This is a genomic window from Pseudomonas sp. GW821-FHT01A09 (assembly GCF_058986725.1).
On sequence record NZ_JBYSWB010000025.1, the window covers coordinates 1 to 55,159 of the forward strand.

Annotated in this window: 59 protein-coding genes and 1 tRNA gene; 31 read left to right on the plus strand and 29 right to left on the minus strand. The window is 61.9% G+C overall.

What is annotated here, in order from left to right; genetic code table 11:
- Positions 1 to 145 precede the first annotated feature (145 nt).
- Positions 146 to 715: an elongation factor P gene (efp, locus tag AC3WJP_RS22700; RefSeq protein WP_320572180.1), complete on the minus strand. Its 570-nt coding sequence runs from the start codon at positions 713 to 715 to the stop codon at positions 146 to 148.
- A 47-nt stretch (positions 716 to 762) separates the two neighbouring features.
- The gene (earP, locus tag AC3WJP_RS22705; protein WP_493724153.1) at positions 763 to 1,896 is read right to left on the minus strand and encodes an elongation factor P maturation arginine rhamnosyltransferase EarP; all 1,134 of its coding nucleotides are present in this window, start codon (positions 1,894 to 1,896) and stop codon (positions 763 to 765) included.
- Between the two features lie 265 nt (positions 1,897 to 2,161).
- Here earP and AC3WJP_RS22710 point away from each other — a divergent pair, with 265 nt between their 5' ends.
- The gene (locus AC3WJP_RS22710) at positions 2,162 to 2,596 is read left to right on the plus strand and encodes a hypothetical protein (RefSeq protein WP_493724154.1); all 435 of its coding nucleotides are present in this window, start codon (positions 2,162 to 2,164) and stop codon (positions 2,594 to 2,596) included.
- 1 nt (position 2,597) lies between these two features.
- On the plus strand, positions 2,598 to 3,080 hold the full coding sequence (locus AC3WJP_RS22715; RefSeq protein ID WP_493724155.1) for a GreA/GreB family elongation factor: 483 nt from the start codon (positions 2,598 to 2,600) through the stop codon (positions 3,078 to 3,080).
- A 5-nt stretch (positions 3,081 to 3,085) separates the two neighbouring features.
- Here the strand turns inward: AC3WJP_RS22715 and AC3WJP_RS22720 are convergent, their stop codons facing one another.
- Complete coding sequence (locus AC3WJP_RS22720) at positions 3,086 to 4,009, minus strand: LysR family transcriptional regulator (RefSeq protein WP_493724156.1); 924 nt, start codon at positions 4,007 to 4,009, stop codon at positions 3,086 to 3,088.
- A 159-nt stretch (positions 4,010 to 4,168) separates the two neighbouring features.
- On the opposite strand from AC3WJP_RS22720, the gene AC3WJP_RS22725 reads away from it, so the two are divergent.
- Complete coding sequence (locus AC3WJP_RS22725) at positions 4,169 to 4,909, plus strand: 3-oxoacyl-ACP reductase family protein (protein WP_493724157.1); 741 nt, start codon at positions 4,169 to 4,171, stop codon at positions 4,907 to 4,909.
- 72 nt (positions 4,910 to 4,981) lie between these two features.
- On the opposite strand, the gene AC3WJP_RS22730 is transcribed toward AC3WJP_RS22725, so the two are convergent.
- From AC3WJP_RS22730 to AC3WJP_RS22750, 5 genes are all read right to left on the minus strand, one after another.
- The gene (locus AC3WJP_RS22730) at positions 4,982 to 6,220 is read right to left on the minus strand and encodes a hypothetical protein (protein ID WP_493724158.1); all 1,239 of its coding nucleotides are present in this window, start codon (positions 6,218 to 6,220) and stop codon (positions 4,982 to 4,984) included.
- Positions 6,221 to 6,223: 3 nt separating this feature from the next.
- Entirely contained in the window at positions 6,224 to 8,566 is a 2,343-nt protein-coding gene (locus AC3WJP_RS22735) for a TcfC E-set like domain-containing protein (protein WP_493724159.1), read from the minus strand.
- A 252-nt stretch (positions 8,567 to 8,818) separates the two neighbouring features.
- Positions 8,819 to 9,304, minus strand: a complete 486-nt coding sequence (locus AC3WJP_RS22740; RefSeq protein WP_493724160.1) for a CS1 type fimbrial major subunit — start codon at positions 9,302 to 9,304, stop codon at positions 8,819 to 8,821.
- 56 nt (positions 9,305 to 9,360) lie between these two features.
- Positions 9,361 to 10,110, minus strand: coding sequence for a molecular chaperone (locus AC3WJP_RS22745; RefSeq protein WP_493724161.1), 750 nt, complete (start codon positions 10,108 to 10,110; stop codon positions 9,361 to 9,363).
- 447 nt (positions 10,111 to 10,557) lie between these two features.
- Positions 10,558 to 10,647 (minus strand) — tRNA-Ser (locus AC3WJP_RS22750).
- Between the two features lie 245 nt (positions 10,648 to 10,892).
- Here AC3WJP_RS22750 and AC3WJP_RS22755 point away from each other — a divergent pair.
- The gene (locus tag AC3WJP_RS22755; protein ID WP_493724162.1) at positions 10,893 to 11,582 is read left to right on the plus strand and encodes a crotonase/enoyl-CoA hydratase family protein; all 690 of its coding nucleotides are present in this window, start codon (positions 10,893 to 10,895) and stop codon (positions 11,580 to 11,582) included.
- On the opposite strand, the gene AC3WJP_RS22760 is transcribed toward AC3WJP_RS22755, so the two are convergent.
- Positions 11,551 to 12,372, minus strand: a complete 822-nt coding sequence (locus AC3WJP_RS22760) for an SDR family oxidoreductase (protein WP_493724163.1) — start codon at positions 12,370 to 12,372, stop codon at positions 11,551 to 11,553. The two genes, AC3WJP_RS22755 and AC3WJP_RS22760, sit on opposite strands and share 32 nt — an antisense overlap.
- Before the next feature lie 247 nt (positions 12,373 to 12,619).
- On the opposite strand from AC3WJP_RS22760, the gene AC3WJP_RS22765 reads away from it, so the two are divergent.
- Positions 12,620 to 12,772 (plus strand): DUF3309 family protein, encoded by a 153-nt coding sequence (locus tag AC3WJP_RS22765; protein ID WP_493724164.1) that lies wholly within the window; start codon positions 12,620 to 12,622, stop codon positions 12,770 to 12,772.
- Positions 12,773 to 12,831: 59 nt separating this feature from the next.
- Here AC3WJP_RS22765 and AC3WJP_RS22770 read toward each other — a convergent pair whose 3' ends face one another.
- The 3 genes from AC3WJP_RS22770 to AC3WJP_RS22780 form a co-directional block, all read right to left on the minus strand.
- Positions 12,832 to 14,490 (minus strand): cation acetate symporter, encoded by a 1,659-nt coding sequence (locus AC3WJP_RS22770; RefSeq protein ID WP_493724165.1) that lies wholly within the window; start codon positions 14,488 to 14,490, stop codon positions 12,832 to 12,834.
- The gene (locus AC3WJP_RS22775) at positions 14,487 to 14,798 is read right to left on the minus strand and encodes a DUF485 domain-containing protein (RefSeq protein WP_493724166.1); all 312 of its coding nucleotides are present in this window, start codon (positions 14,796 to 14,798) and stop codon (positions 14,487 to 14,489) included. Before AC3WJP_RS22775 ends, AC3WJP_RS22770 begins: the two co-directional genes overlap by 4 nt.
- Before the next feature lie 154 nt (positions 14,799 to 14,952).
- Positions 14,953 to 15,807, minus strand: a complete 855-nt coding sequence (locus tag AC3WJP_RS22780) for a glycine betaine ABC transporter substrate-binding protein (protein WP_493724167.1) — start codon at positions 15,805 to 15,807, stop codon at positions 14,953 to 14,955.
- Positions 15,808 to 16,122: 315 nt separating this feature from the next.
- On the opposite strand from AC3WJP_RS22780, the gene AC3WJP_RS22785 reads away from it, so the two are divergent.
- Positions 16,123 to 17,682, plus strand: coding sequence for a glycoside hydrolase family 17 protein (locus AC3WJP_RS22785; RefSeq protein ID WP_493724168.1), 1,560 nt, complete (start codon positions 16,123 to 16,125; stop codon positions 17,680 to 17,682).
- A gap of 114 nt (positions 17,683 to 17,796) precedes the next feature.
- Here AC3WJP_RS22785 and AC3WJP_RS22790 read toward each other — a convergent pair whose 3' ends face one another.
- Positions 17,797 to 18,153, minus strand: coding sequence for a hypothetical protein (locus tag AC3WJP_RS22790; protein ID WP_493724169.1), 357 nt, complete (start codon positions 18,151 to 18,153; stop codon positions 17,797 to 17,799).
- 240 nt (positions 18,154 to 18,393) lie between these two features.
- On the opposite strand from AC3WJP_RS22790, the gene AC3WJP_RS22795 reads away from it, so the two are divergent.
- The gene (locus tag AC3WJP_RS22795; RefSeq protein WP_493724170.1) at positions 18,394 to 19,692 is read left to right on the plus strand and encodes a serine/threonine protein kinase; all 1,299 of its coding nucleotides are present in this window, start codon (positions 18,394 to 18,396) and stop codon (positions 19,690 to 19,692) included.
- On the plus strand, positions 19,685 to 20,461 hold the full coding sequence (locus tag AC3WJP_RS22800; protein ID WP_493724171.1) for an MlaA family lipoprotein: 777 nt from the start codon (positions 19,685 to 19,687) through the stop codon (positions 20,459 to 20,461). Before AC3WJP_RS22795 ends, AC3WJP_RS22800 begins: the two co-directional genes overlap by 8 nt.
- 150 nt (positions 20,462 to 20,611) lie before the next feature.
- Here AC3WJP_RS22800 and AC3WJP_RS22805 read toward each other — a convergent pair whose 3' ends face one another.
- Positions 20,612 to 21,547 carry a lipid A biosynthesis lauroyl acyltransferase gene (locus AC3WJP_RS22805; RefSeq protein WP_493724172.1) on the minus strand — a complete coding sequence of 312 codons (936 nt, stop codon included), beginning with the start codon at positions 21,545 to 21,547 and terminating at the stop codon, positions 20,612 to 20,614.
- A 123-nt stretch (positions 21,548 to 21,670) separates the two neighbouring features.
- Between AC3WJP_RS22805 and minC the strand changes: the two genes are divergently transcribed.
- The 6 genes from minC to AC3WJP_RS22835 all read left to right on the plus strand — a co-directional run bounded on the left by minC (position 21,671) and on the right by AC3WJP_RS22835 (position 28,122).
- Entirely contained in the window at positions 21,671 to 22,393 is a 723-nt protein-coding gene (minC, locus tag AC3WJP_RS22810; RefSeq protein WP_493724173.1) for a septum site-determining protein MinC, read from the plus strand.
- A 164-nt stretch (positions 22,394 to 22,557) separates the two neighbouring features.
- Complete coding sequence (gene minD / locus AC3WJP_RS22815; protein WP_493724174.1) at positions 22,558 to 23,373, plus strand: septum site-determining protein MinD; 816 nt, start codon at positions 22,558 to 22,560, stop codon at positions 23,371 to 23,373.
- On the plus strand, positions 23,370 to 23,624 hold the full coding sequence (gene minE, locus AC3WJP_RS22820; protein WP_226503322.1) for a cell division topological specificity factor MinE: 255 nt from the start codon (positions 23,370 to 23,372) through the stop codon (positions 23,622 to 23,624). The genes minD and minE overlap by 4 nt, the downstream gene beginning before the upstream one ends.
- Positions 23,625 to 23,724: 100 nt before the next feature.
- Positions 23,725 to 24,360 (plus strand): RluA family pseudouridine synthase, encoded by a 636-nt coding sequence (locus AC3WJP_RS22825; RefSeq protein ID WP_493724175.1) that lies wholly within the window; start codon positions 23,725 to 23,727, stop codon positions 24,358 to 24,360.
- Positions 24,361 to 24,517: 157 nt separating this feature from the next.
- Entirely contained in the window at positions 24,518 to 25,807 is a 1,290-nt protein-coding gene (locus AC3WJP_RS22830) for a M18 family aminopeptidase (RefSeq protein ID WP_493724176.1), read from the plus strand.
- Between the two features lie 140 nt (positions 25,808 to 25,947).
- Complete coding sequence (locus AC3WJP_RS22835) at positions 25,948 to 28,122, plus strand: mechanosensitive ion channel family protein (RefSeq protein WP_493724177.1); 2,175 nt, start codon at positions 25,948 to 25,950, stop codon at positions 28,120 to 28,122.
- A gap of 164 nt (positions 28,123 to 28,286) precedes the next feature.
- Here AC3WJP_RS22835 and AC3WJP_RS22840 read toward each other — a convergent pair whose 3' ends face one another.
- Entirely contained in the window at positions 28,287 to 29,000 is a 714-nt protein-coding gene (locus tag AC3WJP_RS22840) for a UTRA domain-containing protein (protein WP_493724178.1), read from the minus strand.
- A 318-nt stretch (positions 29,001 to 29,318) separates the two neighbouring features.
- On the opposite strand from AC3WJP_RS22840, the gene AC3WJP_RS22845 reads away from it, so the two are divergent.
- The 6 genes from AC3WJP_RS22845 to AC3WJP_RS22870 all read left to right on the plus strand — a co-directional run bounded on the left by AC3WJP_RS22845 (position 29,319) and on the right by AC3WJP_RS22870 (position 34,670).
- Positions 29,319 to 30,386, plus strand: a complete 1,068-nt coding sequence (locus tag AC3WJP_RS22845) for an ABC transporter substrate-binding protein (RefSeq protein WP_493724179.1) — start codon at positions 29,319 to 29,321, stop codon at positions 30,384 to 30,386.
- A 138-nt stretch (positions 30,387 to 30,524) separates the two neighbouring features.
- Entirely contained in the window at positions 30,525 to 31,331 is an 807-nt protein-coding gene (locus tag AC3WJP_RS22850) for an alkaline phosphatase family protein (RefSeq protein ID WP_493724180.1), read from the plus strand.
- Entirely contained in the window at positions 31,328 to 32,167 is an 840-nt protein-coding gene (locus AC3WJP_RS22855) for an ABC transporter permease (protein WP_493724181.1), read from the plus strand. Before AC3WJP_RS22850 ends, AC3WJP_RS22855 begins: the two co-directional genes overlap by 4 nt.
- Complete coding sequence (locus AC3WJP_RS22860; protein WP_493724182.1) at positions 32,154 to 32,954, plus strand: ABC transporter permease; 801 nt, start codon at positions 32,154 to 32,156, stop codon at positions 32,952 to 32,954. Before AC3WJP_RS22855 ends, AC3WJP_RS22860 begins: the two co-directional genes overlap by 14 nt.
- Positions 32,951 to 33,940 (plus strand): ABC transporter ATP-binding protein, encoded by a 990-nt coding sequence (locus AC3WJP_RS22865; RefSeq protein WP_493724183.1) that lies wholly within the window; start codon positions 32,951 to 32,953, stop codon positions 33,938 to 33,940. The genes AC3WJP_RS22860 and AC3WJP_RS22865 overlap by 4 nt, the downstream gene beginning before the upstream one ends.
- Before the next feature lie 76 nt (positions 33,941 to 34,016).
- Positions 34,017 to 34,670 carry an HAD family hydrolase gene (locus AC3WJP_RS22870; RefSeq protein WP_493724184.1) on the plus strand — a complete coding sequence of 218 codons (654 nt, stop codon included), beginning with the start codon at positions 34,017 to 34,019 and terminating at the stop codon, positions 34,668 to 34,670.
- A 178-nt stretch (positions 34,671 to 34,848) separates the two neighbouring features.
- Here AC3WJP_RS22870 and AC3WJP_RS22875 read toward each other — a convergent pair whose 3' ends face one another.
- The gene (locus AC3WJP_RS22875; RefSeq protein ID WP_493724185.1) at positions 34,849 to 35,442 is read right to left on the minus strand and encodes a tRNA-uridine aminocarboxypropyltransferase; all 594 of its coding nucleotides are present in this window, start codon (positions 35,440 to 35,442) and stop codon (positions 34,849 to 34,851) included.
- 231 nt (positions 35,443 to 35,673) lie between these two features.
- On the opposite strand from AC3WJP_RS22875, the gene AC3WJP_RS22880 reads away from it, so the two are divergent.
- From AC3WJP_RS22880 to AC3WJP_RS22890, 3 genes are all read left to right on the plus strand, one after another.
- Positions 35,674 to 36,045 carry a YajD family HNH nuclease gene (locus AC3WJP_RS22880; RefSeq protein ID WP_493724186.1) on the plus strand — a complete coding sequence of 124 codons (372 nt, stop codon included), beginning with the start codon at positions 35,674 to 35,676 and terminating at the stop codon, positions 36,043 to 36,045.
- An 85-nt stretch (positions 36,046 to 36,130) separates the two neighbouring features.
- A complete protein-coding gene (locus AC3WJP_RS22885; RefSeq protein ID WP_493724187.1) occupies positions 36,131 to 36,601 on the plus strand; it encodes an RNA methyltransferase in 471 nt (156 codons plus the stop codon).
- 78 nt (positions 36,602 to 36,679) lie between these two features.
- Positions 36,680 to 37,051 carry a YgaP family membrane protein gene (locus AC3WJP_RS22890; RefSeq protein WP_493724188.1) on the plus strand — a complete coding sequence of 124 codons (372 nt, stop codon included), beginning with the start codon at positions 36,680 to 36,682 and terminating at the stop codon, positions 37,049 to 37,051.
- A gap of 55 nt (positions 37,052 to 37,106) precedes the next feature.
- On the opposite strand, the gene AC3WJP_RS22895 is transcribed toward AC3WJP_RS22890, so the two are convergent.
- Positions 37,107 to 37,556: a YcgN family cysteine cluster protein gene (locus AC3WJP_RS22895; RefSeq protein ID WP_493724189.1), complete on the minus strand. Its 450-nt coding sequence runs from the start codon at positions 37,554 to 37,556 to the stop codon at positions 37,107 to 37,109.
- Between the two features lie 404 nt (positions 37,557 to 37,960).
- On the opposite strand from AC3WJP_RS22895, the gene AC3WJP_RS22900 reads away from it, so the two are divergent.
- Entirely contained in the window at positions 37,961 to 38,554 is a 594-nt protein-coding gene (locus tag AC3WJP_RS22900; protein ID WP_493724190.1) for a nitroreductase family protein, read from the plus strand.
- Between the two features lie 105 nt (positions 38,555 to 38,659).
- On the opposite strand, the gene AC3WJP_RS22905 is transcribed toward AC3WJP_RS22900, so the two are convergent.
- The 5 genes from AC3WJP_RS22905 to AC3WJP_RS22925 form a co-directional block, all read right to left on the minus strand.
- Complete coding sequence (locus AC3WJP_RS22905; RefSeq protein WP_493724191.1) at positions 38,660 to 39,592, minus strand: D-2-hydroxyacid dehydrogenase; 933 nt, start codon at positions 39,590 to 39,592, stop codon at positions 38,660 to 38,662.
- A 200-nt stretch (positions 39,593 to 39,792) separates the two neighbouring features.
- Positions 39,793 to 40,086 (minus strand): YcgL domain-containing protein, encoded by a 294-nt coding sequence (locus AC3WJP_RS22910; RefSeq protein ID WP_493723948.1) that lies wholly within the window; start codon positions 40,084 to 40,086, stop codon positions 39,793 to 39,795.
- A complete protein-coding gene (gene rnd / locus AC3WJP_RS22915; protein ID WP_493723947.1) occupies positions 40,083 to 41,216 on the minus strand; it encodes a ribonuclease D in 1,134 nt (377 codons plus the stop codon). The genes AC3WJP_RS22910 and rnd overlap by 4 nt, the downstream gene beginning before the upstream one ends.
- Before the next feature lie 71 nt (positions 41,217 to 41,287).
- Positions 41,288 to 41,908, minus strand: coding sequence for a hypothetical protein (locus AC3WJP_RS22920; RefSeq protein WP_493723946.1), 621 nt, complete (start codon positions 41,906 to 41,908; stop codon positions 41,288 to 41,290).
- Between the two features lie 141 nt (positions 41,909 to 42,049).
- Positions 42,050 to 42,415, minus strand: coding sequence for a 5-carboxymethyl-2-hydroxymuconate Delta-isomerase (locus AC3WJP_RS22925; protein ID WP_493723945.1), 366 nt, complete (start codon positions 42,413 to 42,415; stop codon positions 42,050 to 42,052).
- A 147-nt stretch (positions 42,416 to 42,562) separates the two neighbouring features.
- Here AC3WJP_RS22925 and AC3WJP_RS22930 point away from each other — a divergent pair, with 147 nt between their 5' ends.
- Positions 42,563 to 42,820 carry a DUF465 domain-containing protein gene (locus AC3WJP_RS22930; protein WP_493723944.1) on the plus strand — a complete coding sequence of 86 codons (258 nt, stop codon included), beginning with the start codon at positions 42,563 to 42,565 and terminating at the stop codon, positions 42,818 to 42,820.
- Positions 42,821 to 42,934: 114 nt separating this feature from the next.
- On the opposite strand, the gene AC3WJP_RS22935 is transcribed toward AC3WJP_RS22930, so the two are convergent.
- The 7 genes from AC3WJP_RS22935 to rutR all read right to left on the minus strand — a co-directional run bounded on the left by AC3WJP_RS22935 (position 42,935) and on the right by rutR (position 50,141).
- Entirely contained in the window at positions 42,935 to 43,861 is a 927-nt protein-coding gene (locus tag AC3WJP_RS22935) for an ABC transporter permease (RefSeq protein ID WP_493723943.1), read from the minus strand.
- Positions 43,861 to 44,994, minus strand: a complete 1,134-nt coding sequence (locus tag AC3WJP_RS22940) for an ABC transporter permease (RefSeq protein WP_493723942.1) — start codon at positions 44,992 to 44,994, stop codon at positions 43,861 to 43,863. The genes AC3WJP_RS22935 and AC3WJP_RS22940 overlap by 1 nt, the downstream gene beginning before the upstream one ends.
- Before the next feature lie 7 nt (positions 44,995 to 45,001).
- The gene (locus AC3WJP_RS22945) at positions 45,002 to 46,516 is read right to left on the minus strand and encodes an ABC transporter ATP-binding protein (protein WP_493723941.1); all 1,515 of its coding nucleotides are present in this window, start codon (positions 46,514 to 46,516) and stop codon (positions 45,002 to 45,004) included.
- Complete coding sequence (locus tag AC3WJP_RS22950; protein ID WP_493723940.1) at positions 46,513 to 47,604, minus strand: BMP family ABC transporter substrate-binding protein; 1,092 nt, start codon at positions 47,602 to 47,604, stop codon at positions 46,513 to 46,515. Before AC3WJP_RS22950 ends, AC3WJP_RS22945 begins: the two co-directional genes overlap by 4 nt.
- Before the next feature lie 45 nt (positions 47,605 to 47,649).
- Complete coding sequence (locus AC3WJP_RS22955) at positions 47,650 to 48,036, minus strand: VOC family protein (protein WP_493723939.1); 387 nt, start codon at positions 48,034 to 48,036, stop codon at positions 47,650 to 47,652.
- Positions 48,036 to 49,049, minus strand: coding sequence for an isopenicillin N synthase family dioxygenase (locus AC3WJP_RS22960; protein WP_493723938.1), 1,014 nt, complete (start codon positions 49,047 to 49,049; stop codon positions 48,036 to 48,038). Before AC3WJP_RS22960 ends, AC3WJP_RS22955 begins: the two co-directional genes overlap by 1 nt.
- A gap of 297 nt (positions 49,050 to 49,346) precedes the next feature.
- Positions 49,347 to 50,141 carry an HTH-type transcriptional regulator RutR gene (rutR, locus tag AC3WJP_RS22965; RefSeq protein ID WP_493735695.1) on the minus strand — a complete coding sequence of 265 codons (795 nt, stop codon included), beginning with the start codon at positions 50,139 to 50,141 and terminating at the stop codon, positions 49,347 to 49,349.
- Between the two features lie 303 nt (positions 50,142 to 50,444).
- Here rutR and rutA point away from each other — a divergent pair, with 303 nt between their 5' ends.
- From rutA to AC3WJP_RS22995, 6 genes are all read left to right on the plus strand, one after another.
- Positions 50,445 to 51,527 (plus strand): pyrimidine utilization protein A, encoded by a 1,083-nt coding sequence (rutA, locus tag AC3WJP_RS22970; protein WP_493723937.1) that lies wholly within the window; start codon positions 50,445 to 50,447, stop codon positions 51,525 to 51,527.
- Positions 51,527 to 52,252 carry a pyrimidine utilization protein B gene (gene rutB, locus AC3WJP_RS22975; RefSeq protein ID WP_493723936.1) on the plus strand — a complete coding sequence of 242 codons (726 nt, stop codon included), beginning with the start codon at positions 51,527 to 51,529 and terminating at the stop codon, positions 52,250 to 52,252. Before rutA ends, rutB begins: the two co-directional genes overlap by 1 nt.
- Positions 52,253 to 52,270: 18 nt before the next feature.
- Positions 52,271 to 52,654 carry a pyrimidine utilization protein C gene (rutC, locus tag AC3WJP_RS22980; protein WP_493723935.1) on the plus strand — a complete coding sequence of 128 codons (384 nt, stop codon included), beginning with the start codon at positions 52,271 to 52,273 and terminating at the stop codon, positions 52,652 to 52,654.
- Positions 52,655 to 52,704: 50 nt separating this feature from the next.
- Positions 52,705 to 53,484, plus strand: a complete 780-nt coding sequence (gene rutD / locus AC3WJP_RS22985; RefSeq protein ID WP_493723934.1) for a pyrimidine utilization protein D — start codon at positions 52,705 to 52,707, stop codon at positions 53,482 to 53,484.
- A 13-nt stretch (positions 53,485 to 53,497) separates the two neighbouring features.
- Complete coding sequence (gene rutF / locus AC3WJP_RS22990; protein ID WP_493723933.1) at positions 53,498 to 54,022, plus strand: NADH-dependent FMN reductase RutF; 525 nt, start codon at positions 53,498 to 53,500, stop codon at positions 54,020 to 54,022.
- 255 nt (positions 54,023 to 54,277) lie between these two features.
- Positions 54,278 to 55,141: a transporter substrate-binding domain-containing protein gene (locus tag AC3WJP_RS22995; RefSeq protein WP_493723932.1), complete on the plus strand. Its 864-nt coding sequence runs from the start codon at positions 54,278 to 54,280 to the stop codon at positions 55,139 to 55,141.
- Positions 55,142 to 55,159 lie beyond the last annotated feature (18 nt).

Consider the following 55,159-nt stretch of genomic DNA (forward strand, 5'->3'; position numbering starts at 1 on the left):
AGTCACCAGCGTGGCCACCACAGCCAAGCTGGTTGCGCTTACGCGCAACGCGCCATGCCTGGCGCACCATAAAAAAAACCCGACTCGCGTCGGGTTTCTTGCGTTCGCTGATGCGCCGGGGCGCTGTCAGCCAACAGGTGCGCCGTTACTTGGCGCGACCTTTGTACGAACCGCCTTCGCGGGTATCGATCTCGATCATGTCGCCGATTTCGATGAAGTCGGCAACGCTCAGCTCGGTACCGTTTTTCAGTTTGGCAGGCTTCATGACCTTGCCCGAAGTGTCGCCGCGAGCGGAACCTTCGGTGTAGTCGACCTGGCGAACGATGGTGGTTGGCAGCTCTACGGATACCAGACGGTCTTCGAAGAACACGGCTTCGCAGACGTCGGTCATGCCTTCTTCGACGAACGGCAGAACGGCTTCGATATCTTCAGCGTTCAGCTCGTACATGGTGTAGTCGGTGGTGTCCATGAACGTGTAAGAGTCACCGCTGATGAACGACAGGGTGGCTTCCTTGCGGTCCAGGATCACGTCTTCCAGCTTGTCATCGGCGCTGTAGACGGTTTCGGTCTTGTAGCCGGTCAGCAGGTTCTTCAGCTTGGTCTTCATGATGGCGCTGTTACGGCCGGATTTGGTGAATTCGGCCTTCTGTACCAGCCATGGATCGTTGTCGATCTTGATCACGGTACCAGGTTTCAGCTCTTTACCAGTTTTCATTACAAACTTCCGAATAGGGTGGGGATTACAAAATTCCAGGCCGCATATCATAGCCAATTTCGATGAAACTGCACCAGAGCCGTGGCTAGATCCGCCTGACGGCCCTTTTCGTCGCTCCAGGCCTGGGCATGGGCCGACAGCTCGGCCCAGTTCGCCAGCATCTCCCGCCAACTGTCGGCGATGTCCTGCTCCATGTTCCAGGCGCGCCAGAAATTCACCGTGGCGGCCTTGGCCGCAGCGCCAAGCCCTTGAGTGTAGAGGGCCAGGAAGGCTTCGAGCTTTTCCCAGTGGGCATACTCCTCCTGCTTGTAGATGTGCCAGACCAGCGGTCGCCCCGCCCACTGCGCGCGAACGAAGGAGTCCTCGCCGCGCACGGCATTGAAGTCACAGCACCACAGCAGGTGATCGTAATCATTCTGGCTGACGAACGGCATCAGCTGCAGGGTCAAGTTGCCGCGCTGGCGAGGCTCGTCCAAGCGCAACGGCCCCTCCCCCAGCCACCGCTCGACATCCCCCAGCACCCGCCCACGCGGCACCAGCAGATGGCTCGGCTGCGAACCCTCGGCCAGCGCCTGCAACCAGGCTGGCACCTGTGGATGCTCGTAGGCGAACAGCGACATCAGCCGCGCCCCGGCGGCCACTTGCACACCCCACCGGGCCAGGAAAGCCTGCCGCCCGGCCGGATCCTCCTGCCACTGGCGGCGCCGCTCCAGCAATCCGGCCTCGCGCAGCAGTCCGCCGGTATCCGCCTGAAACCCCGGGAAGAAGAAATACTTCTGGTAGCCGGCGGTTTTTAGCGACGGCAAGCCATGACACCCGCCCACCCAGTCCTCGGCGCTGAGGTAATCCAGATTGAGCCACAACCGCACCGGGCTGGAACTGGCCATGGCATCGACATAGTCCGCCGGTAACTTGCAGGCAAAGGCTTCAATCACGACGTCCGGCAAGTCGACCTTCTGCCACACTTGCGGCCATTGGCGAACGTCGACGCCTGCTTGCCATTGCTGCCCCGCCTGAGGGTCGGCACCTGGGCAAAGTGGCGCGAAGGAGGCCAGATCATCCACCCAGAGACGCACCTGCAGATCGTGCTCGGCCACCAACTGGCGAGCCAGGCGCCAGGTCACACCGATATCGCCATAGTTGTCGACGACGCTGCAAAAAATATCCCAGGAGGCTTTCATGTCAGACACCAATTATGCTGTTCCCTTGAGGCGATAGATCGGCTCGTTGAAGCGGCCCAGTGGGCCAAACCGCCGATTGTCCGCAGTTTCGCGCGTCGACAACAGCAGCAAAGCAGATAATTCAGCGGCAAGCCGTGCAACAATGTTTTGCCCGAGAAGTTATTTCAGAATGTACCGAGAGAACTGCGAGCAACGCATCGGGTCCACAGACGTATCCTGCAAGCCGCTTTCCAGCCTGCAATTCACCCCAAGCCAGGAGGCTGTGATGCCTGTTCCAAGCAATAGCCGCGAGCTGCCCGCGCGCGCCAGACGCCCCCTGCGCCTGGTGCTGATCATCGCCCTGGGTATCTGGCTGGGCTTCATGGCCCTGGGCCTGAGTGGCTGGTTGATCTACAAGACCCTGTACACGCCCATCGACGCGCCGGCCGAGATCAGCAACCTCACCACCCCGCCGAGCATTCGCCAGCCCCAGGCACCGGCCCTGCCAGCGATGCCCAGCGATCCCGCCCTGGCCTCGCAGAACCACATGTTCGAGCAGTATCAGGAAAACCTCAGCCGCCAGGAAATGTCCGGTGCGGTCGAGGAAGCGCGGCGCAACCCGGATAATTTCTCCAACCCCAAGTGCCAATTCTGGTTGCAGCAGGCGCAAACCGCGCCCAGCGACAAGAGCCGCGCCAACGTATTGATGTTTTGCAACTGACATGGCCAAAACGCAACTGCTCGAACTGATCACCGCGACCCTGGCGCGTAACCTCGACATCGCCCAGCGCGCCGCGCAGACCGCATACGAAACGGCGACACACGAAGAAAACGTTGCCGAGAACAAGTACGACACCCTGGGCCTCGAAGCCTCTTACCTGGCCACCGGGCAGGCGCGCCGCACCGAGGAAATTCGCCAGGCACTGCTGAAGTATCAGGCTTTGGTGCTGCGTGATTACGATGCCGCCGCGGGTATCCAGGTCGGCGCGCTGATAGATCTGGAGAATGCCCGGGGCGAACGCCAGCAAGTGTTCCTCGGCCCGGATGCGGCCGGGCTGACACTCACCCTCAATGGCACCGCAGTCACCGTGATCACCCCCCATGCCCCCCTCGGCAGGGCGCTGCTGGGCAAATTCGAGGGTGACGAGGTGAGCATCCGCATCGACAACCGCTTTCAGCAATCGGAAATCCTCGGCATTCGCTGAGCGCCTCACACCGCGCTGAAACGCTGATACAGCCCCTGAGCCTTGAACTGCTCGATGACGAAGTCCACAAAGGCGCGGGTCTTGCCGGACAGCAGCTTGTGCTCGGCGTAGTACAAGGAAATGTTGCCGTCGTCTACGTACCAGTCCGGCAACACTCTTACCAGCGTCTGACGCTCGAAGTAAGGCAAGGCGAACGGCATGCTCACCAGGGCGATGCCCAGGCCCTGCTCCGCCGCCGCGCAGGCCGCTTCGGAATCGCTCATGGTCATACGCGGTTTGAAGCGCAATGGGGCTTGCTCCTGCGTGCGGTGGGTCAGCGGCCAGTTGCGTACTCGCCCGGTCTGCGGCGAGCGGATAAGGATGCCGTCGGCTGCCTGCAGGTCATCGGGATGCGCCAACGCCCCCAGACGCTGCAGATAGCCAGGCGCGGCGACCAGAATCCGGTGGGCCGGCGCCAACTTGCGCGCCACTACGCCTGGGGGCAATTCGAAGCCACCGCCGATGGCCGCATCGAAGCCTTGGCCGATCAAGTCCACTTGGCGATTATCGAAATGCCAATCGGCGACGATAGCCGGGTATCTCTGCAAAAACGCCCCCAGCAACGGCACGACATACAAGCGCCCGAACACCAGGCCCATGCTGACCTTGAGCGTGCCCACTGGCTGGCCCTCAGCGCTGGCCAGGTTAGCCACGGCGTTCTGGATAATGGCGAAACTGCCGCTTACCTCCGCCAGAAAGCGCTGCCCGGCTTCGGTCAAGGTCAGGCGACGAGTGCTGCGCAGAAACAGCCGCACGCCGAGGCGCGCTTCCAGGCCGGCGACGTTCTTGCCCACGGCCGCCGGCGTCAGGCTCAGCCGCCGCGCGGCCTCGGCGAAGCTGCCCGCTTCGGCGCTGCGAATGAAGCTTTCTATGCTGCCAAAGTTTTCCACGACTAGACTCCGAGCCCGGACGGTAACGGTAAAACCGCTGATTATAAACTTTTGGTTTACATAGCCTATGCCAATCATGGTCTACACGACAGGTAATCCAGCGCAGATACTCATACCCACACCAGGGCACCACGCCCTGCTCACTTGAGGAGAAACATCATGTCCAGTCTTACCGGCAAAGTCGCATTGATCCAAGGCGGTTCCCGCGGCATCGGCGCCGCGATCGTCAAACGGCTCGCAGCCGATGGCGCCAGCGTGGCCTTTACCTATGTCAGCTCCGCGGCAAAAGCCGAGGCGCTGCAGAACGAAATCATCGCCAGCGGCGGCAAAGCACTGGCGATTCAAGCCGACAGCGCCGACGCTGAAGCCGTACAACGGGCAGTCGCAGCAGCCGCTGAAGCCTTCGGCGGCCTGGATATTCTGGTCAACAACGCCGGCGTGCTGGCTCTGGGCTTGGTCGAAGAGCTCGCCCTGGCCGATTTCGACAAGACCTTGGCCATCAATGTGCGTAGCGTCTTCGTCGCCAGCCAGGCGGCCTTGCAGCACATGGGCAACGGCGGACGGATCATCAACATCAGCAGCACCAACGCCGACCGCATGCCCTTCGCCGGCGGCGCTACCTACGCCATGAGCAAATCGGCCCTGACCGGCCTGGTCAAAGGCATGGCCCGCGACCTCGGCCCACGGGGCATCACCGTCAACAACGTGCAGCCTGGCCCCGTGGACACCGACATGAACCCGGCGGATGGCGAAATGGCCCCTGGGATGCTCGGTTTGATGGCGCTGGACCGTTACGGCACGGCTGAAGAGATCGCGGACTTCGTCGCCTACCTGGCCGGCCCGCAGGCGGGGTACATCACCGGGGCGAGCTTGACGATCGACGGCGGCTTCGGGGCCTGAAGCGGGCTGGAATGGCTCGTTGCCCAGAGCTCATGCGCGCAATCTTTGCGAGCATGAGCGGCTGCCGCGCGCTCATAGATCGGCGTCGAACACCACTGTTACCCGCCCTTTGTAGTGAGTATCCGGGTGGGTGACCATTTCCTTGATGGGCTCGCCGTTGACTTCAAAACGCAGGTAGGAGCGCCGCTGGAACACTGCGCCTTCCTTTGGGGAGAATCTCGGCACATGGGTGAACGATTGCGTCAGCGGGTAATCCAGCGCCTCCATGAAACTGCCGTCGTTACGCCCCAGCAACCCCGGCATGGTGATGGCCACATCCAGTGGTACCGTCGAAGCACCATTGGAAATGCCGCAACGGCCATCCGGCATCAAGTGCTCGCAATTAAGGTTCACCGAAAAATTGGTTGAACCACTGACCTGGAAGTGCAGGTCCTTGCGCAAGGTCGTCGGCACTTTTTTATAGTCGGTCCATTGATTCCAGCCACCCAAGGGCTTGAGATTCACCGTCTCGCTGCCTGGCGGAAAATCCAGGGAAAACAGGTGATTTACCGTCAATACAAAATTGACGTTAATATTGGGGTCAACGACGTGCACGACACCATCACCCAGATCGAAATCGCTGCCTCGCCCACCCTGGGTATAATAAGTACTGCCACGATAGATCCCATTCTTCATATTCAACGGCTCAGGCGTATCGAGCTCATAGATCATATCGAACGCATGAATGCCAAACTCGGCGTCAGCCAGCATCCCATAGGCGCAACTGCTACGTCCACCGGCGCCGTTATCGTTACGCGTGATAATTCGCATGATACTCGTTGTACCATTGGCATTACCGAATACCTCCCTACATCCCCTTAAATCTCGGGTATCGCTGGGCAATACTCCATTATTGCGCTGCCCATATCTGAACGCCACGCCCGTGATACGAAGAATCAATTCTGCCGTCTCCCCGGTATCCGAGGTTACGGTAATCGTCCTTTGAGCAGGCAGCTCAAAAAAAATCGACCCCCGGCCATGATCCGTCACACCGTTGCCCAGTTTGGTACTCTCGTAGCCTATGCCTGTCGCGATGCTGAATACATTATTGGCTTTACACCATTCATAATGCGCGTTGCTGCAGACCCCACTCACAGGCGTCGTATTGGTAAAGGTGCGATTGTTCGGGTTGTTTCGATTGGGCGTAAACTCTGCACTGACCCTGACACTATAAGCCCGCGCCGGCGTCTGCCACAGAAACTGCACTATCAGAAGTAATACCAGTAGCAGCAAGCAACTACGATTATATTTAGCCAGACTCTTGGATTTCATGAATTATCCTTGCTGCTCGACACTTGCACTGAGTAACGGGTCACGCGCGTCCAGATCGTCACACTTCAACTTGCCGACCATGACCACATCGCCCTCACGCGGGTAACGCTTGTCGTCAAGATGGAATGTGCAGCCTCTGATACTGGGATGAGCCACTTCCAGTACCGGCTGACGGGCACTCATCTCGAGGGTAAAGAAGCCATCCGCTTCAGCGACACTGCGCCCGGCATGGTTACGCACATGGGCGCCGCGCAACGGCTTGCCGGCGGCATCGAGGACCTGCCCCATGACGGTCAGGGTCTGCATCACCGTGACCTGACGGTAGGCAACGCCGCCCTTGTTCAGGTGGTAGCTGGTGGTTGCAGGGTGGATGGACGCCGCAGGCGCATCGCGCCCGGCGAAGTCCAGTTGCAAGGTGCCCGGCTTGTAGGCTGTTACGGGCACGAAGTTGCGGCCAGGCTTGAGCGTCGTGCTGCTGCCGTTGGTGCCCTGAGCTATCAGTTCAACCTCCGGCATGTCGGATTCGACATCGACGATCATGCCGGTGTGAGCGCCGCTGTTGACGCCATTGCCGGCAGTGACCATTTTGCCGCCACCGATGGCCACCGTACTTTCCAGGTTGACCCCGCCCGCGAGGCCACCTTCGAGGGACGAACGCTGGGCAAACAGGTCGCCCCTCATCACATCACCGTCAAAGGCAGCGCCGCCATTCAAGCCAACGCCATAGCGGTCGCTGGAGACCGCGCCATTGACACTGGTCAGCAGGCCGCCTTGCAGCTCCTGGTAAACCCCAGCATTCACATACTGATCACGCCCACCTTTACTGGCCGCGCGCGAGCCGGCACCGACGCTATAGCGCCGACCCGCTCCCCCCAGGGCCATGCTCAACGTGACATCGATCCCGCGATTGCGCTGGTTGCCACTGCTGGCGGTGGCCGGCCGATCGAACACCGAGGTCCGCCAGTTGGCATCGCTGCCCATCACCTTGGCACGTCGACTGAAAGACAGGTCCAGCCCCACGCCATTGGTGACGCCGTTACTGTGCGAAGCACGGGCGGTCAGGCTGTTGACGTCATCCAGACGATGATTGAGTGCAATCGCCGAGTTCTGTTGGGTGCCGGCCCGAAGCTTTGAATACTTGTCGGCGTTCTGCCAGTTCAGGCTGTGGTTGAACATCACGCTGCCAGAGGCATAGTTGCGGATCGCCTGCACATCAAGCCCCACACCATGCTCGCTGGAATGAAATACGTTGGTATACAGATTGGAAGTATCACTGGCGTGCCAGTTGAGCGAGCTGCCCACCGCTCGCTCTTTACCGATTTGCTGCGCCATGGCGCCCAGCACCGCGCGAGGGTGAGCGAGATAATTCACCACCCCGCCGACGGCCAGATCATTGGTTTCGTCAGCGCTATAGCTGTTGAGCAGATTGCGCTGCTGCCCGATGAACGAACTGTAGCGCCAGCGCTCCTGCGAGTTGCTCCAGTGCACCGGCTTATTGATCAGTTCAGTCTCGGTCGAGGTCACCTTGCCGTCTTCGACCAAGCGCACCTCCACTTCGTAAATCCCCCCGGGCAGGCGACGGGTGTCGATGAGCTGCAAACCAGGCTCCACCGGCTGGGTATAGATGAGACTGCCGTCACGATAGATTTCAACCGTACCCTGGCGATTGGCCGTTACGTAGACCGGGTAAATACTCGGGCTGGAACCGTTGACGGCCAGGCTGTCGGACGAGCCGAACATGAGGCCGGCAATGGTGTTGGGTACCGCCCCAGGCGTACTTGGCTGGCGCGCTACCCCTTGGAAATTGGGCAGGAAAAAACCGGCCTTGAAGAAGTGCTTGTCATGCTCGCGCTGGCCGTAGAGGCTCTGGATCGACTGCCGGGTCTGGGCATCGTCGGCGCGGCTGCGGTCGATCTGATAACTGCCAACCGTGGTCCAGTTGCCCAGACTGCCCTGGGCGTCCACCACATAACGCCCGCTGCCCTCGGTACCGCTGCCACCGAACACGTTGAGCTGGTTGCGCAGCATCAGGCCATGACTGCCACCCTCCGGCAACCGGTGATAGCGAATTTCAGCAGGGTCCGACTCGGCAGCATCGGTCACCAGTGACAGCAGCGAATTGTCCAGGCTGTAATGGATCGCCCGCAGGCCGTTGTCACAGCCGCTGACGCACTCACCGAGCAACCGTGGCTGGTTGAGATAATCACTCCAGCGCTGACGGTCGGCGACACTTAACTTGCTGTCGTGAAATTCGCTGAATTCCAGTAATTGGAGGGTGTTATTGCGCGACAGCACCACTCGACCATCACCCAGAAACTTGCCGTCCAACTCAATTCGAACGGTCAACGGCAGATCGAAGAAATGCTCGAGAAAATCTTTAGGAAGGCCTTCTGTCTGCTCCAGCAAACTCAATGAAGCTTTGTTTCTCGCCTGCGCAGGCTCAGGCGTTACTGTCGCTGCCTGAGCAGACGCGCAGCAGAACAGGAGTGCCATACTCAGGGCGTTCGGATTAAAAAACACAGCAGCTCCCAAAGACGGGGGATGAATTAAGCCCCGCTTCAGGAGCTTTGTTACTCTATCCGGCCAGCTTTTTATTGATCAAGGCGCGACGGAGTCGAACAGCATGTGCACGGGGCCGGAGTAAGTACCCGTGGCATAACCGGTACCCGTTGCCGGTGCGGCGGCCACCACCAGCTGCATACGCTTGCCGGCTGCAGCTTCCGTAGCAGTGGCCACTTTTACCGCCGCGGCCGAACCGACTGCCAGGCCGATGCCGCCGACACTGACGAGCAAGGGAATGCTGTCAGCGCCACTGACCAATTGCGGAGCAAAGCTCAAGTAAGCCTCGACATCGCCGACGCCGCCGATTATCTGCAGCGGGCCACCTACCGTTCCGAGGGTTTTAGCGACGCGGTCGTAATTCATTGCCAATGGGGCACCGGCCCAGCCACCCACGTCATAGACATCGAGCGTGGTCGATGACGGAATATAAGCGGTCACGTCCACATCAACGCTAATTGGCGCGGCAAAAGCGGCACTGGCAGAAAAGATCAAGGCGGCGCCAAGCATCATAGGGGTTTTCATGTTTACATCTCTCTCGCTGGTTAAACGTCCCTGTACGGAACAAAGTAGTAGTACTTTTATTCGGCAGCCAAGCGAATCGGTTTTTCGTGATTCCCTTCGATAAGTTTGAACTGGTAGGTCTGCTGCTCGGTTTTGCTGAAGGTTTCGCTGCGTTTGGGAAGCAGATGAATCTTTCGGGAGGCTAGGCAATTGGCGCCTTTGGCGTCACACACTTTGAAGTCATCAAGTACAACAGTGCTGTTACCGTCATTGCGCACGGTATATCCGGCCGTATCGTCTTCATGTCGAGTGGCATAGTGTGCATGGGTTGGATGCACGATGATAATGGTGCCAAAGCCTGCCATCACGCTCACGCCGGCGGACAGTTCTCTTGCATATTCACTGCGCTCTTGCGCTGACAGCGCGAAGTCATCGGACTTCTCAGGAACGGCGGGTACATATCGAACTCGATAATAGCGTTCGCGACTTCTGTCACCCGAATAGACCAACCGCGTCGACTGCTGACTGTTCGCTGGAATGATCATCCGTGCCGGGCTGGCCACAAGACCATCCTTGTCAGTCCCCAGGCGTGAGTTTTCGACCGCCTGTTCGCTAGGCTTGCCGTCCTCGCCGTAGACGATTTCACTGATTTCCACGCGCACGAACGCTGTTGCGTCACCACCGTTGCGAACACGCTTCAAGAAAGTCCCTTTATCGGAGTCAATATAATCAAACATCGACCCTACATTGATTTTAGGTGTCGCCGCTTGCGCATGAGATAGTGTAAGACCCATGCAACATGCCAAAGAAAACATTAACACTTTCATTCATTTCTCGCTGACAGATCTACGGCCAAGGTCAATCCACACTCAGACAACACAATAACCATTGGCCGATGGCGGGCACTGCAAGCCCATCTCTACAATTGCTACTTGCTATTACGCGGAGAACATCTTGAAAATCGACGGCACTATCGAGCGTTGATGGCATAGGTCGCGCGTATTGTTGTTGTGACTGAGCTGTCGGTGGGGGCTCATCCTATAGACCTTCGCGGCCCTCGAAAATAAGACAAGTCTTAAATTCAAGAGTCGGCGGAAAAACGCGGCATTTTGGTCGGGTTCGGCTCAGGGGGTTGCGATCACAGACGTGCGCAACGGCGGATCGAGATCTGCGGCGTTTATCCTCAAGGCTCTACGCGCTTACGAATCGCCGGGGCCCAGAAACCAAAAACCCCCGCAAGCCTGGGCTTGCGGGGGTTTCGGGCGTATCGAATATGGCGGTGAAGAAGGGATTCGAACCCTTGATACAATTTCTTGTATACACACTTTCCAGGCGTGCTCCTTCAGCCACTCGGACACTTCACCGTATCTCGGCACACCGTTAGGTCTGTCGAGGCGCGCTAATGTATTCGAAAGCCCCGCAGATGGCAAAGGTTTTTTGCAGAATTTTCATGCGGTTAATACGGATTGCCGTGCTGTCGGGTGTTGCAGGCTCAGGCGGGGCGTTTCCACATGGGTCAACCCGCGTGACCGCCCAGTCAGTCACGGCGCTTTACCTTGGGCCGTTGCGTGGGTAACGTCTGCTGCACTTCATAACAAGGAATCGCGTCATGAGCGAGCTGATCGACTACCGTCTCGAAGACGGCATTGCCACCTTGAGCCTGCATAACGGCAAGGTCAACGCGCTGTCGCCAGAGGTCATCAGTGCCTTCAACCAGGCACTCGACCAGGCCGAGCAGGACAAGGCCGTGGTGATCGTCACCGGCCAGCCGGGCATTCTTTCGGGCGGCTACGACCTCAAGGTGATGACCAGCGGCCCGCAGCAGGCCATCGATCTGGTGACCTCGGGCTCGACCCTGGCACGGCGCCTGCTGGCCCACCCCTATCCGGTGATCATCGCCTGCCCCGGCCACGCCGTGGCCAAGGGTGCCTTTCTGCTGCTGTCCGGCGACTACCGCATCGGCGTCGAGGGGCCGTTCCAGATCGGCCTCAACGAGGTGATGATCGGCATGACCATGCACCACGCCGGCATCGAACTGGCCCGCGATCGCCTGCGCCGCTCGGCCTTCCAGCGGGCCGTGATCAACGCCGAAATGTTCGACCCGGCAGCGGCGCTGAACGCCGGATTCTTCGACAAAGTGGTCAAGCCCGAGGCGCTGATGGAAGAGGCCCTGAAGGCGGCGCAGCAATTGAAAAAAATCAACATGACCGCGCACCGCAACACCAAGCTCAAGGTCCGCAAGAAACTGCTGGATAACCTGCAAGAGGCTATTCGGCTGGACCAGCAACTGGGCTTTTAGCGCGCATGCGCGTCGCCATGGCGGCCATCTCGTCATACAGCGCTTGAGGCTGGCGCTGTTTGAGCTGCCAGGCGGCGCGGCCTTGCTCGTGGGGCAGGATCATGAATGTCTCGCGAGCCACCTCGACATAGATGTAATCGGCAATATCCGCCGCTGATATCGGCGAACTCTCCAGCAATCTGGCCACCTGTGCCTTCATCGTCGGGGTCGGCCCGCGGAACGAATCCAGCAGCGCGGTCTGGAAGAACGACGGGCAGACCACATGCACGGCCACCTGCGCGTCACGCAGCTCCACCAGCAGGCTCTCCGACAACGCCACCACCCCGGCTTTGGCCACGTTGTAATTGCTCATGCCCGGCCCCTGCATCAAGGCCGCCATGGAGGCAACGTTGATGATGCGTCCGCGGCTGCGCTCCAGTTGCGGCAGGAAGGCCTTGCAGCCCTTCACCACGCCCATGAGGTTGATCGACAGCTGCCAGTCCCAGTCTTCCAGCGACAGCTCGGCAAAAAACCCACCCGACGCCACACCAGCGTTATTGACCAGCACATCGATGCCGCCCCATTGCGCCTCGCAGCGTTGCGCCAGGGCCACCAATTGGCTGTAGTCCCGTACATCGCAATGCTGAACGAATCCGTCGCCGCCCACCGCCCGCACCTGCGTCAGGGTTTGCTGCAAGCCCTGCTCGTTCAGGTCACACAGGGCCAGCTGCCAGCCCTCACGCCCCCAGCGCAGGGCAATTTCGCGACCCAGCCCGGACCCAGCTCCGGTGATCATCATGCGCATGGCCATCGCCATCACCTCCCCGTCATCGACTGATGAGTCGAGACTAGCCTCCCCGGTACAGGCGCGCAGGTACAATCCACGCCCTGAATATATCGAGCGCGGGTGAGTCGGCGGGTAGCAAAGTTCCGTGCGCCTGCAAAAATATCGTGCAGTAATAAAATGACTTTTTTCGACAGACCGGAGTCGGACTTGTTAAGCGGTCATGAATATCCCGACCGGCGAACATAACTACAGTCCAAATAAGGAAGTCACCATGGGCACCATACTTATCATCATCCTGATCCTGCTGCTGGTGGGCGGTCTGCCCGTGTTCCCGCACTCCAGAAGTTGGGGCTACGGGCCGTCGGGGATCATTGGTACCGTACTGATCATCCTGCTGATCCTGGTATTGCTCGGGAAGATATAGCGTTCGGACATAATGAAAGAGGCAGCCAAATGGCTGCCTTTTTCATGCCTGCGATTTGCTTAGTGAGAGACCGCCCCACTCGCTCCCAGACCGGTCTGCGAACGCACGAACTGCGGATAGAACTTGGCCCGCTCTTCGTCAGCGGCAGTGGACTTGTCGGTCACCGAGAAGAACCAGATACCGATGAAGGCGATGATCATGGAGAACAGCGCCGGGTACTCGTAAGGGAAGATCGCCTTGGCATGGCCCAGGATCGACACCCAGATGGTCGGCCCGAGGATCATCAGGCCCACGGCACTGATCAGGCCCATCCAGCCGCCGATCATGGCGCCGCGGGTGGTGAGCTTCTTCCAGTACATGGAGAGCAGCAGGACCGGGAAGTTGCAGCTGGCGGCGATGGAAAACGCCAGGCCGACCATGAAGGCGATGTTCTGGCTCTCGAACAAGATGCCCAGGCCGATCGCCAGTACGCCGAGGGCGATGGTGGTGATCTTCGAGACGCGGATCTCGTCCTTGTCGTTGGCCTTGCCCTTCTTGATCACGCTGGCGTACAGGTCATGGGACACCGCCGAGGCACCGGCCAGCGTCAGGCCGGCGACCACCGCGAGAATGGTGGCGAAGGCCACGGCCGAGATGAAGCCCAGAAACAGACTGCCCCCCACCGCATCGGCCAAGTGCACCGCCGCCATGTTGTTGCCGCCCAGCAAGGCACCCGCGGCGTCTTTGAAGGCCGGATTGGTGCTGACCAGCAGAATCGCGCCGAAACCGATGATGAAGGTCAGGATGTAGAAGTAGCCGATGAAGCCGGTCGCATAGAGCACGCTCTTGCGCGCTTCCTTGGCATCGCTGACGGTGAAGAAGCGCATCAGGATGTGCGGCAGGCCGGCGGTACCGAACATCAGCGCCAGGCCCAGCGAGAATGCCGAGATCGGATCCTTGACCAACCCGCCGGGGCTCATGATCGCCTCGCCTTTGGGATGGACCTTGACGGCCTCGGCGAACAGCGCATTGAAATCGAAGTTGACGTGCTTCATCACCATGATCGCCATGAACGAAGCACCGGACAGCAGCATCACCGCCTTGATGATCTGCACCCAGGTGGTCGCCAGCATGCCGCCGAACAGTACATACAGGCACATCAGAATGCCGACCATGATCACCGCCACATGGTAATCGAGACCGAACAGCAACTGAATCAGCTTGCCGGCGCCGACCATCTGCGCGATGAGATAGAACGCCACGACCACCAGCGAGCCACAGGCCGACAGGGTACGGATCTGGGTTTGCCCCAGGCGATACGAAGCCACATCGGCGAAAGTGTATTTGCCCAGGTTGCGCAAGCGTTCGGCGATCAGGAACAGGATGATCGGCCAACCCACCAGAAAGCCGATCGAATAGATCAGGCCGTCATACCCGGAGGTGTACACCAGCGCGGAAATCCCCAGAAACGAAGCGGCCGACATGTAATCGCCGGCAATCGCCAGACCGTTCTGGAACCCGGTGATCTTGCCGCCCGCAGCGTAATAGTCAGCCGCCGACTTGTTGCGTTTGGACGCCCAATAAGTGATGCACAGCGTTAAACCCACGAACACCACGAACATGATGATGGCGGAGATATTCAGCGGTTGTTTCTGCACGGCGCCTGATATTGCATCGGCGGCTAATGCGGCCGGGGCAACAGCGCCCAGAGCCAATGTCGCCAGCAAGGTACGGATCATTGTTGCGCCTCCTTGAGGATCTCGTTGTTGAGGTCATCGAATTCGCCATTGGCCCGCCGTACATAGATGGCGGTGAGCACAAAAGCGCTGACGATCAAACCGACCCCGATGGGAATACCCCAGGTGATCGACGAGCCTGCACTGATCTTGGTGCCCATGATCTGGGGCCCATAAGCAATCAGAAGGATGAAGGCGGCGTAGAGGCCGAGCATGATCGCTGAAAGAATCCAGGCGAACCGCTCGCGTTTGGAGACCAGTTCCTTGAAGCGCGGACTGTCTTGTATCTTGCTGTAAATGCTGTCGTTCATTATTTTTGTCCTAGCAGCACAGATTATGTTGGAGCGTAGCCACTGTATGCTGGCCATAGACGCGTTCCAGACGACTTTAGTCGTATAGCCAGTATGGACGTGCAAATGAAAAAGGCCACCGCGAGGGTGGCCTTTTGATGACTTGCAGCCGTACTTATTTAGCGGTCCATTGCGCAACGCGATCAGGGTGGGCGGCGACCCATGCCTTGGCGGCCACATCCGGCTTCTCGCCATTCTGTACCGCGAGCATCACGGTGCCGATCTCGTCAGCCGAGGCCCACTGGAACTTCTTCAGGAAAGCGACCACGTCCGGGGCTTTCTTCTCCAGCCCCAGGCTGCCGACGCTGTCGACCGTTTCAGCTGCACCGTAGACGCCTTTCGGGTCTTCCAGGAAGCGCAGCTTCCACTTGGCGAACATCCAGTGCGGTACCCAACCGGTCACGGCGATGGATTCTTTCTTGTCTTCGGCACGGGCCAGTTCAGCGGTCATGGCGGCGCCGGAGCTGGCCACCAGTTTGTAGTCCAGACCGTAGTCCTTGATCGCCTGGTCGGTCTTGAGCATGACGCCCGAGCCAGCATCGATACCGACGATCTTCTTCTTGAAGCTGTCATCGGTGGCCAGATCGGCTACCGATTTGGCCTTGACGTACTCGGGCACGATCAGGCCGATCTTGGCGTCCTTGAAGTTCGGGCCATAGTCGACGACCTTGTCCTTGTTCTTGGCCCAGTACTCGCCATGGGTGACCGGCAGCCAGGCCGAAAGCATCATGTCGAGCTTGCCGGTAGCCACGCCCTGCCACATGATCCCGGCCGCGACGGGCATCAGTTTGGTGTCGTAACCCAGTTTCTCCTTGATGATTTCGGAAGCCACGAAGGTGGTCGCCACACTGTCGGACCAGCCATCGACATAGCCGATGCTTAACGTGGGCTTGGTATCAGCGCTGGCGAGGGTGGTGCCCATGGCCAGAACCAGAGCGGCACCCGCTCCCAAAAGACGTCGCATTTTCATGTTGCTTCCCCGAAAAGGCTGGGCTCGACAGTATCGAGCACTGAGAATGTTGTGTGTTGGTGCAAGGCGCCTGCGTTACGCCCATTGCCGGTCCTCGGCCCATCGGCGCTATCCGGGTGAGCCCGCCCGACGCACTGATCATCGGCCCAGGGACACAACCATCCTGCTCTGCCAGCGACCTTGACGGGGTGGAAAACGACATCACTCGGCCATTAGCGAAGAAGAAACAAAAAATCGCCCGAACCTTGCATGGTGAAGCTCAAGGCAACCGCAAATACGGGTAACATGCGCCCAGTGTTTTTGCCTGGCGCCATCATGTCCTCCACCGCTCGCTCTGCCCTGCTGCCCTATCTGCTTGCCTGCCTGATCGCCTTCGCGGCGCTGTGTGCTTTCTGGTACGCACTGGGCGAACCCGTGACCCTGGCCGATGCCGCCAGCCCCTCGCACAAACTGCAATGCGCGTCCTATACGCCGTTCGACAAGGACCAATCGCCGTTCGACCAGCCTCTCAAGGTGCGTCCGGCGCGCATGGACGCCGACCTGGCCTTGCTGGCCACGCGTTTCCAGTGCATTCGCACCTATTCCATGACCGGCCTCGACGCCATCCCGGACCTCGCGCGCAAGCATGGGCTCAAGGTGATGATGGGCGCCTGGATCAACAGCAATCCGGTGGACACCCAGCTCGAGATCAAAGCGCTGATCGCCTCGGCCAATGCCAATCCGGACGTCGTCACCTCGGTGATCGTCGGCAACGAGGCTTTGCTGCGCAAGGAAGTCACCGGCGCGCAGCTGGTCGCGCTGATTCGTCAGGTCAAGGCGGCGGTCCAGCAGCCGGTGACCTATGCCGATGTCTGGGAGTTCTGGGATCAATACCCGGAGGTCGGCAAGGCTGTGGACTTCCTGACCATCCACCTGCTGCCGTACTGGGAAGACAAACCCAGCGGCATCGACGACGCCCTCGCCCATGTCGCCAACGTTCACGACGATTTCGCCAAACGCTTCGCGCCGCGCGAGATCGTCATCGGCGAGACCGGCTGGCCAAGCGAAGGACGTCAACGCCAGACCGCGCTGCCGAGCCGAGTCAACGAGGCCCGCTTCATCCGCAGTTTCGTCGCCATGGCCGAACAGCGCGGCTGGCACTACAACCTGATCGAAGCCTTCGACCAGCCATGGAAGCGCGCCAGCGAAGGCGCCGTGGGCGGCTATTGGGGGCTGTTCGATGCCGACCGGCAGAACAAGGGCGTGCTCGAAGGCCCGGTGAGCAATCTGCCGTTCTGGCCGCAATGGCTGGGGGCGGGCACCTTGTTGGGGCTGCTGGTGCTGGTCATCGCGGGGCGTCTGCAAGCCACTTCGTCGGCTTTGAAACCGGCGCTTTTGCCATTGCTGGTGGTGGTCGGCGTTGCCAGCCTGGGTGTCTGGGGCGAGCTGATGCGGGTGACCGCACGCTTTGTCGGGGAATGGCTGTGGGCCGCGGTAATGGTGGCGCTGAACCTGATCGTGCTGGTGCATGGCGCGCTGGCACTGGCGAACCCTGTCGGCATTCGTGCCCGTCTGCTGGACTGGCTGCAAGCCCGTGCCGGCGCCTGGGCCATGGCCGCCGGTTTCGCCGGTGCGGTGATGATGCTGACCATGGTGTTCGAGCCACGCTATCGCAGCTTCCCCACCGCAGCCCTGGTGATACCGGCGCTCGTCTATCTATGGCGACCGGTGCGGGTACGTCGTAACGAAACCCTGCTGCTGGCACTGATCATCGCTGCCGGCATCATCCCGCAACTGGCCCGTGAAGGCCTGCAGAACCCGCAGGCGTGGGGCTTTGCGCTGGTCAGCGCGCTGCTGGCGCTGGGCTTGTGGCGCTGTGTCCAGGTACCGCGCTAACCCGCGCCGCCCCCTTCGCGAGCAAGCTCTGCTCCCACAGGTGTACCACTGCAGCACCGCCAACTCTGTGGGAGCAGAGCTTGCTCGCGAAGAGGCCCGCAGCCTCCCCCCCAATCAGCGACGAACCAGCCGCAACCCGGCAATCACCACCGCGAAGACCGACAAGCTGGCGCTGTAGAGCGCCAGCCCCGGTGTGCCGATGACCAGGCCCACACCCGCCAGCCACTTGCCCACTCGCCCCGGCACGACAAAACCGAGCACGGCGAATCCCAGCGCCGACCAGCCGATCACGCCCAGATAGATGATCAAGCCAAGGTGCGAGCGCGCCTGGCACTGCCAACGACCGGGATCGTCGACGCAGGCCGCCAGCCATTGCGTGCTTTCCATCAGCCCATAGCGCACGCCATAGCTGAGCAGAACCCACAGCGACAACAGGATCAGGCCAATCCACAAAGGCATCCGACGGGACATGCACTACTCCAGGCTGAGAAAATCGTCGCACAGCATAATCACCTTGAGCGACCTTGCAAGCAAAAGCCCGCGCCACTCTGTCAGCGCCGTGCCCATTCGGTGTATCGTGCGCGCTGGGGTGTACCGGCGCCCCCCCTTTTCTTGCACTAAATAATGCAACGCTTGGCAACTTGCCATTAGCCAGATGGTCTGAGCCTGCGTACATCAAAATCAGCATCTGCCGTTCCAGGGAATTAATTCATGCTCCGATCATTGCGCTTCGCTGCCTTGCTGGGCGGTCTCATAATGAGTGCGTCTGCGTTGGCGAAGGATGTCGATCCTGCCACCTATGGCTATCCACTGCACAATCCCTTCGAGGCAACGATCGCCTCGACGCCGCCGGACCTGCGCCCTAAGCTGCCGGCCAACAGCGATATCGATCAGGACGATTACACCCTCAACCTGCGCCCCGAGCGCGAGCAGATCCTGCCCGACAACTTCTGGGCGGTGAAAAAACTGCGCTACCGCCTGGCCAAGCAGGACCACCCCGCGCCGCTGATCTTCCTGATCGCCGGTACCGGTGCGCCCTACACCAGCAGCCTCAACGAGTTTCTCAAGAAGCTGTTCTACCAGGCTGGCTACAACGTCGTGCAGCTGTCGTCGCCCACCAGCTATGACTTCATGAGCGCCGCCTCGCGGTTCGCCACACCCGGCGTGAGCACCGAAGACGCCGAAGACCTGTACCGCGTCATGCAGGCCGTGCGCGCCCAGCATCCCAAGCTGGCCGTCACCGACTACTACCTGACCGGCTACAGCCTGGGCGCGCTGGACGCGGCCTTCGTCAGCAAGCTCGATGAAACCCGCCGCAGCTTCAACTTCAAGAAGGTCCTGCTGCTCAACCCGCCAGTCAACCTGTACACGTCGATCTCCAACCTCGACAAGCTGGTACAGACGCAGGTCAAGGGCATCAACAACAGCACTACCTTCTATGAGCTGATGCTGGCCAAACTGACGCGCTACTTCCAGGAAAAAGGCTACATCGACCTCAACGACGCACTGATCTACGATGTCCAGAACTCCAAGGAGCACCTCTCCAACGAGCAACTGGCGATGCTGATCGGCACCTCGTTCCGCTTCTCGGCAGCCGATATCGCCTTCACTTCCGACCTGATCAACCGTCGCGGCCTGATTACCCCGCCCAAGACCAAGATCACCGAAGGCACCAGCCTGACGCCCTACATGCGCAAGGCCCTGCAGTGTGACTTCAACTGCTACCTGACCGATCAGGTCATCCCCATGTGGCGTGCCCGCACCGACGGCGGCAGCGTGCTGCAACTGGTCAACCAGGTCAGCCTGTACGCGCTCAAGGATTACCTGCACGACAACAACAAGCTCGCCGTTTTCCATAATGCCGACGACGTGATCCTCGGCCCTGGCGATATCGGCTTCCTGCGCACCACCTTTGGCGATCGCCTGACGCTTTTCCCGTACGGCGGCCATTGCGGCAACATCAACTACCGCGTCAACAGCGACGCTATTCTGGAGTTCTTCCGTGGCTAGAAAATTCCTCTTCGCCGCGACGCTGCTTTGCGCAGGCCTGGCACACGCTGACGACGCACCGCGCACCACCGATGCGGACGGCTTCACCGAACCGAACAAGGCGCTCAAGTTCAACCCCGGCCTGGACCAACGCGAGTTCGAGCGTTCGACCATGACCGCGCTGAACGTCTACGACCCGCTGGAATCGATGAACCGTCGCCTGTACCACTTCAACTACAAGCTCGACGAGTGGGTACTGCTGCCGGCAGTCAATGGCTACACCTACATCACCCCGCGGTTCTTGCGCACCGGTGTGAGCAACTTCTTCAACAACATCGGCGATGTCGGCAACCTGCTCAACAGCCTGTTGCAGTTCAAGGGTCGCCGCTCGCTGGACACCACCGGCCGCGTAGTGCTGAACACCACCGTGGGCATTTTCGGCCTGTGGGACCCAGCGACTGCCGTGGGCCTCAACCGTCAGCCGGAAGACTTCGGGCAGACGCTGGGCTACTACGGCGTACCGGCCGGCCCTTACCTGGTGCTGCCGGCGTTCGGCCCCTCGAACGTGCGTGACACCACCGGCCTGGTCTTCGATTTCGCAGCCGAGTCGCAGATCAACTTCCTCAATGTCTCGCAGGTCAGCAGTGACCATCCGGAACTCTATGTGTTGCGCACGGTTGACCGTCGCTACCAGACCAACTTCCGCTATGGCTCGCTGAACTCACCGTTCGAGTACGAGAAAGTGCGCTACATCTACACCGAGTCGCGCAAGCTGCAGATCGCCGAGTAATATCCTGGCGGCAACAAAAAAGGCCGGACCTGTTTATACGGGGCCGGCCTTTTTTCTGCGTCGATCTTGATGGCCTCTTCGCGGGCAAGCTCTGCTCCCACAGAGACAGGAATCACTCTGTGGGAGCAGAGCTTGCTCGCGAAAGCCTTGTCAGCGCTTGCGCTTGTCGTACAGCTTCTCGGCTCCCGGCGGGCGCGACTTGAAGCGTCGATGGGCCCACAGGTACTGCTGGGGGCACTCGCGTATCACCTCTTCGACCCACTGATTGATCCGCACGCAATCCGCCAGTTCGCTTTCCCCCGGAATGCCTTCCATCGGCGGATGGATCACCAGGCGGTAGCCGCTGCCATCACGCAGGCGCTGTTGCGTGAAGGGGATCACCCGCGCCTTGCCCAACCGCGCGAAATGACTGGTGGCGGTCACCGTGGCCGCCTCGATGCCGAACAGCGGCGCGAAGACGCTCTGCTTGGCGCCGTAGTCCTGATCCGGGGCATACCAGATCGCCCGGCCCTTGCGCAGCAGCTTGATCATCCCACGCACATCCTCGCGTTCCACCGCCAGGGCGTCGAGGTTGTGACGCTCGCGCCCGCAGCGCTGGATGTAATCGAACAAGGGGTTCTTGTGCTCGCGGTACATGCCGTCGATGGTGTGGCGCTGGCCCAGCAAGGCGGCGCCGATCTCCAGGGTGGTGAAGTGGCAAGCCATGAGGATCGCCCCCTGCCCGTCGGCCTGGGCATCGCGCAGATGCTCCAGCCCTTCGATGTGCGCAAGGCGCGCCAGCCGGGCCTTTGGCCACCACCAGGCCATGGCCATTTCGAAAAAAGCGATACCGGTGGATTGCAGATTTTCTTTCAACATCCGCTGCCTTTCGACCAACGGTATTTCCGGGAAGCACAGCTCCAGATTGCGCGCCGCCACGTTGCGCCGCTCGGCCGACACCAGCAGCATGATGCGCCCCAGGCAACGGCCCAGGCGCAGCAGCGTGCGGTACGGCAGCTGCACCACCAGCCAGAGCAGGCCAAGGCCCAGCCATAGCGGCCAAAAACGCGGATGAAGAAAATAACGCTGAAAACGCGGGCGATCCATTAACAATTCCGGAGCTGGGAGCGGGCCGCGCATTCTACATCGGTTCATCGCGGGTTGCGGCATGAAGGCGTTCTCGCTATAAGTCTCGGCACTTTTTTCGTAACAAGGCGCGACTTGCCGACCATGAGCCAAACAGAATTCCAAGACACGACGCCCGTGTTCCAGTTGAAAGGCAGCATGCTTGCCATCACGGTGCTCGAGTTGGCGCAGAACAATCTCGAAGGACTGGATCGCCAGTTGGCGGCCAAAGTGGCCCAGGCACCGAACTTCTTCAGCAATACGCCGCTGGTGCTGGCGCTGGACAAACTGCCGCCCAGCGAAGGTGCTATCGATCTTCCCGGGCTGATGCGCGTGTGCCGTCAACACGGCCTGCGCACCCTGGCGATCCGCGCCAGCCGTATCGAAGACATCGCCGCCGCCATCGCCATCGACCTGCCCGTGCTGCCACCGTCCGGCGCCCGCGAGCGGCCGCTGGACGAGCCGCAAGTGCCGAAAAAACCGCCTGAGCCGGTGATCATGCCGACCAAGGTGATTACCACGCCGGTGCGCGGTGGCCAGCAGATCTACGCCCAAGGCGGCGATCTGGTGATTGTGTCCTCGGTAAGCTCGGGTGCGGAACTTCTCGCCGATGGCAATATCCATGTCTACGGCCCGATGCGCGGCCGCGCTCTGGCGGGGATCAAAGGCGATACCAAGGCGCGAATCTTCTGCCAGCATCTTGGCGCCGAATTGCTGTCGATCGCCGGGCAATACAAGGTCTCCGAAGACCTGCGCCGCGATCCGCTGTGGGGCTCGCCGGTTCAAGTCAGCTTGACCGGAGATGTGTTGAACATCACCCGTCTTTAACGGATACTGCGGCCTTTTTACGCATTACCGCTTCATACGCACAATCAGAGCGCAGTGGCATCAGCCCGGTTTCATCGGATATGCCGTCCGGAGCCGCTGCCCAAGTGCTTTTTCAAGTCATGTTTTCAGGACTAGCAATCCTTTTTCTCTAGGGGTGATACACCTTGTCCAAGATTCTCGTCGTTACATCCGGTAAAGGTGGTGTGGGTAAGACCACCTCCAGCGCTGCCATTGGTACTGGTCTGGCCCTGCGCGGCCACAAGACCGTCATCGTCGACTTCGACGTCGGCCTGCGTAACCTTGACCTGATCATGGGCTGCGAGCGACGCGTCGTGTACGACTTCGTCAACGTCGTCAACGATGAAGCCACGCTCAGCCAGGCCCTGATCAAGGACAAGCGTCTCGAGAACCTGTATGTCCTGGCCGCCAGCCAGACCCGCGACAAGGACGCGCTGACCCTCGAAGGCGTCGAAAAGGTCCTGAACCAGCTCAAGGCCGATTTCGAATTCGTCATCTGCGACTCGCCGGCCGGTATCGAGAAAGGCGCCAGCCTGGCCATGTACTTCGCCGACGAAGCCATCGTCGTGACCAACCCCGAAGTGTCCTCGGTACGTGACTCGGACCGCATGCTGGGTCTGTTGGCCAGCAAGTCGCGGCGCGCCGAAAAAGGCGAAGATCCAATCAAGGAACACCTGCTGCTGACCCGCTACAATCCAGAGCGTGTGAGCAAGGGCGAAATGCTCGGTGTCGAAGACGTCGAGGAAATCCTCGCCATTCGCCTGCTCGGCGTGATCCCTGAGTCGCAAGCGGTTCTCAAGGCCTCCAACTCGGGTGTGCCGGTGATCCTCGACGACCAGAGCGATGCCGGCCAGGCGTATAGCGATGCGGTGGATCGCCTGCTGGGCAAGGAAGTCGCGCATCGATTCCTCGATGTGAAAAAGAAGGGCTGGATCGAGCGCCTGTTCGGAGGTCGTGAATGAATATTTTTGACTTCTTTCGAGACCGCAAAAAGGGTAACACCGCGTCGGTAGCGAAAGAGCGTCTGCAGATCATCGTGGCGCACGAGCGTGGCCAACGGACAACGCCGGACTACCTGCCCGCCTTGCAAAAGGAACTGGTGGAGGTCATCCGCAAATACGTGAACATCGAAAACGATCAGGTTCAGGTTGCCCTGGAAAGCCAAGGCAGCTGCTCGATCCTGGAACTCAACATCACCCTGCCCGATCGCTAAGCGACCCGGACCAGGCGCCTCGGCGGCTCCGAGCCTCGATTCCGATCGAGCGCTCGCGAGTCGCCGTTGCCGTTTCAGCGCCCGTAGAGATATCAAACGCATGCCGCTGTCGAACATCCGCATCATCCACGAGGACCCGGCCTTTCTGGTGGTCGACAAGCCGACCCTGTTGCTGTCGGTGCCGGGCCGCGCCGATGACAACAAGGACTGCCTGATCACCCGCCTGCAGGAGAACGGCTATCCGGAAGCGCTGATCGTGCACCGGCTGGACTGGGAAACCTCGGGCATCATCCTGTTGGCGCGCAACCCGGACAGTCATCGCGAGTTGTCCCGGCAGTTTCATGACCGGGAAACGGAAAAGGCCTACGCGGCGTTGTGCTGGGGCCAGCCAGCGCTGGACAGCGGCAGCATCGACCTGCCCCTGCGCTACGACCCGCCGACCAAGCCAAGGCATGTGGTGGATCACGAGTTCGGCAAGCATGCGCTGACCTTCTGGCGCGTGGTCGAGCGCCTGGGCACCCATTGCCGCGTCGAACTGACGCCGATCACCGGCCGCTCGCACCAACTGCGGGTGCATATGCTGTCGATCGGCCATCCGCTGCTGGGCGACGGCTTGTATGCCGAGGGCGAAGCGCTGAGCGCCTACCCGCGCCTGTGTCTGCATGCTGCCACGTTGGGGTTCACCCATCCGGTGACTGGGGAGCGGTTGCGCTTCGAGTGTCCTGCGCCGTTCTAGGTGTTCACTGTTGGCCTTCAGGCCCTCTTCGCCGCCGAACGCGCAGCCCGGCTCCCACAGGTGGGGGAGCAGAGCTTGCTCGCGAAGAGGCCGGCACAGACGCAGCAAGTCCTTGATCAATACGTTAAACTCGCGCCATTGCTGTCTGGAGCGAACCATGCACGACATTTTGAACCAAGGCCTGATCGAATTCCTCAAGGCTTCCCCGACCCCTTTCCACGCCACCGCCAGCCTGGTGCAGCGCCTCGAAGCCGCCGGTTACCACCACCTCGACGAGCGCGACAGCTGGCAGACGGTGCCCGGCGGGCGCTACTACGTGACCCGCAACGACTCTTCGATCATCGCCATCCGCCTGGGCCGCAACTCGCCCCTGATCAGCGGCATCCGCCTGGTTGGCGCACACACCGACAGCCCGTGCCTGCGAGTCAAGCCGCAGCCCGAACTGCAACGCCAGGGCTTCTTCCAGCTGGGCGTCGAAGTCTACGGCGGCGCCTTGCTGACGCCCTGGTTCGACCGCGACCTGTCGCTGGCCGGCCGCGTGACCTTCCGCCGTGATGGCAAGGTCGAAAGCCAGCTGATCGACTTCAAGACACCGATCGCGATCATCCCCAACCTGGCCATCCACCTCAACCGCGAGGCCAACGAAGGCTGGGCCATCAACAAACAGATCGAACTGCCGCCGATCCTCGCCCAGGTGGCCGGTGACGAGCGCGTCGACTTCCGCGCCATCCTCACCGAGCAACTGGCGCGCGAGCACGGCCTCAACGCCGACGTCGTGCTGGACTACGAACTGAGCTTCTACGACACCCAGTCCGCCGCGGTCATCGGTCTGCACGGCGAGTTCATCGCCGGTGCGCGCCTCGACAACCTGCTGTCGTGCTATGCCGGCCTGCAAGCGCTGCTCAATGCCGAGGGCGACGAAACCTGCGTGCTGGTCTGCACCGACCACGAAGAGATCGGCTCCGCCTCGGCCTGCGGTGCCGATGGCCCGATGCTCGAGCAAACGCTGGGTCGCCTGCTGCCCGACGGCGACGATTACGTACGCACCATCCAGCGCTCCTTGCTGGTATCGGCCGACAACGCCCACGGCGTGCACCCCAACTACGCCGACAAGCACGATGGCAACCACGGCCCGAAACTCAACGCCGGCCCGGTGATCAAGGTCAACAGCAACCAGCGCTATGCCACCAACAGCGAGACGGCGGGGTTCTTCCGCCACCTGTGCATGGCCGAAGAAGTGCCGGTGCAAAGTTTCGTGGTGCGCAGCGACATGGGCTGCGGCTCGACCATCGGCCCGATCACCGCCAGCCATCTGGGCGTGCGCACCGTGGACATCGGCCTGCCGACCTTCGCCATGCACTCGATCCGCGAACTGGCGGGCAGTCAGGACCTGGCGCATCTGGTCAAGGTGCTTGGCGCGTTCTACGCCAGCCGTGATTTGCCTTGATACCTCGGCCGTCGCCCTTGTAGCGAGGGGGCTTGCCCCCGACAGGTGTCAACGCTATCAATGCGTCTGACCTGCCAAGTCGGGGGCAAGCCCCCCCGCTACAGGTACTCATTGTTGATTTGCACAGGTAACCCTTCCCCATGGCTGCATGCCGGCGCCTGCTGACCCTTTCCCTCCTCCTGCTGGCCTGCCTGCTCTGCCTGACGCCTGCTCAGGCCGCTGGTTTGCCGAGTCTGCTGGGGAGTTCGCAAAAAACCCAACCCCAGGCCACCGAGCCGCTGGCCCAGTCTCTGGATGAGGTGATCAAGGGTCTGGAAAACGATCAGCAACGTACACAATTGCTGGCCGACCTGAAAAAACTGCGCGACAGCACGCTCAAGGCGCAACCGCCTGCAGAGCAAGGCGTACTGGGCTTGATCGGCACGACCTTGCATCAGATCGAACAGCAATTCTCGGGCGATGAAAGCCCGTTCTTGCGCTGGGGTGACGAAATCACCCTGGCCGGCGAAGAACTGCGCGCCCTGGCCTTGCCGCTTTCCGAATGGCCGCCGATCATCGCCGGATTCGTCGTAGTGATCGCCATCTGGAGCCTGCTGGCCTACAGCCTGATCTGGCTCAGCCAGCGCATCCGCCAACGCTTCGGGCTCAGCGCCGAACTGCCGCGCCATCCGCGCACCGTCGACTTGCTGCGCTTCGCCCTGCGCAAGCTGGGGCCATGGCTGGTGGCGCTGCTGATCACCATCTTCGTCGGCTACGCGCTGCCCACCTCGCTGGGCAAGAGCCTGGCCATGGTGCTGGCCTATGCACTGGTGGTCGGCACCTGCTTCTCCGCCACCTGCGTTATCGCCTTCTCCTTGCTCGACGGCCCCCATCGCCATCGCGCGCTGGACATCCTGCGTCACCGCGCCTTTCGCCCGCTGTGGCTGATCGGCAGCTTCGCCGCCTTTGGCGAGGCCTTCAGCGACCCGCGCATGATCGCCACGCTGGGCCTGCACCTAGCGCACAGCGCGGCGACCCTGGCCAACGTCCTGGCGGCGCTGTTCAGCGGCCTGTTCATCCTGCGCTTTCGCCGGCCCGTGGCGCACCTGATCTGCAACCAGAGTCTGGCGCGACGCATGAGCCGGCGAGCACTGACCGACACCATCGAAGTGCTCGGCACCTACTGGTACCTGCCGGCGCTGGTGCTGGTGGCAGTGTCGCTGTTCGCCACGTTCTTTTCCGCCGGCGACGCCAGCACCGCCTTGCGCCAGGCGCTGATCTGCACCGTGCTGCTGGTGCTGTGCATGGTCATCAACGGCCTGGTACGCCGCCACTCGTTGCGCCCGGCCAAGGGCCACAAGCGCCACGCGCTCTACTCCGAGCGCTTGAAGGGCTTTAGCTACACGCTGGCACACCTGGTCATCTGGCTGATCTTCATCGAGCTCGGGCTGCGGGTGTGGGGGCTGTCGATCATTCGCTTCTCCGAAGGCGATGGCCATGACGTCAGCGTGCGTCTGTTCAGCCTGGCCGGCACTTTGATCCTCGCCTGGCTGGTGTGGATTCTCGCCGACACGGGCATTCACGCCGCTCTCACCCGCTCGCGCAAAGGCCTGGCCAACACCCGCGCGCAGACCATGATGCCGCTGATTCGCAACGTGCTGTTCGTGGCGATCCTGATCATCGCCGCCATCGTCGCCCTGGCCAACATGGGCATGAACGTCACGCCGCTGCTGGCCGGTGCCGGGGTCATTGGCCTGGCGATCGGCTTCGGTGCGCAATCGCTGGTGGCGGATTTGATCACCGGGCTGTTCATCATCATCGAAGACTCGCTGGCCATCGACGATTACGTGGATGTCGGCGGTCACCTGGGTACCGTCGAAGGCTTGACCATCCGCACCGTGCGCCTGCGCGACATCGACGGCATCGTGCATACCATCCCGTTCAGCGAGATCAAGAGCATCAAGAACTACTCGCGCGAATTCGGCTACGCCATCTTTCGCGTGGCGGTGCCGCACAGCATGGGCATCGACGACGCGATCAAGATGATGCGCGACGTCGCCCAGAAGATGCGCAGCGACCCTCTGCAGCGGCGCAATATCTGGTCGCCGCTGGAGTTTCAGGGTGTCGAGAGTTTCGAGTCCGGCACGGCGATCCTGCGGGCGCGCTTCAAGACCGCGCCGATCAAGCAGTGGGAAGTGTCGCGGGCGTTCAATTTGGCGCTCAAACGCCAGCTGGATGCCGACGGCCTGGACCTGGCGACTCCGCGCTTGAGCGTGCAGGTGGTGACGACGGCGAGTGGTGAAACGGTGAAGGACAGTGATCAACCGGGGCAATAGTTGTATCGATGCGACGGGCCTCTTCGCGGGCAAGCCTTGCTCCCACAGCTGTACGACTCAGGTACAGCCAACCCTGTAGGAGCAGAGCTTGCTCCCACAGCTGTACGACGCAAGTGCAGACAACCCTGTGGGAGCAGAGCTTGCTCGCGAAGAGGCCGGTAGCCTCATCCCACCTCGACCCGCACCCGAATGGCGTCATGGCGCCAGTACTCGACATCGCAATCGATCACCCGGCCCTGGCGATCCTCGTTGATGCGCAGGATGCGCAAGCCAGGGCTGCCCTCGGAGACTTTGAGGGCAGCGGCGGCCTCTGCGTATAGCGCCGTGGGCGCCATCTCGAACCGCACTCGACCGTATTCGATGCCGTAGTGGCGGGCGTAGAGTTCGGTCAGCGGCAGGCTCAGGTCGTGCTCGAGAATATCCGGAAAATACTGCCCGTCGAGATGATGCTCGACGTACAGCACCAGGCGCCCATCGATGCGCCGCGCACGGCTGATGCGTACCACGCTGGACAGCGGCGCCAGCCCCAGGCAGTCGCAGACCATGGCCGGTGCCGGTACCCGCTGGGCAGCCAGCAACTGCGTCGATGGCTCACGCCCCTGGGCCCGCACCATTGCATGGAAGTGGCTGCGCTCGACCAGATCGTAATCGAGGCGCGGCGGCGAGATGAACCAGCCCCGGCGTTCTTCGCGATAGATCAGCCCGCGCGCCTCCAACTGCACCAGCGCCTCGCGCAGGGTAATGCGCGTGGTGTCGAAGACCTCGCTGAGCTTGCGTTCGGCCGGTAGCTTGCAGCCCGAGGAGAGCAGGCCGTGCTCGATCTGCTCCTGCAACGCCTGGCAGATGGCGGTGACCGCTCGAGGTGCACTCGCGCCCATTGCTGCTCCTTTCTGGTCTAGTCCAACGCGCTGAAATGGCCTTCACTCTAAACGCCAATGAAGGGCGAGACTAGGCGCAATGCATGAACGGCAGATGACAAGTTCGCTCACACATCCCTCGCCGGTTTGCCCAAAGCCTTGCAGATAGCGGCTTGAATCATGGTCTACGCTAGTTCCAGAAGCGCATCGACTGCGGGGTGATACACCCACAGACATAAAAACGTCATCGCTGAGGCCTACATTGGCTCGGGTATTGCTGACCTAGACCAAACGCTTCGTCTCAGTCGTCTTAAAACGACGTCCTTCAAGGAGTTTCGGATGAAAAAGCTGTTCCTCGCCTCACTGCTGGGTTCGACCATCGCTTTATCCAACCTCGCCCTGGCCGCCGATTCGGATGTGGCGGCGCTCGAAGCCGCCGCCAAGGCCGAAGGTGCCGTCAACAGCGTCGGCATGCCTGATAACTGGGCCAACTGGAAAGGCACCTGGGACGACCTGGCCAGCAAGTACGGCCTCAAGCACATGGACACGGACATGAGCTCGGCCCAGGAAGTGGCCAAGTTCGATGCCGAGAAAGACAACGCCAGCGCCGACATCGGCGACGTAGGTGCCGCCTTCGGCCCCATCGCCACTGCCAAGGGAGTAACCCAACCGTACAAGCCCACCACCTGGGCGCAAGTGCCTGACTGGGCCAAGGACAAGGACGGCCACTGGGCGCTGGCCTACACCGGCACCATCGCGTTCATCATCAACAAGCAACTGGTCAAGGAAGGCGACGAGCCCCACAGCTGGGCCGATCTGAGCAAAGGCAAATACAAGGTCGCCATCGGTGACGTCAGCACCGCCGCCCAGGCCGCCAATGGCGTGCTCTCGGCAGCGCTGGCCCGCGGTGGTGACGAAACCAATCTGGCGCCTGGCCTGCAACTGTTCACCGAGCTCGCCAAACAGGGCCGCCTGTCGCTGGCCAACCCGACCATCCAGACGCTGGAAAAAGGTGAGATCGAAGTGGGTGTGGTCTGGGACTTCAACGGCCTGAGCTACCGCGAGAAGATCGATCCCAAGCGCTTCGATGTGTTGATCCCGTCTGACGGTTCGGTGATTTCCGGCTACACCACCATCATCAACAAATACGCCAAGCATCCCAACGCCGCCAAGCTGGCCCGCGAGTACATCTTCAGCGATGCCGGGCAGATCAACCTGGCGCGCGGTAACGCTCGGCCGATTCGCGCCGAGCACATCACCCTGCCGGATGACGTGAAGGCCAAGCTGCTGCCCAACGAGCAGTACAAGAACGTCAAACCGATCAAGAACCCCGATGCCTGGGAGAAGAGCTCCAAGGCCCTGCCGCAACAGTGGAACGAGCAAGTGATCATCGAGATGCAGCAGTAAACGCTGCCCTCCTGAGCCTGATGCAGGCCTGCGCAAGCGGGCCCCTTCCTCGTGGTGCGGGCATGACGCCCGCACCGATAGCGCAATCGGCGGACGCAGGATCAGCGTCTGCCGTCGGTGTTTTTCGGGAACCGCCCCATGCCGCACAAAGTCATTCTGGTTCTACTCGACGGCCTCAACTACAGCGTGGCCGAGCACGCAATGGGTCATCTGCAGGCCTATGTCGGCAGCAGCAAGGCGGCGCTCTACAAGCTGCAATGTGAATTACCCGCCCTGTCGCGACCACTGTACGAATGCATCCTTACCGGCGTGCCGCCCATCGACAGCGGGATCGTGCACAACCAGGTGTCGCGTCTGTCCGTCGAGCAGAGCGTGTTTCACTACGCTCGCGCGGCCGGTTTGAGCACGGCGGCAGCGGCCTATCACTGGGTCAGCGAACTCTACAACCGCACGCCCTTCGTTGCCGCGCGCGATCGCCATACCGATGCACCGGACTTGCCCATCCAGCATGGCCACTTCTATTACGCCGACCACTATCCGGACTCACACCTGTTTGCCGATGGCGAAAGCCTGCGCCTGCGCCACCACCCGGATCTGCTGTTGATTCACCCCATGAACATCGATGACGCTGGTCATCGCCATGGTCTGGACAGCGCCCAATACCGTAACAGAGCGCGCACCGCCGACGTGCTCCTGGCCGACTACCTGCGCACTTGGCTGGACAGCGGCTATCAGGTCTTGATTACCGCCGACCACGGCATGAACAACGATCGCTCGCACAACGGCCTGCTGCCCGAAGAACGGGAAGTGCCGCTGTTCGTTCTGGGCAGCGCCTTCAGCCTCGACCCGGCGGCCCGGCCGCTGCAGACCGAGCTGTGCGGCACCGTCTGCCAGTTGCTCGGCATCGCCCACGACAAACCTTATTGCCGGGAGCTACTCAAGTGACTGCCCTCCGAGGTAAATGGCTGGCACTGCTGTGCCTGCTGCCCTTCGCTGTCTTCTTCATCATCTTCCAGATCGCGCCGCTGGTATGGGTGGCCATCCACAGCCTGCAGATCGACAGCGGCTGGAGCCTGGACAACTTCACCAAGGCTTTCACCTCGCGCTTCTACCGCCAGGCCATGCAGTTCAGTCTGGAGATCAGTCTGTACTCCAGCGTGTTCGGTCTGCTGATCGCGCTGATCGGTAGCTACTCGCTTGGCCGGGTCGATTCGCGGCTGCGCAATTTCGTCAATTCGTTCGCCAACATGACCAGCAACTTCGCCGGCGTGCCCCTGGCGTTCGCGTTCATCATCCTGCTGGGGTTCAATGGCGCGATCACCATGCTGCTCAAGCAGAGCGGGCTGATCAGCGACTTCAACCTGTACTCCAAGACCGGCCTGATCATCACCTACACCTACTTCCAGATTCCGCTGGGGGTGTTGCTGCTTTACCCGGCCTTCGACGCGCTGCGCGAAGACTGGCGTGAATCCGCCGCGCTGCTGGGCGCCAGCGACTGGCAGTACTGGCGCCATATCGGCCTCCCCGTCCTCACCCCGGCGCTGCTCGGGACCTTCGTGATTCTGCTGGCCAACGCTTTGGGCGCCTACGCCACGGTGTATGCCCTGACGACCGGCAACTTCAACGTGTTGCCGATCCGCATCGCGGCCATGGTGGCCGGCGACATTTCCCTGGACCCGAACCTGGCCAGCGCCCTGGCGATCATCCTGGTCGGGATGATGACCCTGGTCACCGTGGTCCACCAATGGATCCTGCGCAGGAGCTACCATGTCGCGCGTTGAAACCACTAGCGCCGGCCTCTATCACCGCGTGGTGGTGTGGCTGCTGTTTCTCATTCTGGTGCTGCCACTGGCCGGGACCTTCCTCTATTCCATCGCCACCCAGTGGTCGGCAACTCTGCTGCCCAGCGGCTTGACCTTCGACTGGTACCGGCAACTCTGGGCCGATCCGCGCTTCCTGTATGCGTTCGGCCATTCGCTGATCGTCTGCGTCGGTGCGCTGCTCCTGGCCACGGTGCTGATCCTGCCGCTGCTGTTCGTGGTGCATTACCACTTCCCCAGGCTCGACGGCGTGATGAACGTGTTGATCCTGCTGCCGTTCGCGGTGCCGCCGGTGGTGTCCTCGGTGGGCTTGCTGCAGCTCTATGGCTCCGGCCCGCTGGCGATGACCGGCACGCCGTGGATCCTGATCGGCTGCTACTTCACCGTGGCGCTGCCGTTCATGTACCGGGCGATCACCAACAACCTGCAGGCCATCAACCTGCGCGACCTGATGGACGCAGCCCATCTGCTCGGTGCCAGCACCTGGCAGGCGGCACTGTTCGTGGTGCTGCCGAATCTGCGCAAGGGCCTGATGATCGCCTTGCTGCTGTCGTTCTCGTTCCTGTTCGGCGAGTTCGTGTTCGCCAACCTGCTGGTCGGCACGCAATACGAAACCCTGCAGGTGTACCTCAACAACATGCGCAACAGCAGCGGGCACTTCAACAGCGCGCTGGTGATCTCGTATTTCTTCTTCGTGCTGGTGCTCACCTGGGTGGCCACCCTTCTGAACAAGGACAAAGACCAATGAGCTTCGTCAAGGTCGAGAACCTGCAAAAGCAATTCACCGACACCCCGGTGTTCAAGGACATCAACTTCACCATCGAGCAAGGCGAGTTCATCACCCTGCTGGGCCCCTCGGGTTGCGGCAAGTCCACCCTGCTGCGCTGCATCGCCGGCCTGACCGCAGTGGACAGCGGCAAGATCCTCCTGCAAGGCCGCGATCTGGTGCCCCTGAGCCCGCAGCAGCGCGACATCGGCATGGTGTTCCAGAGCTACGCGCTGTTCCCCAACATGACGGTGCAGCAGAACGTCGCCTTCGGCCTGCGCATGAAGAAGGTCAAGGGCGAAGAAAGCGCCCGCCGAGTGGCTGAAGTGCTGAAGCTGGTCGAGCTCGATACCTTCGCCAATCGCTACCCGCATCAATTGTCCGGCGGCCAGAACCAGCGTGTCGCTCTGGCGCGCTCGCTGGTCACCCGCCCCAGCCTGCTGCTGCTCGACGAGCCGCTGTCGGCCCTGGACGCGCGGATCCGCAAGCACTTGCGCGAACAGATCCGCGCCATCCAGCAGGAACTCGGGCTGACGACGATCTTCGTCACTCACGATCAGGAAGAAGCGCTGGTGATGTCCGACCGGATCTTCTTGATGAACAAGGGCAATATCGTTCAGAGCGGCGATGCGCAGAGCCTCTATACCGCCCCGGCGGATGCCTTCGCGGCGGGCTTCATCGGCAACTACAACCTGCTCGATGCCGATACCGCCAGCCGCTTGCTGCAGCGCCCGGTGCACACCCGCCTGGCGATCCGCCCGGAGGCCATCGCCTTGAGCGCCGACGGTGCCCAGGACGGCGAGATCCGTGGTCACAGCCTGCTGGGCAACGTCATCCGCTACCGCGTCGAGGCCCGTGGCGTGGAGTTGCTGGTGGACGTGCTGAACCGCTCGGCGGCTGATCTGTACCCCAACGGCCAGCGAGTCAGCCTGACTATCGCCCCGCAGGCGCTGTGTGAGGTAGCCTGACCGCTCCCCGCCTTTTAGCGAACTCTCCCGGCACTCGCGCCGGCACACTGATCAGAGACACAGGAGCATTGCGGCAATGGCCTTAGCGATTTTCGACCTGGACGAAACCCTCATCCATGGCGACTGCGCCACCTTGTGGAGCGAGCAGATGGGGCGCCTGGGTTGGGTCGATCCCGTACCCTTCATGCAGCGCAACAACGAATTGATGGACGCCTACGCCCGCGGCGAACTGGCCATGGAAGAGTTCATGGCCTTCACCCTGGAGCCCATGGCCGGACGCACGCCGGAAGAGGTGGAGTATCTGGTCGAGCCGTGGGTGGAGGACGTGATCGAGCCGATCATTTTCAGCGAAGGCACGCGCACCATCGCTGCGCACCGGGCCAAGGGCGATCGCATCCTGATCATCTCGGCATCGGGCACCCATCTGGTCAAGCCGATCGCCGCGCGCATCGGCGTCGAGGATGTGCTGGGCATCGAATTGCAAGTCACCCACGGCGTCTACAGCGGCCTCACCGAGGGCGTGCTGACCTACCGAGAGGGCAAGGTGACGCGCCTCAAACAGTGGCTGCACGACGAAGGCGAGACGCTGGAAGGTGCGAGCTTCTATTCCGATTCGCGCAACGATCTGCCGCTGCTGCTGCAAGTTGCCTATCCCCACGTGATCAACCCCGATCCGGCACTGCTGGCCCATGCCGAACAGGCCGGTTGGCCAATCCATCGCTGGAGCTGATCCAACTGGGGAAATACCACTGTAGCGAGGGGGCTTGCCCCCGAAAAATTGTGTGAGCGGCATTGCTGTGACTGATACATCTATCGGGGGCAAGCCCCCTCGCTACAGGTTGCAGAGTGATTGGGGGCAAAAATCGCCGGTGTCATCCAGAGTGATTGCGGGCGAAGGTTCGTCGGCGTCATCCAGAGTGATTGCGGGCGAAGGTTTCGCTGCCCATGGCTTCGATCTGGCCTTCAATCAAACGCTCGAACGGCGCCAGCAAGGGCGTGAAGGACTGCGGCGCTTCGAGGGCGTCGAGCGCCTGGGTGATCGCCTCCAGGGTCGATAACGCCCCAGGAGCCGGCGCCTTGCGCAGCCGATAGCGGGAGGTGGCACCCGGCGCCAGGGTCACCCGCGGCAAGCCTGCCAGCAGCGGGTTGAGGTGCAGCAGTTTGCGCGCCTTGCGCCAGGTACCATCCGGGACCACCAGCAGCCAGGGTTGCTCGTCATCGCCATAGCGGCTGATCGTCTCGGCCTGCTCGCCGGGGAACAATAGCCGGGCCTGATACCCGGGCTGGTTCAGCCAGGCAGCCAAGTCCTCGAACACCTCGCCCACTTGCAGTTGCCCGTGCTGCAAGCCCAAAGCCGCCAGCCGCGCGGTGTTCAGCGCGTGGTCGACCTCGCTGGGGTGCTGCAGGATCAATACTCGCGTGCGGCTCGGCAGGCTGGGAATCAAGGCACAGAGGCAATGGCTTTGCGGGCGCAGGCAGCGTTCGCAGCGGGGTCGGGACATAGGGGGGCGGCGCTCTTGAACAGTGCCGGGATTATAGGGCGTTCTTCTGTAGCGAGGGGGCTTGCCCCCGATCTGCTTTGCCAACCCTGCGCAAGCGTACCGGCTGGCCGGGTTTCGGGGGCAAGCCCCCTCGCTACAGACACATTTGCCAATAATTCGTCCGGCGCTACCGTCGGCGCAAAAAGCGCTAGAATGCCCGCCTGACCGTCATTACCCCTTTGAGGTGAACCCATGAGTTCGTCCACCCCCAACACTGCCAAGCTCGACCGTATCCTCGCTGACGCCAAGCGCGACAAAGAGATGGGCTACCGCGACAAGGCGCTGAAAATGTACCCCCACGTGTGCGGCCGTTGCTCGCGGGAGTTCGCTGGCAAGCGCTTGAGCGAGCTGACCGTCCATCACCGCGATCACAACCACGACAACAATCCTCAGGATGGCAGCAACTGGGAGCTGCTGTGCCTGTTCTGCCACGACAACGAACACTCGCGCTATACCGACCAGCAATATTTCGCCGACGGCTCGCTGCAGTCGCCGAAAACCGCCAAGGTCACCCACAACCCCTTCGCCGCCCTCGCCGATCTGATGAAAAAAGACGCGAACTGACCGCCGCGCGCCCCCCCCGCAGCGCTCGGCATCCCGTCGGCAAGGGCTTATACTTCGCGTTTTTTTGGCAGAAGGTCACAGACACGTGGCGAACAAACGTTACAGCTGCATTGGTCTGTTCAACCCCAAATCGCCGGAAAACGTCGGCTCGGTGATGCGCGCGGCTGGCTGCTATGGGGTCAACTCGGTGTTCTATACCGGCAAACGCTATGAGCGTGCCCGGGACTTCGTCACCGACACCAAGCGGGTGCATTACGACATCCCGCTGATCGGCATCGACGACCTGCAAAAGATCATCCCGCTGGGCTGCACGCCAGTGGCCGTGGAGCTGGTGGACGGCGCCCGACCGTTGCCGGAATACACCCACCCGGATCGCGCCATCTACATTTTCGGCCCGGAAGACGGCAGCCTCGACCAGAGCGTACGCGACTGGTGCGAAGACACCATCTACATCCCCACCACCGGTTGCATGAACCTCGCAGCGACGGTCAACGTAGTGCTCTATGACCGCCTGGCCAAGGGCCTGAATACCCGCTCGGGGCCAAAATTCAAGTAACTCGATGGAACAGCAGCCGGGTTTGGCAGTCAGCTTAGTATCCGCCCCCATCTGGAGGCTTCGATCTGGAGAGTGATCATGAGCGACAGCAAAACCCTGAATCTGGTTAAAAGTACTCCGTTTGAACCGGCCCCCGAGCACAACGTTCAGGGCTGGGAACGTGCCGGCTCGCTGCTGGTGGGTGTCGCTTCGGTGGTCAAGGGTGTGCGTCGTGGTGGCGTGTTCGGCCTGATCCAGCTGGCAATCGGCGGCGCAGCCCTGGCGCGCGGCTTTACCGGCCACAGCCGCATCAAAAGCGTATTCGAGAAGGGCCGTGAAGACATGGACAGCGTTCGCACGCAGATCGAACGTGCCGGCGCGCAGCTGTCGAAACTCAAGGACAACGCCGTGGCCGCGACCGAGTCGGCCACTGTGACCGGCAACGATTCGCTGAAATCGCCCAAGGCTTGATTTTATTGTTGCTGCGAGGGGCCATCAGCCGCCCCTCGATTCCCTCGTACCCGCTTTATCCCGCCCGAAAGATCAGGTAATCCTCCCAGTCGTCTTCCGGCACGCTGCCCTCGGGCTGCATGCGCCCCGACTGCGAGATCCGCTGCTTGTGCACTTGCTCGCGATCACCGCACACCAGGTGATGCCAGAGCGGCAAGTCCTTGCGCTCGCTGACCAGACGATAGCCACAGGTCGGCGGCAGCCATTTGAACTCGTCGGCCTGGCCCGGGGTGAGCTGGATGCAGTCAGGCACGAAGGCTTTGCGTTGCGGGTAGTTGGTGCACTGGCAGGTTTTCAGGTCGAGCAGTTTGCAGGCGATGCTGGTGTAGTAGACGCTGTGGTCGTCTTCATCTTCGAGCTTTTGCAGGCAGCACAGGCCGCAGCCGTCGCACAGTGACTCCCACTCAGCGGTGTCGAGCTGGTGGAGGGTCTTGCGGATCCAGAAGGGTTCGACTTTTGCGGCCATGGTGCGGTCTCGTTGGGAAGTGTGAAGCGCCAGCCAGTCTATTGCGCGGCGGGCGCAGGTCAAGTAGCAGCGACCGATGGCGTTGCGTACGTGGCTGCCGGCCTCTTCGCGGGCAAGCCCTGCTCCTACAGGTGCACAGCTAGGTCAGTGGGAGCAGGCAAGTAGCAGCGACAGATGGCATTGCGTACGTGGCTAATGGCCTCTTCGCGGGCAAGCCCTGCTCCTACAGGACAAGCAGTTCCAGCGCCTTACACCTGTGGGAGCAGGGCTTGCCCGCGAAGAGGCGTCAAGGTCGGGCACTGTCGGCAGCGAGAGTTACTTGTCAGCCGCGCGCTATCGAAGTAATTTTGCGGACCGGATATTTTCGTACTCATTCATTCCCTCCTTCGCTTCAGGAACGCCCAATGAGCTCTACGCCACGTATCGCCGAACACGAGATCCACGAACACTTCATCAATCGCTGGTCGCCACGTGCCTTCACTGGCGAAGGCATCGACGAGAAGACCTTGCTGAGCTTTTTCGAAGCCGCGCGCTGGTCGCCATCGGCCTACAACTCGCAGCCGTGGCGGTTCCTGTACGCGCGTCGCGACACGCCGAACTGGGAGCGCTTCCTGGGTCTGCTCAACGAATTCAACCGCGGTTGGGCGCAGCACGCCTCGGCACTGGTGATCGTCGTCTCCAAGACCACCTTTACTGCCCCGGGCGCCACTGAAGAGTCGCCAGCCCTGTGGCACACCTTCGACACCGGCGCCGCTTGGGCCCACCTGGCGTTGCAAGCCAGCATCAGCGGCTGGCACACCCATGCCATGGCCGGTTTCGACCAAGACAAGACTCGTGAAGAACTGAAAGTGCCGCAAGGCTACGACCTGCACGCCGCCGTGGCCATCGGCAAGCTGGGCGACAAGTCGACCCTGGCGGAATACCTGCAAGCCCGCGAGACGCCAAGCCCGCGCCTGCCCTTGAGCAAGCTGGCCGCCGAAGGCGACTTCAGCCTGTAACGAACACCTGTAGCGAGGGGGCTTGCCCCCGAAGACCGTGCCACACGCAGCATAGCCGTGTGGCCAAGATTTTCGGGGGCAAGCCCCCCCGCTACATTCCTTGACTCAATACCCGCGCTCGAAATCCACTTCCCCGCGCAACGGCTGTTCAGCCTGATACGCGCGCAGATTTTCCACGAACAACCCCACCACCGCTCTCGGCGAGGTTGGCGCAGCGCTGTGGCCGGTCAGCAACAAGCCCCAGGCGGTCCAGAACGGATGCTGTTGCGGCAACGGCTCCTGGCGGCAGACGTCGATCACCGCGCCGGCCAGATGGCCGACCTTGAGTGCCTCCACCAGATCGGCATCGACCACCGACACACCGCGCCCGGCGTTGATGAACAGCGCCTGCGGGTTGAACCGGGCGAACAACGCGGCGTTGTACAGGTCGTGGGTCTGCTCGGTGTTGGGCAGCAGATTGACCACGTAATCGGCGATGCCCACCAGCCGCGGCAAGTCGGCCAACGGCGCGATCTCGACGAATGGCGCTTGCTCCCGTGCACTGCTGGCGATGCCGTACAACTCGACACCGAACGGCTTGAGGAACTGCGCGACGCTGTTGCCGATATCCCCGACCCCGACGATCAGCACCTTGCGTCCCTGGATACTGGCGTTGAGGCGTCCATCCCACTTGCGCTCGACCTGGCTGACCAGGCGCGCCAGCACTTCGCGCTCATGGCCGAGCAGATAGGTGAGCACGTATTCGGCCATGACCTGGCCGAAGATACCCACCGCGCGGGTCAGGCGGTACTGACGCGGCAGGCCATGGGCCAGCAACGGCGTGATGCCCGCCCAGGTGCTTTGCAACCACGCGGGCTTATGGCCTTGGCGCAACAATGAAGCCATCAGATCGGGTTGCCCCAGCCATACGGAGCAGTCACTGGCGAGGCGGGAAAGTGCAGCGGAGTCACCGCTGGTGAGGACCTCGAGGTCCGGGGCAGCCTCTTGCAACAGTCGTGCGTAGAGGGCATGTTCCTGTTCTGCGATCAGAACGCGCATGATGTTTAAAACCTTGAAGAATCCGAACGGCAGCGCGCGCAGGATACACGTGCGCAGCACCGCTTACAGTGAAATAGTTGAGAACCTGCCAGCCATGCCGGCCCCTTCGCGAGCAAGCTCTGCTCCCACAGTGTGGGAGCAGAGCTTGCTCGCGAAGGGGCCATTCGCATCATCCCAACGAGGTAGGAACAACGCCGATCTCACATCGGGTCGTTGCGGCGCAGCAGTTCTTCGGGCAGGTGCTCGATGTACTCGTCTTCGGCCGGCGGCATCTGCAGGTGATAGCCCTGGGTGTCGAGATGCTCGAGCACCAGGTTGATGTCCTCGCGGGCAAGGGTGCGCTCGGGGCTCAACACCAGGTCGAACGCGTGCACCGGCTTGCCGAACACCGTCAGCAGCCCCTCGGGAATGCGCTCCAGGGCGTCACTCTTGAGAACATAGAGGTACATTTCGTTCTTGCGCGGGCTTTTATAGATGGAACAGATGCGTTTCAAGGCTGATCTCCAGCGTTGGCCAGGCTGTCGAGCAGCGCCTGGCCCATGCGTTCACGGCGCCAGCCGCGCAGCGAATCGGGCAGTTGGTAAGGTCCCGCGGGGTAGCCGCTCTTGAGCAAGGCTTCGAGGGTCTTTTTGCGCAGCATCAGTTCAGGGGCGATATTCAAGCGCTCGCCTTCTGCCTGACCAATGGCGCGCAGTTGCTTGAGGATGGCCGAGGCCTCGATGGGCAGCGGCTCGGGCAAGGGTTCAGGCCATTGCTCTTTGGGCAGCTGCGCGGCGTCCTGGATCAGGCGCAAGATGAACTCGCCATCCTGACGCACGCTGCGCGGGTGCATGTCTTCGATCTTGGCCAGCGCCGCCAGGTTGTCGGGCTGGGTCTTGGCCAGCGGCCATAGAGAATTTTCACGCAGGATACGGTTGCGCGGCACGTCGCGGGCACGGGCCTCGCGCTCGCGCCAGGTGTACAGCTCGCGTAATACCGCCAGTTGCTGCGGGGCCAGTTTCCAGGCCAGCTTGGCGTCGCGGTACAGCTCGCGCGGATCGATTTCGCGGCGCAATTGCGCGACCAGCTCGGCACCGTCTTCAAGCACCCAGGCGTATTTGTCGTCGGACAGTTGCGGGCGCAGGCTGCGGAACACTTCGGCCAGATGCACCGCGTCTTCGGCGGCATAGCTGATCTGGGTGTCGGACAACGGACGCTGCAGCCAGTCGGAGCGGGTCTCGCCCTTGGGCAGCTCGATGTCGAGCACCGCCTGCACCAGGCGCGAATAACCCATCGAAAAGCCCAGGTTGAGGTAACCGGCGGCCAGTTGCGTATCGAACATCGGGGCGGGCAGGCTGCCGGTCAGGCGCAGCAATACTTCGAGGTCTTCGCTGCAGGCGTGCAGAACCTTGATCACTGCGGGGTTTTCCAGCAGTTGCGCCAGTGGCTGCCACTGGCTGACGCTCAGCGGGTCGATCAGGTACGCGCTCTGGCCATCGCCGACCTGGATCAAACCGGCGATCGGGTAAAACGTGTCGACCCGCATGAATTCGGTGTCGACGGCCACGAACGCCAGGCTCTGCCACAGGGCGCAATGCCGGGCGAGGCTGTCGTTGTCGCGGATCCAGTGAATATCGATAGACACAAGGCTCTCCCTTGGATAATGGCGCGCAGTATATATCGATGCGAGAGCCTGCTGGGGCATTAACTCGGCAATCAGAACTCCGGGGGCTCACGCCAGGGTGGCGTCAGGTGCGGGCGCTCGGCGCCGGACAGCGAAATAGCGAACTGGTTGAGCAGGTGCTCGGCGGTGTACTTGGGCAAGGACGCGGCGATCATCATCAGCATCAAGCCGGCCGCCAGCGTTGGCGCGGCCAGCCGACGTACCTCGAACTGCTCCAGGCGACGCAGGAATAGCCAGGCACCGACCGACCCCACCAGGGCACCGGCCACGGCTTCGGACAACGGATGAATGACCGGCGCCACGCACTCCACCGCGAACCACCAGGTCCATAGCGTTGCCACCATTGCCACTGGCCAGCGCCAGCGCGGGTCGATCTGCCGGGCCAGCAGGCTGAGGGAGACGATGACCACCAGCGAGGTGTTCATGGCGTGGCCACTGAGTACGGCGATGTCCAGGGTCTCGAAACCGATGCCCCAGCCCTTGAAGGCGATCTTGCTGAGACCCACCAGGCCATAGGCGATGGTCAAAGTTGCCAGCCACTCCAGGCCGACCCGTCGACAACTGGCCACCCACAACCATGCAGCCACGACCAGGGCAGCGGGAAACATCACGGTGATGCCACCGTATTGACCAATCTGCCAGCCGAAATCCACTGACCCTCTCCCCTCTTAAGCATTACTGACTGTAGCGGGGGGGCTCGCCCCCGAAAAATGGTCCGGTCAGCCAGTTATCTGGAGACCGAAAGCATTTTCGGGGGCAAGCCCCCCCGCTACAGGGGTGCCAAATCTTCGTTCTCAGGACTGCAGGCGTTCTTTGCCGTAACTCTCGCGCTGCATATCGACGATCTCGACGCCGAACTGGATATCGATCCCCGTGGGCCACTGCGCCGCCTCTTTGAGCACTGCGATCAGGGCATCGGACAGGTGCTTCTTGGTCTCGGGCGAGCGCCCGGCCAGCAGTGACAGCTTGGCGTACAGAAAGCCTCGCTCGCCGGGCGCCGTTCCCACGCGAAACGTCTGCAGCTCGACGGCGCGGCTCTTGATGTCGGCTTCATTGGCGATCTGCCCGGTGGCCACCAGCGCATGGTTGAGACGCAGCAACAGGGTGTCGACTTCGGGCAGCGGCAAGTTGCGGGTGTACTCGAGGTGAAGGTGCGGCATGGCGGCTCCGGTCTGGATCGGGGTGACGTTGGTCACAGCATACACAACCCCGAGGGAACGATCCGAGTGAAATGCTGGGTCCAACGCTCAATCGTGACTATTCTCAGGTGGCGATATCCCCTCAACCATCCCGTGGAGGTAAACGAGATGCCGGTGAAGCACAATCTGTTCGAAGACCTGAAACACAGCAAGGAAGAGGTGGCCAAACTCAGGCAGACCGACGCCTTGCTCAACAGTCTGCTCGGCGAATACGACAGCATCGACGCCGAAGTGGTGCAGGCCGAGGCGAGCGCCGCGGCGGATGACACGGTCAAGAAGCTCAAAGAGAAGCGCTTGCTGATCAAGGACAAGATTGTCCAGCAACTGGAATATCCCGGCACCCGCGGCGCCGCGAAAAACTTCTAGCCCGCCCCTGTAGCGAGGGGGCTTGCCCCCGAAAAATTTTTCATTCTCCAGATAAATGGCTGATCGGACTATTTTCGGGGGCAAGCCCCCTCGCTACAGGTGGAGAAAACTTTTTCAACGGCGCTCTTCGCGGATGAACGGCTCGCCCAGCGCCCCCGGCTGACTGCCCGACTGGCGTTTGCCCATGGCCACCCAGATCATCACCAACAAGGTCACCGCATAGGGCGTCATCAGCACGAAATACTGCGGCAGGCGCACACCCGTGGCCGCCAGCTGTGGGATCAGCGCCTCGATGCAGCCGAACAGAATCGCCCCCGCCAGCGCCCGCCAAGGCGACCAACGCGCAAAAATCACCAATGACACCGCGATCCAGCCACGGCCACCGGTCATGTCGGCGATCCACATCTTGGTGCTCAGCACCGAAATATAGCCCCCTGCCAGCCCGATCAGGGCACCGCCGGCCAGAATCGCCGCCAGCCGATAATTGAACACCGAAATCCCCGCCGCATCCGCCGCCTGGGGATTCTCGCCCACGGCCCGCAGGCGCAGGCCCGCCTGAGTGCGTTCAAGAAAGGCCACCACTGCCAGAAAAATCAGCGCCGTGAGGTACACCACCGGGTTCTGCACGAACAGCTTGCCCACCAGCGGCAGCTCCGACAGCGGCCACAGGTGCACCGCCGCCAGGCCGCTGACCGGGTGGTTGGTCCACTCCAGTAGGGTACCGAGCAAGCCCGTCAGGCCCTGGCAGAAAAACACCAGCGCCAGCCCGGCGATCACCTGATTGATCCGCAGCACGATCACCATCAGCGCGAACAGCAGCGACACCACGCTGGCCGCGAGCATGGCCATCAACAGCGAAATCAGCGGCGTGCCGAACTTCATCTGCGCGCCGATCCCGGCCAGCGCACCGACCAGCATCAGGCCCTCGGCGCCGAGCGCCAGCACCCCGGCCCGCTCGGTGAGGATCAGGCCCAGCGCCGCCAGCGCGAAGGGCACGGCGAAGTCCGGCGAGTTGCCCAACCAATTAGCGATCAGGTCCATCACTGTTCTCCAACGGGGGCATCGCTGCCCTGAATGCGCCGCATGCGATGGCGAATGAAAAAGTCCGACGAGGCCACGCAGATCACCAGAATCGCCTGGATCAACTGCACCATCGAAAACGGAATCTGATAGAACACCTGCAGGCTGCGCCCGGTGACGAACAGCATGGCCACCAGCAGCGCGACAATGGTCGCCGCCAGCGGGTTGTTGCGTGCCAGAAAGGCAATCAGGATTCCCGAGAAGCCATAGCCCTGATAGAACGCCTGGGTCAGGCGGCCCTCCTGTCCGGCCGTGACCATGAACCCGGCGATCCCCGCCAGCGCCCCGGACAGCAGCACCGTGCCGACGATCATCTTGCGCACCGGCACGCCGACCGCGCCGGCCACCCGCGGGTTGGCATCGACGAAGCGCAGGTACAGGCCGGCCCGGGAAATACCGATGAACCACAGCGCCAGCACGGTAACCACCAAGGCCAGGACGATGGCCGCGTTGAAACCGTCGAACAGGTCCGGCAGACGCTCGAAGGCCCGGTACGGCGGCGAATAGGGGAAGTTGTCGCGCGGGTCTTTCCAACTGCCGTACAGCAGATGCAGAAGGAAATTGGCAGCGATGTAATTGAGCATCAGCGTCGAGATGATCTCGTTGACCTTCAAGCGCAACTTCAACAGCACCGGCGCCAGCGTCCAGAGCATGCCGCAGAGCATCGCCACCAGCAGCATCAGCGGCAGGCGCAGGCTGTCGGGGCCGATATCGAACAGCGACACCGCCGTGGCGCCGATGCCGCCCCAGATCATCTGCCCTTCCAGCCCCAGGTTCCAGAACCGCGCGCGGAACGCCATGCACCCGGCCAGGCCGACCATGATCATGGGCGCTGCCTGGAACAGCACCGCCTTGAGGTTCTGCGGATCGAGCACCGTGAGCACCACGAACTCGTCGAGCAACTCCGCCGCTGGCACCCCGGCGCCGATCAGGATCGCCGCGCAGATTGCCAGGCCCACCATCAGCGCCAGGGCGATGATCAGGGCCTGCCAACCCCAGCCCAGTTGCTGGCGAATTTCCAGGGTGTAGCGCCGCGCCAGCCAGGGCTGACGCAAGGTGGTGGTAGCGGGCGCCATAGAATCGGAAGCAGCCATTGTCGTCTCAGTCATGACTCACCATGGCCCGGCCAATCGCCTGGCGATCGGCGGGGCGTTCGAATTGCGCGACGATACGGCCGCCGTTCATGACCCCGATGCGGTCGGCCAGCGCCAGCACTTCATCGAGGTCTTCACTGATCACCAACACCGCCGCCCCGGCATCGCGAGCCGCGCGCAGACGCCCATGCACCGCTTGCGTGGCGCGCACATCCAGGCCGCGGCTGGGGCTGTGCACCAGCACCAACTGCGGCTCGCGGCTGAACTCGCGGGCGATCACCAGCTTTTGCGCATTGCCGCCCGACAGCAGTGCGGCCTTTTGCTTGAGCGAGCGCACGCCCTGCACATCGAATGCCGCGATCGCCGCCGCCGCATCTTCTTGCAAACGCTTGCCACGCAGGAAGGCAAACGGTCCGTAGCGACCGCTGTGGATCTGGCCGATGCCGAAGTTTTCCGCCACCGACAGGCTGCCGGCCAGCGCCGCGCCGTAGCGATCGGCAGGGATCGAGGCGATGCCCAAGGCCCGGCGCGACTCGCTGCTGGCGGTGCGCAGGTCGCCAAAGCCGTGCAGCAGAATTTCGCCTTCGGTGGCCTGGGGCAACCCCATCAGCGCGTTGGCCAGTTCGCTCTGGCCGTTGCCGCCGACGCCGGCGATACCGTAGATCTGTCCGGCGTGCAACGTCATCTCGATGCCACGCAAGGGCCCCTGCCCCGCCGGCGAACGCAGGTCGCGCACCACCAGACGCTCCGCGCCGGGGCTGGCGGCCTGATGCTCGGCGCTGGGGGCGGACTCGCCCACGGTCAGGCGCACCAATTGCTCGACCGAGACGCCCTGCGGATCGAGGGTCTGCACGGTGCGCCCGCCACGCATCACCGTGACGCGGTCGGCGTAGCGTTTGACGTCGGCCATCTTGTGCGTCACCAACACCACCGCCGCACCCTGGCGAGCGAAAGACTGCACCGTCGCCAGCAGGCGCTCGGCCTCCTGATCGGTCAGCACCGCGGTGGGCTCGTCGAGGATGAGGATGCGCGCGCCGGCCATCAGCACCTTGAGTATCTCGACACGCTGTTGCTCGGCCACCGACAAGGTCTCGACGATCTGCCGCGGATCGATGGCGAAGCCCAGTTCCGCCGCCTTGGCGCTGATCTGCCCTTCAAGGTGCTTGAGACGCTTGCCGTAGCTGCCCGCGCCGGGTTCGGCCGGCAAGCCGAGCATGATGTTCTGGGCCACGGTGAAGGGCCGCACCAGCTTGAAATGCTGGTGCACCATGCCGATCCGATGCCCGCTGGCATCGCTCGGGCCCTTGAGCCGCACCGGATTGTCGTTGATCAACAGCGATCCGCTTTCCGGCGCATACAGGCCGGCGGCGATGTTCATCAGCGAAGACTTGCCCGCGCCGTTCTCGCCGAGCAAGGCATGCACCTCGCCCCAGCAGGCGGTAAAACTGGCATCGGTCAGCGCCTGGAAGCCATCGAACGACTTGTTGATGCCGGTCAGCTGAATCGCGTTGATCTGGCTCATTGCTGGGAGATCACTCCTTTGACGAACCAGTCCATCTTCCACAGGTCCGGATCGGCCATGTGCTGGCCGGCGGCGATGCGCTCCTTGCCGTCGCGGTCGCTCATCGGCCCGCTGTAGATCAGCAGTTCGCCCTTGAGCAACTGGTCGCGCACGGCCATGATTTTCGCCTGATCGGCAGCGGAGATCTTGTCGCCGGGTTTGAGCGCGATGTCGGTACCGCCCTGTTGCATCGACAGCAGTGCGCCATTGGCGGGCGGCACCCAGTTGCCGGCGATGATTTTCTTCAGTTCCGGGCCGAGGAAGCGATCCCATACCCATACCGACGAGCACACCGTGGCCTTGGGCGCGAACTCGCTGAGGTCGCGGTGGTGGCCGGTGCCGAGCACCCCGCGCTCCTGGGCGACGATCTGCGGCGTCGGCGTGTCGACGTGCTGGCCGATGACGTCGGCGCCGCTGTCGATCAGCGCCATGCTGGCGGCGCGCTCCTTGACCGGGTCGTTCCAGGCACCGGTGAAGATCACGTTGACGGTGGCCTTGGGGTTCATCTGCAAGGCGCCCAGCTCATAGGCGTTGACGGTCCAGTTGACCTGGCCGAAGGGGTTGGCGGCGACGAAGCCCAGCTTGCCGGTTTTCGACGCGGCGCCCGCAGCCATGCCGCACAGGTACTGGCTCTCGTAGGTGCGGCCGTAGAAGGACTCCAGGTTCGGCGCATTGGTGGTGCCCGAGCCGTTGAGAAAGGCCACTTTCGGGTATTTTTTCGCCAGTTCCAGGAAGGTGTCGGAATAGCCGAACGCGGTGCCGATGATGACGTTGGCGCCGCGGGCGATCAGGCGATCGACCACCGGGGTGATGGCGGCAGCGTTTTCCGGGACGCTTTCGACGTACTGGATCTTGGTGTCGAGGTCCTTTTCCAGCTTGACCCGTGCTTCATCGAACGCCTGGGTCCAACCGCCGTCGTTGCGCGGGCTGATATACACCATGGCGATCTTCGCCGGTTTTTCCAGGGTCAGACCTTCAGCCATCGCGCCACTGGCCGCCCCGAGGCCGATTGCAACCGCCACAGCACTTTTAACAAATCCGTTGAGCATCGAGTCTATTTCCTGATGGTTGGACAGCGAAGGCAATACCGGCATTCAACACATGAAGTTGATGCGGAATATGTTTTGTTCGGGATCGAGCAACACCGCCTGATACCAGTTGTAGTAAGTCTGGTAAGGCGCCTTGACCAACGTCGCGCCACTGGCCACGGCCAGGGGTACCAGGCGATCCACTTCGGCCTGGCTGGCGACGTCGATGTTGAGCAGGAACCTGGCGCCGGTGCTGCCGGCGAACTGTTCCAGGCCCAACAATTCATAGGCCTCGGGGGCATTGAAGCCGATACACGACTTGCCGGTGTCGAGGCCGCGAAAGATCGGCGAGCGAATCGCCGGGATCTCCTCGAAGCCGAACAGTTGGGCGTAGAAACCGCTCAGCGCTTCGATGTCCCGGGCGAACAGGTTGACGTACGAAAGGGTATTCATCAGGCCACCTTGCTGCCGCCGAAGGTGGTCTGCTTGACGAACTTGGACAGCAGATGATCCCCCGAGGTGACCGCGGCATGCCGAGGCACGCTGCCGGCCGGCAAGCAGCCGGGGAGGCATTCGATGAGGGTGTCGTAGTTGGGCTGGTGGAAGAACACCAGCGACTGACGGCGATTGTCGGTGGCGCTGGCCAGAGGCGGATTGACCACGCGGTGCAGGGTGGAAATCCACTCGTCGTTGGTCCACTGCATCATCAGGTCGCCGATGTTGACCACAAAGCCGTCGGCCACATAAGGCACGTCGACCCACTCGCCCTGGCGGTTGCGCACCTGCAGACCGCCCAAGGCGTTGTCCGGACGCACGATGGTGAGGCTGCCGTAATCGGTATGGGCGCTGGCACGCATCTGCCCGGCTTCGACTTCGGTCTTGATGTCCGGATAACTGAGGCTGCGGAACATGCTGATGTGACGGTCGATCTTGTCGTCGAAAAAGTGCTCGTCGAGATCGAGCGCCAGGGCGAACAGACGCATGAGCGACTGCGCCAGTTCGCTCATGGCGCTGAAGTATTCGCGGTAAGCGTGCTGAAAACCCGGCAGCAGGTGCTCGGCCGGCCACACGTTGGGGGCGAAATGCGGGCCGGCGACAGCGTTGTGGTAGTAGTCATCGGCGGGCACGTCGCTGGGGCCGATGGAGAAGGATTCCTTGAGGTCGCCCGGGGCGCTTTCTTCCAGCGAGTACGAGAGGCTCTCTTCGGCCACCGCGCTGTAACCGCGCACCATTTCCGGGCTGGGACGATCGACCTTGCGCTTCTCGGCCAGGGGCAGGTCGAAGAAGGCGCGGGTGTGCGCCGACACGCGCTGGATCAACTCTGCGGGAATCTGGTGCTCGGTGATCACCAGAAAACCGATGTCCTTGCAGGCCTGGCGCACGGCCTGGGCCACGGCGGCCTTGCCTTCGGGCTGGCCAGCGAAGTATGGGGCGAGATCGATGATGGGCACGTATTGCAGGGTCATTCGACAATCCTCTCTCTTGATGCAACGTGGACGATGCACCGGGACACCCGGCAGACTTGGTGTCCAGAGAAAAGCAGAATCTGTGCCACTATCTGAATAGCGATCTACATCAAAGACTTATTAATTCAAGCGGATCAAATGGTCTGAAACAGAGCACTTGGTTTGTGCGCGCAGGCACGAAAACAGCGCATTTGACCAATGACCCTGTAGCGAGGGGGCTTGCCCCCGATAACCGTCCAGATATATCTGAAGTGCCGGCACCTTGTTCGGGGGCAAGCCCCCTCGCTACAAGAAACTTCAGCGCGGGCGAATGCCGTTGAGGATAAGGCCCTGCAGGTTCTCCAGCACCTCATTGAAGAACAACGGATCGTTCAACGTCTTGCCCGTCACTGCATCGATCTGCGCGCGGAAGTCGGCGTAGTGCTGGGTGGTGGCCCATAGCGAAAAGATCAAATGATGAGGTTCGACCGGTGCCAGCTTGCCGGCATCTATCCAGGCCTGAATCACCGCAACCTTGGCTTCGACGATATCGCGCAGCGGTTGCTCCAGTTCGCTGAGCAACAACGGCGCGCCCTGGATGATTTCCAGGCAGAACAGCCGCGACTCGGCCGGGTGATCGCGGGACAGCTCCAGCTTGACGCGGATGTACTCGCTGATGGCTTGCAGCGGATCCTGATCGACGCTGAAACCGCGTAACGGCAGCAGCCAGACTTCCAGCAACTGACGCAGCACGCTGATGTAGAGCTCCTCCTTGCTGCTGAAGTAATACAGCAGGTTGGTCTTCGACACGTCGGCCATGCTCGCGACCTGATCGAGGCTGGTGCCGTGCAGGCCGAAGCGGGAAAAGATTTCCAGCGCGGCTTCGAGAATCGCCGTGCGCTTGCCCTCGACCAGACGCATGCGCCGGCTCAGGGTGGTGGCACTGGGTTCGCGCCGGTTCTTCAGCGCTTTGCCGGTGGCCTTGGTGCCCTTGGTGGCCGGCTTTACGGCCGCGGACTTGAGCTTCGGCTTGGACTTGGCCGCGACCGGCTTGATCTTGCCAGCACCGGCTTTGCCAGCGCCCGTTACCTCGGCAGGGGTTTCGTTATTCACGTCGATGACCATTTCCAGCAGGAATACCCGCGCACTCTAACCCGAGCGCGGCGATGGCGACATCCTCAAGCCGGCGATCACCTTCAACGCACACAAATCGCCCCATTGCTGTGCAGCCTGCACAAACCAAGTGCTCTAGTTCGGACCAAATGGTCTGAAATAATCATGAAAATTACTCAACTAGTTGATTGAAAACGACTTTAAAAAACTGGCCTGCTTAATGCTTTGTGTACTGCGTCAATCGCCTGCTGTTCCAGAGGCGCCCCAACTCGAACGCAGCACCGTACTAGAGAGGCCACGCACATGGACATTGGCATTTTCATCCCGATCGGCAACAACGGCTGGTTGATTTCGGAAAACGCACCGCAATACCTGCCCAGCTTCGAACTCAACAAGCAGATCGTGCAAAAGGCCGAGCACTACGGCTTTGAATTTGCCCTGTCGATGATCAAGTTGCGCGGCTTCGGCGGCAAGACCGAGTTCTGGGAACACAACCTTGAATCCTTCACCCTGATGGCCGGCCTGGCCGCAGTCACCAGCCGCATTCAACTGTTCGCCACCGCCGCCACCCTGACGCTGCCACCGGCGATCGTCGCGCGCATGGCGGCGACCATCGACTCCATCTCCAACGGCCGCTTCGGCGTCAACCTGGTGACCGGCTGGCAAAAACCCGAATACGAGCAAATGGGCTTGTGGCCCGGCGACGAGTTCTTCTCCACCCGCTACGACTACCTGGCCGAATACACCCAGGTGCTGCGCGACCTGTGGACCACCGGCCACAGCAACCTCAAGGGCAAGTACTTCACCATGGACGACTGCCGGGTCAGCCCGCAGCCGCAAGCCGACATGAAGATCATCTGCGCCGGCCAGAGCGAAACCGGCATGGCGTTTTCGTCGCAATACGCAGACTACAACTTCTGCTTCGGCAAGGGCGTCAACACCCCCACTGCCTTCGCCCCGACCGCCGCCAAGCTGGTCGAAGCCAATGCCAAGACCGGGCGCAACGTTACCGCCTGCGCACTGTTCATGATCATCGCCGACGACACCGATGACGCCGCCCGCGAGCGCTGGGAATTCATCAAGGCTGGCGCCGATCAGGAAGCCATCGCCTGGCTCGGCGAAAAAGGCGCCGCCGACCAGAGCCCCGGTTCCAACATGCGCCAGATGGCCGACCCGACCTCGGCAGTGAATATCAACATGGGCACCCTGGTGGGCTCCTGGGCCTCGGTGGCGCGCATGCTCGATGAAGTCGCCACGGTGCCGGGCACCCAGGGCGTGATGCTGGTGTTCGACGACTTCATCAAAGGCGTCGAGGACTTCGGCAGCAAGATCCAGCCCCTGATGCAATCGCGCCAACACATCAACCCCTTGCAGGAGTCCGCATGATGAATGCCCCCGTTTCCGGTTACAGCCTGCCCCAGGACAGCCAAGCCGCCCGCACCCTGCCTGCCCGCCCCGAGGCCCTGAGTCTGAAGGCCAGCGAGACCGCCCTGGTGGTGGTGGACATGCAGAACGCCTACTCGAGCCTGGGCGGCTATCTTGATCTGGCCGGCTTCGATGTCAGCACCACCGGCCCTGTGATCGCCAACATCCAGAAGGCCCTCACCACCGCCCGCGCTGCCGGCATGCCGGTGGTGTTCTTCCAGAACGGCTGGGATCCGGAGTACGTCGAGGCCGGCGGCCCCGGCTCGCCCAACTGGCACAAGTCCAATGCGCTGAAGACCATGCGCAGCCGCCCCGAGCTGCACGGCACCCTGCTGGCCAAAGGCGGCTGGGATTACGAGCTGGTGGACGAACTCAAGCCGCAGCCCGGTGACATGGTGGTGCCCAAGACCCGCTACAGCGGCTTCTTCAACACCAATTTCGACAGCCTGATGCGCAGCCGTGGCATCCGCAATCTGGTGTTCACCGGCATCGCCACCAATGTGTGCGTGGAATCGACCCTGCGCGATGGCTTCTTCCTCGAATACTTCGGCGTGGTGCTCGCCGACGCCACCCACCAGGCGGGCCCGGCATTTGCTCAGCAGGCGGCGCTGTTCAACATCGAAACCTTCTTCGGCTGGGTCGCCAGCGTCGATGACTTCTGCACCACCTTTACCTCTCAAGTCTGATCATCAAGGAGCGTGACCATGAGCAAGAAAGCAATCATCCCAGCCGGCACCGGCGTGCCTATCGCCCCGTTCGTTCCGGGCTCCATGGCCGACGGCATTCTGTATGTGTCCGGCACCTTGCCGTTCGACAAGGACAACAACGTGGTGCACGTCGGGGACGCCACCGCCCAGACCCGCCACGTGCTGGAGACCATCAAAGGGGTGATCGAGACGGCCGGCGGGACCATGGACGACGTCACCTTCAACATGATCATGCTGCGCGACTGGGCCGACTATCCGAAGATCAACGCGGTGTATGCCGAGTACTTCGCCGGTGAAAAACCTGCGCGTTATTGCATTCAATGCGGCCTGGTCAAACCCGAGGCGCTGATCGAAATCGCCAGCATCGCGCACATCGGCTGAACCCCTTCTTCCACCTGGACGGGCCCTGAGGGCCCGCACTGGAGACTTGCATGTATCACGAAATTCTCGGTCGCCAGGACGCCGCTGCGCCGACTCTGGTGCTCAGCTCGGGCCTGGGCGGCTCCGCGCGCTTCTGGGGCCCGCAACTGCCGGTGCTCACCGATAGGTACCGAGTGGTGGTCTACGATCAGGCCGGCAGCGGCCGCAGCCCCGCGACCCTGGCGGACGACTATTCGATCGCTGAAATGGCCCGCGAACTCCTGGCACTGCTGGACGGCCTCGATGTGCAGCGCTGCCATTTCATCGGCCATGCCCTCGGTGGCCTGGTGGGCCTGGAGCTGGCGCTGCAGCGTCCGCAATTGCTGCAGAGTCAGGTGCTGATCAACGCCTGGAGCAGCCCCAATCCCCACAGTGCTCGCTGCTTTGCAGTGCGCAAGGACCTGCTGCGCGACAGCGGCCCGGCCGCCTATGTGCAGGCCCAGGCGCTGTTCCTGTATCCCGCCGACTGGATCGCCGCCAACAGCGCACAGCTGGCCGAGGACGATGCCCATGCCTTGGCGCACTTCCCTGAGCCTGCGAATCTGCTCAAGCGCATCGCCGCGCTGCAGGCCTTCGATGTCGAGGCGCAATTGAGCGGCATCCGCACCCCGACCCTGCTGATCGCCAACCGCGACGACATGCTGGTGCCCTGGCAACGCTCGCAGCATCTGGCCGATGCCTTGCCCAACGGCGAACTGGCGCTGCTCGAATACGGCGGCCACGCCTCCAGCGTCAGCGATCCGGCGACTTTCAATGCCGTTCTTCTGGACTATCTCACGCGTCAGGCGTGATCGGAGCCTTGTCATGCAAGCCACAGAATCAATTCCGCCTATCCAGCAAGGCGTGACCCGCGACGACTTCCGTCATGCCATGGCCGGCCTGGCGGCGGCGGTCAATGTCATCACCAGCGATGGCCCTGGCGGACTCGCCGGCTTTACCGCCACGGCGGTGTGCAGCGTCACCGACGATCCGCCCACCCTGCTGGTGTGCCTGAACCGCTCGGCCTCGGTGCATGCAGCGTTCAGCGCCAATGCTACGCTCTGTGTGAATACCCTGGCGCACGGCCAACACGAACTCTCCAATCTGTTCGGCGGCAAGACCGCCATGGCCGAGCGTTTCGCTGCCGCCCAATGGCACACCTGGGTGACCGGAGCGCCGGTGCTGGAAGGCGCGGCGGCCTCGTTCGACTGCCGGGTCAGCCAGACGGTGAGCGTTGGCACCCACGACATTCTGTTCTGCGAGGTGGTGGCGCTGGAGCGCCAGGGCGAGGCTGCGGGGCTGGTGTATTTCGACCGCCAATACCATCAAGTGGCGGTCGGGGCCGGCTGATAGCCTGCCCTGATTTGGCGCACCAGCAGGTAACACTTGGCAATATAGTCGCTCCGAAAGTGCACACCCGCCCTGGACCGACGCCCTCCAGGCGCAGGCTCCTAATTGATAAATAGCCTTTAAAAACAGTCGATTACCAGTTTATAGCCAACCCAAGGAGATCTTGGCTCCGTAATTGCTAGTACTTGTATGTACAAGCATAGGGGACCAGGCAACCGGTTCCTGACAAAGAGACCAATGATCAGGGCGGGACACATGATAATTTCCAGCAAAACCGGTTGGTTCACAGCAGCTACCCTGAGCGCCGCGATCATGGCGTTTGCTCCGCTGGCGCAGGCCAAGGACTGGACCAGCGTCAACATTGCCACCGAAGGTTCCTACGAGCCGTGGAACCTGACCCTGCCCGGCGGCAAGATCAGCGGTTTCGAACCGGAACTGATGGACATCCTCTGCCAACGCATGAAACTCAAGTGCAACATCGCGGTGCAGAACTGGGACGGCATGATCGCCAGTCTCAACGCCGGCAAGTTCGATGTGCTGATGGACGCCATCGTCATCACCGATGAACGCAAGCAGGTCATGGACTTCTCCATCCCTTACGCCAGCACCCCCGCCAGCTTCGTCGCCCTCGATGCCAAGGCATTGCCGGGCACGCCGGGTGAAGCCGCTGCCCTGACGCTGGGCACCGACAGCGCCAAGACCAGCGCCGCCATGGCCGACGTCAAGGCCGCGCTCAAGGGCAAGACCATCGGCATCGCCTCGGGCACCGTCTATACGCCGTTCATCGACGAACAATTCAAGGACATCGCCACCGTGCGCGAATACGGCTCGTCCGCTGAAGCCGTGCTCGACTTGCAGGCCGGGCGCATCGATGTGGTGTTCGACGACGTGACCTTCCTCAATTCGCTGATGGCCAAGGACGAGAACAAGGGCCTGGCCTACACCGGTCCGGAAATCAAAGGACCGATCTTCGGCGACGGCGAGGCCCTGGGCTTTCGCAAGCAGGACGCCGACCTCAAGGCCCGCTTCGATGCCGCGCTCAAGGACGCCCTGGCTGACGGTACGGTGAAAAAGCTCAGCGAGAAATGGTTCAAGGTCGACCTGACGCCCAAGTCCTGAGTCGCCTGCGCGCCCCGG

Bases quoted from the DNA above. Each gene is read 5' to 3' on its own strand.
- AC3WJP_RS22795 (WP_493724170.1), top strand. From the start codon at position 18,394: ATGCTCCGATCATTGCGCTTCGCTGCCTTGCTGGGCGGTCTCATAATG.
- AC3WJP_RS22950 (WP_493723940.1), bottom strand. From the start codon at position 47,604: ATGCTCAACGGATTTGTTAAAAGTGCTGTGGCGGTTGCAATCGGCCTC.
- AC3WJP_RS22890 (WP_493724188.1), top strand. From the start codon at position 36,680: ATGAGCGACAGCAAAACCCTGAATCTGGTTAAAAGTACTCCGTTTGAA.
- AC3WJP_RS22900 (WP_493724190.1), top strand. From the start codon at position 37,961: ATGAGCTCTACGCCACGTATCGCCGAACACGAGATCCACGAACACTTC.
- AC3WJP_RS22935 (WP_493723943.1), bottom strand. From the start codon at position 43,861: ATGGACCTGATCGCTAATTGGTTGGGCAACTCGCCGGACTTCGCCGTG.
- AC3WJP_RS22995 (WP_493723932.1), top strand. From the start codon at position 54,278: ATGATAATTTCCAGCAAAACCGGTTGGTTCACAGCAGCTACCCTGAGC.
- AC3WJP_RS22930 (WP_493723944.1), top strand. From the start codon at position 42,563: ATGCCGGTGAAGCACAATCTGTTCGAAGACCTGAAACACAGCAAGGAA.
- AC3WJP_RS22940 (WP_493723942.1), bottom strand. From the start codon at position 44,994: ATGGCTGCTTCCGATTCTATGGCGCCCGCTACCACCACCTTGCGTCAG.
- AC3WJP_RS22945 (WP_493723941.1), bottom strand. From the start codon at position 46,516: ATGAGCCAGATCAACGCGATTCAGCTGACCGGCATCAACAAGTCGTTC.
- AC3WJP_RS22960 (WP_493723938.1), bottom strand. From the start codon at position 49,049: ATGACCCTGCAATACGTGCCCATCATCGATCTCGCCCCATACTTCGCT.
- AC3WJP_RS22845 (WP_493724179.1), top strand. From the start codon at position 29,319: ATGAAAAAGCTGTTCCTCGCCTCACTGCTGGGTTCGACCATCGCTTTA.
- AC3WJP_RS22730 (WP_493724158.1), bottom strand. From the start codon at position 6,220: ATGAAATCCAAGAGTCTGGCTAAATATAATCGTAGTTGCTTGCTGCTA.
- AC3WJP_RS22835 (WP_493724177.1), top strand. From the start codon at position 25,948: ATGGCTGCATGCCGGCGCCTGCTGACCCTTTCCCTCCTCCTGCTGGCC.
- AC3WJP_RS22745 (WP_493724161.1), bottom strand. From the start codon at position 10,110: ATGAAAGTGTTAATGTTTTCTTTGGCATGTTGCATGGGTCTTACACTA.
- minE (WP_226503322.1), top strand. From the start codon at position 23,370: ATGAATATTTTTGACTTCTTTCGAGACCGCAAAAAGGGTAACACCGCG.
- earP (WP_493724153.1), bottom strand. From the start codon at position 1,896: ATGAAAGCCTCCTGGGATATTTTTTGCAGCGTCGTCGACAACTATGGC.
- rutF (WP_493723933.1), top strand. From the start codon at position 53,498: ATGCAAGCCACAGAATCAATTCCGCCTATCCAGCAAGGCGTGACCCGC.
- AC3WJP_RS22785 (WP_493724168.1), top strand. From the start codon at position 16,123: ATGTCCTCCACCGCTCGCTCTGCCCTGCTGCCCTATCTGCTTGCCTGC.
- AC3WJP_RS22955 (WP_493723939.1), bottom strand. From the start codon at position 48,036: ATGAATACCCTTTCGTACGTCAACCTGTTCGCCCGGGACATCGAAGCG.
- AC3WJP_RS22875 (WP_493724185.1), bottom strand. From the start codon at position 35,442: ATGTCCCGACCCCGCTGCGAACGCTGCCTGCGCCCGCAAAGCCATTGC.
- AC3WJP_RS22740 (WP_493724160.1), bottom strand. From the start codon at position 9,304: ATGAAAACCCCTATGATGCTTGGCGCCGCCTTGATCTTTTCTGCCAGT.
- AC3WJP_RS22840 (WP_493724178.1), bottom strand. From the start codon at position 29,000: ATGGGCGCGAGTGCACCTCGAGCGGTCACCGCCATCTGCCAGGCGTTG.
- AC3WJP_RS22780 (WP_493724167.1), bottom strand. From the start codon at position 15,807: ATGAAAATGCGACGTCTTTTGGGAGCGGGTGCCGCTCTGGTTCTGGCC.
- rutC (WP_493723935.1), top strand. From the start codon at position 52,271: ATGAGCAAGAAAGCAATCATCCCAGCCGGCACCGGCGTGCCTATCGCC.
- AC3WJP_RS22880 (WP_493724186.1), top strand. From the start codon at position 35,674: ATGAGTTCGTCCACCCCCAACACTGCCAAGCTCGACCGTATCCTCGCT.
- AC3WJP_RS22870 (WP_493724184.1), top strand. From the start codon at position 34,017: ATGGCCTTAGCGATTTTCGACCTGGACGAAACCCTCATCCATGGCGAC.
- AC3WJP_RS22905 (WP_493724191.1), bottom strand. From the start codon at position 39,592: ATGCGCGTTCTGATCGCAGAACAGGAACATGCCCTCTACGCACGACTG.
- AC3WJP_RS22790 (WP_493724169.1), bottom strand. From the start codon at position 18,153: ATGTCCCGTCGGATGCCTTTGTGGATTGGCCTGATCCTGTTGTCGCTG.
- AC3WJP_RS22765 (WP_493724164.1), top strand. From the start codon at position 12,620: ATGGGCACCATACTTATCATCATCCTGATCCTGCTGCTGGTGGGCGGT.
- AC3WJP_RS22755 (WP_493724162.1), top strand. From the start codon at position 10,893: ATGAGCGAGCTGATCGACTACCGTCTCGAAGACGGCATTGCCACCTTG.
- rutA (WP_493723937.1), top strand. From the start codon at position 50,445: ATGGACATTGGCATTTTCATCCCGATCGGCAACAACGGCTGGTTGATT.
- AC3WJP_RS22725 (WP_493724157.1), top strand. From the start codon at position 4,169: ATGTCCAGTCTTACCGGCAAAGTCGCATTGATCCAAGGCGGTTCCCGC.
- AC3WJP_RS22805 (WP_493724172.1), bottom strand. From the start codon at position 21,547: ATGGATCGCCCGCGTTTTCAGCGTTATTTTCTTCATCCGCGTTTTTGG.
- AC3WJP_RS22825 (WP_493724175.1), top strand. From the start codon at position 23,725: ATGCCGCTGTCGAACATCCGCATCATCCACGAGGACCCGGCCTTTCTG.
- AC3WJP_RS22775 (WP_493724166.1), bottom strand. From the start codon at position 14,798: ATGAACGACAGCATTTACAGCAAGATACAAGACAGTCCGCGCTTCAAG.
- AC3WJP_RS22830 (WP_493724176.1), top strand. From the start codon at position 24,518: ATGCACGACATTTTGAACCAAGGCCTGATCGAATTCCTCAAGGCTTCC.
- AC3WJP_RS22710 (WP_493724154.1), top strand. From the start codon at position 2,162: ATGCCTGTTCCAAGCAATAGCCGCGAGCTGCCCGCGCGCGCCAGACGC.
- efp (WP_320572180.1), bottom strand. From the start codon at position 715: ATGAAAACTGGTAAAGAGCTGAAACCTGGTACCGTGATCAAGATCGAC.
- AC3WJP_RS22865 (WP_493724183.1), top strand. From the start codon at position 32,951: ATGAGCTTCGTCAAGGTCGAGAACCTGCAAAAGCAATTCACCGACACC.
- rutB (WP_493723936.1), top strand. From the start codon at position 51,527: ATGAATGCCCCCGTTTCCGGTTACAGCCTGCCCCAGGACAGCCAAGCC.
- AC3WJP_RS22715 (WP_493724155.1), top strand. From the start codon at position 2,598: ATGGCCAAAACGCAACTGCTCGAACTGATCACCGCGACCCTGGCGCGT.
- AC3WJP_RS22925 (WP_493723945.1), bottom strand. From the start codon at position 42,415: ATGCCGCACCTTCACCTCGAGTACACCCGCAACTTGCCGCTGCCCGAA.
- AC3WJP_RS22760 (WP_493724163.1), bottom strand. From the start codon at position 12,372: ATGGCCATGCGCATGATGATCACCGGAGCTGGGTCCGGGCTGGGTCGC.
- AC3WJP_RS22895 (WP_493724189.1), bottom strand. From the start codon at position 37,556: ATGGCCGCAAAAGTCGAACCCTTCTGGATCCGCAAGACCCTCCACCAG.
- AC3WJP_RS22850 (WP_493724180.1), top strand. From the start codon at position 30,525: ATGCCGCACAAAGTCATTCTGGTTCTACTCGACGGCCTCAACTACAGC.
- AC3WJP_RS22860 (WP_493724182.1), top strand. From the start codon at position 32,154: ATGTCGCGCGTTGAAACCACTAGCGCCGGCCTCTATCACCGCGTGGTG.
- minC (WP_493724173.1), top strand. From the start codon at position 21,671: ATGAGCCAAACAGAATTCCAAGACACGACGCCCGTGTTCCAGTTGAAA.
- AC3WJP_RS22770 (WP_493724165.1), bottom strand. From the start codon at position 14,490: ATGATCCGTACCTTGCTGGCGACATTGGCTCTGGGCGCTGTTGCCCCG.
- rutD (WP_493723934.1), top strand. From the start codon at position 52,705: ATGTATCACGAAATTCTCGGTCGCCAGGACGCCGCTGCGCCGACTCTG.